This window comes from Granulosicoccus sp. 3-233 (assembly GCF_052681095.1).
Genome location: NZ_JBQYLE010000001.1, coordinates 620840 through 678510, shown reverse-complemented (window position 1 = coordinate 678510; position 57671 = coordinate 620840). Strand labels below are relative to the sequence as shown.

General features: G+C 59.3%; 48 protein-coding genes and 1 riboswitch (2 of these 49 running past the window's edge). Of the genes, 9 read left to right on the top strand and 39 right to left on the bottom strand.

Annotated elements, in window-relative coordinates:
- From ACUNV4_RS02980 to ACUNV4_RS02935, 10 genes are all read right to left on the bottom strand, one after another.
- Nucleotides 1-19, bottom strand: the start of a protein-coding gene (locus ACUNV4_RS02980) for an ABC transporter permease (protein WP_430877004.1). Its footprint begins 1109 nt before the window's first position; the window shows 19 of its 1128 coding nt (coding positions 1-19); its start codon is at nucleotides 17-19; its stop codon lies beyond the left edge, outside the window.
- Nucleotides 16-1635 carry an ABC transporter ATP-binding protein gene (locus tag ACUNV4_RS02975; RefSeq protein ID WP_430877003.1) on the bottom strand — a complete coding sequence of 540 codons (1620 nt, stop codon included), beginning with the start codon at nucleotides 1633-1635 and terminating at the stop codon, nucleotides 16-18. The genes ACUNV4_RS02980 and ACUNV4_RS02975 overlap by 4 nt, the downstream gene beginning before the upstream one ends.
- A 58-nt stretch (nucleotides 1636-1693) precedes the next feature.
- Nucleotides 1694-2689: a BMP family lipoprotein gene (locus ACUNV4_RS02970; RefSeq protein WP_430877002.1), complete on the bottom strand. Its 996-nt coding sequence runs from the start codon at nucleotides 2687-2689 to the stop codon at nucleotides 1694-1696.
- 156 nt (nucleotides 2690-2845) lie between these two features.
- Nucleotides 2846-3148, bottom strand: coding sequence for a hypothetical protein (locus ACUNV4_RS02965; protein WP_430877001.1), 303 nt, complete (start codon nucleotides 3146-3148; stop codon nucleotides 2846-2848).
- Between the two features lie 56 nt (nucleotides 3149-3204).
- Entirely contained in the window at nucleotides 3205-4905 is a 1701-nt protein-coding gene (locus ACUNV4_RS02960) for a cation:proton antiporter domain-containing protein (protein ID WP_430877000.1), read from the bottom strand.
- A 107-nt stretch (nucleotides 4906-5012) separates the two neighbouring features.
- On the bottom strand, nucleotides 5013-6659 hold the full coding sequence (locus ACUNV4_RS02955) for an FMN-binding glutamate synthase family protein (RefSeq protein WP_430876999.1): 1647 nt from the start codon (nucleotides 6657-6659) through the stop codon (nucleotides 5013-5015).
- 40 nt (nucleotides 6660-6699) lie between these two features.
- Complete coding sequence (locus ACUNV4_RS02950) at nucleotides 6700-7401, bottom strand: glutamine amidotransferase-related protein (RefSeq protein ID WP_430876998.1); 702 nt, start codon at nucleotides 7399-7401, stop codon at nucleotides 6700-6702.
- Between the two features lie 6 nt (nucleotides 7402-7407).
- The gene (locus tag ACUNV4_RS02945; protein ID WP_430876997.1) at nucleotides 7408-8823 is read right to left on the bottom strand and encodes an Ig-like domain-containing protein; all 1416 of its coding nucleotides are present in this window, start codon (nucleotides 8821-8823) and stop codon (nucleotides 7408-7410) included.
- Nucleotides 8824-8832: 9 nt separating this feature from the next.
- Complete coding sequence (locus ACUNV4_RS02940; RefSeq protein WP_430876996.1) at nucleotides 8833-9852, bottom strand: nucleoside hydrolase; 1020 nt, start codon at nucleotides 9850-9852, stop codon at nucleotides 8833-8835.
- 12 nt (nucleotides 9853-9864) lie between these two features.
- Nucleotides 9865-10752: a ribokinase gene (locus ACUNV4_RS02935; RefSeq protein ID WP_430876995.1), complete on the bottom strand. Its 888-nt coding sequence runs from the start codon at nucleotides 10750-10752 to the stop codon at nucleotides 9865-9867.
- A 101-nt stretch (nucleotides 10753-10853) separates the two neighbouring features.
- On the opposite strand from ACUNV4_RS02935, the gene ACUNV4_RS02930 reads away from it, so the two are divergent.
- Both ACUNV4_RS02930 and ACUNV4_RS02925 read left to right on the top strand, forming a co-directional pair.
- Nucleotides 10854-11774 carry a hydroxymethylglutaryl-CoA lyase gene (locus ACUNV4_RS02930; protein ID WP_430876994.1) on the top strand — a complete coding sequence of 307 codons (921 nt, stop codon included), beginning with the start codon at nucleotides 10854-10856 and terminating at the stop codon, nucleotides 11772-11774.
- A gap of 18 nt (nucleotides 11775-11792) precedes the next feature.
- Nucleotides 11793-12002, top strand: a complete 210-nt coding sequence (locus ACUNV4_RS02925) for a DUF1289 domain-containing protein (protein WP_430876993.1) — start codon at nucleotides 11793-11795, stop codon at nucleotides 12000-12002.
- Nucleotides 12003-12043: 41 nt separating this feature from the next.
- On the opposite strand, the gene ACUNV4_RS02920 is transcribed toward ACUNV4_RS02925, so the two are convergent.
- The 25 genes from ACUNV4_RS02920 to rlmKL all read right to left on the bottom strand — a co-directional run bounded on the left by ACUNV4_RS02920 (nucleotide 12044) and on the right by rlmKL (nucleotide 42761).
- A complete protein-coding gene (locus ACUNV4_RS02920; RefSeq protein WP_430876992.1) occupies nucleotides 12044-12526 on the bottom strand; it encodes a PaaI family thioesterase in 483 nt (160 codons plus the stop codon).
- 87 nt (nucleotides 12527-12613) lie between these two features.
- Nucleotides 12614-14818, bottom strand: coding sequence for a putative bifunctional diguanylate cyclase/phosphodiesterase (locus ACUNV4_RS02915; RefSeq protein ID WP_430876991.1), 2205 nt, complete (start codon nucleotides 14816-14818; stop codon nucleotides 12614-12616).
- Complete coding sequence (locus tag ACUNV4_RS02910) at nucleotides 14818-15177, bottom strand: Hpt domain-containing protein (RefSeq protein ID WP_430876990.1); 360 nt, start codon at nucleotides 15175-15177, stop codon at nucleotides 14818-14820. The genes ACUNV4_RS02915 and ACUNV4_RS02910 overlap by 1 nt, the downstream gene beginning before the upstream one ends.
- Nucleotides 15174-15620: a hypothetical protein gene (locus ACUNV4_RS02905; RefSeq protein WP_430876989.1), complete on the bottom strand. Its 447-nt coding sequence runs from the start codon at nucleotides 15618-15620 to the stop codon at nucleotides 15174-15176. Before ACUNV4_RS02905 ends, ACUNV4_RS02910 begins: the two co-directional genes overlap by 4 nt.
- 209 nt (nucleotides 15621-15829) lie before the next feature.
- Nucleotides 15830-17035, bottom strand: coding sequence for a CaiB/BaiF CoA transferase family protein (locus ACUNV4_RS02900; protein WP_430876988.1), 1206 nt, complete (start codon nucleotides 17033-17035; stop codon nucleotides 15830-15832).
- A 54-nt stretch (nucleotides 17036-17089) separates the two neighbouring features.
- Nucleotides 17090-18907 carry an allophanate hydrolase gene (atzF, locus tag ACUNV4_RS02895; RefSeq protein ID WP_430876987.1) on the bottom strand — a complete coding sequence of 606 codons (1818 nt, stop codon included), beginning with the start codon at nucleotides 18905-18907 and terminating at the stop codon, nucleotides 17090-17092.
- The gene (uca, locus tag ACUNV4_RS02890) at nucleotides 18904-22545 is read right to left on the bottom strand and encodes an urea carboxylase (RefSeq protein WP_430876986.1); all 3642 of its coding nucleotides are present in this window, start codon (nucleotides 22543-22545) and stop codon (nucleotides 18904-18906) included. Before uca ends, atzF begins: the two co-directional genes overlap by 4 nt.
- Before the next feature lie 5 nt (nucleotides 22546-22550).
- Nucleotides 22551-23192: an urea amidolyase associated protein UAAP2 gene (locus tag ACUNV4_RS02885; RefSeq protein WP_430876985.1), complete on the bottom strand. Its 642-nt coding sequence runs from the start codon at nucleotides 23190-23192 to the stop codon at nucleotides 22551-22553.
- A gap of 95 nt (nucleotides 23193-23287) precedes the next feature.
- Nucleotides 23288-24028: an urea amidolyase associated protein UAAP1 gene (locus ACUNV4_RS02880; protein ID WP_430876984.1), complete on the bottom strand. Its 741-nt coding sequence runs from the start codon at nucleotides 24026-24028 to the stop codon at nucleotides 23288-23290.
- A gap of 23 nt (nucleotides 24029-24051) precedes the next feature.
- On the bottom strand, nucleotides 24052-24816 hold the full coding sequence (locus tag ACUNV4_RS02875) for an ABC transporter ATP-binding protein (protein ID WP_430876983.1): 765 nt from the start codon (nucleotides 24814-24816) through the stop codon (nucleotides 24052-24054).
- The gene (locus tag ACUNV4_RS02870) at nucleotides 24813-25625 is read right to left on the bottom strand and encodes an ABC transporter permease (RefSeq protein WP_430876982.1); all 813 of its coding nucleotides are present in this window, start codon (nucleotides 25623-25625) and stop codon (nucleotides 24813-24815) included. The genes ACUNV4_RS02875 and ACUNV4_RS02870 overlap by 4 nt, the downstream gene beginning before the upstream one ends.
- Before the next feature lie 47 nt (nucleotides 25626-25672).
- Nucleotides 25673-26713: a putative urea ABC transporter substrate-binding protein gene (locus ACUNV4_RS02865; protein WP_430876981.1), complete on the bottom strand. Its 1041-nt coding sequence runs from the start codon at nucleotides 26711-26713 to the stop codon at nucleotides 25673-25675.
- 61 nt (nucleotides 26714-26774) lie between these two features.
- Nucleotides 26775-26883: riboswitch (guanidine-I (ykkC/yxkD leader) on the bottom strand.
- Between the two features lie 199 nt (nucleotides 26884-27082).
- Nucleotides 27083-27385 (bottom strand): putative quinol monooxygenase, encoded by a 303-nt coding sequence (locus tag ACUNV4_RS02860; protein WP_430876980.1) that lies wholly within the window; start codon nucleotides 27383-27385, stop codon nucleotides 27083-27085.
- A gap of 55 nt (nucleotides 27386-27440) precedes the next feature.
- Nucleotides 27441-29465 carry an oxidoreductase gene (locus ACUNV4_RS02855; protein WP_430876979.1) on the bottom strand — a complete coding sequence of 675 codons (2025 nt, stop codon included), beginning with the start codon at nucleotides 29463-29465 and terminating at the stop codon, nucleotides 27441-27443.
- A gap of 90 nt (nucleotides 29466-29555) precedes the next feature.
- Nucleotides 29556-29987, bottom strand: coding sequence for an ion channel (locus tag ACUNV4_RS02850; RefSeq protein WP_430876978.1), 432 nt, complete (start codon nucleotides 29985-29987; stop codon nucleotides 29556-29558).
- A 53-nt stretch (nucleotides 29988-30040) separates the two neighbouring features.
- Nucleotides 30041-32806, bottom strand: a complete 2766-nt coding sequence (acnA, locus tag ACUNV4_RS02845) for an aconitate hydratase AcnA (protein WP_430876977.1) — start codon at nucleotides 32804-32806, stop codon at nucleotides 30041-30043.
- 231 nt (nucleotides 32807-33037) lie between these two features.
- Nucleotides 33038-33199: a hypothetical protein gene (locus ACUNV4_RS02840; RefSeq protein WP_430876976.1), complete on the bottom strand. Its 162-nt coding sequence runs from the start codon at nucleotides 33197-33199 to the stop codon at nucleotides 33038-33040.
- A 10-nt stretch (nucleotides 33200-33209) separates the two neighbouring features.
- Nucleotides 33210-33491 carry a hypothetical protein gene (locus ACUNV4_RS02835; RefSeq protein WP_430876975.1) on the bottom strand — a complete coding sequence of 94 codons (282 nt, stop codon included), beginning with the start codon at nucleotides 33489-33491 and terminating at the stop codon, nucleotides 33210-33212.
- Between the two features lie 96 nt (nucleotides 33492-33587).
- Nucleotides 33588-34877, bottom strand: a complete 1290-nt coding sequence (locus tag ACUNV4_RS02830; RefSeq protein WP_430876974.1) for an ATP-binding protein — start codon at nucleotides 34875-34877, stop codon at nucleotides 33588-33590.
- The gene (locus ACUNV4_RS02825; RefSeq protein WP_430876973.1) at nucleotides 34874-35530 is read right to left on the bottom strand and encodes a response regulator transcription factor; all 657 of its coding nucleotides are present in this window, start codon (nucleotides 35528-35530) and stop codon (nucleotides 34874-34876) included. The genes ACUNV4_RS02830 and ACUNV4_RS02825 overlap by 4 nt, the downstream gene beginning before the upstream one ends.
- 436 nt (nucleotides 35531-35966) lie before the next feature.
- Nucleotides 35967-37340, bottom strand: a complete 1374-nt coding sequence (locus tag ACUNV4_RS02820; protein WP_430876972.1) for an NAD-dependent succinate-semialdehyde dehydrogenase — start codon at nucleotides 37338-37340, stop codon at nucleotides 35967-35969.
- 114 nt (nucleotides 37341-37454) lie between these two features.
- Nucleotides 37455-37865 (bottom strand): response regulator, encoded by a 411-nt coding sequence (locus tag ACUNV4_RS02815; protein WP_430876971.1) that lies wholly within the window; start codon nucleotides 37863-37865, stop codon nucleotides 37455-37457.
- A complete protein-coding gene (locus tag ACUNV4_RS02810; protein WP_430876970.1) occupies nucleotides 37862-39028 on the bottom strand; it encodes a GAF domain-containing sensor histidine kinase in 1167 nt (388 codons plus the stop codon). The genes ACUNV4_RS02815 and ACUNV4_RS02810 overlap by 4 nt, the downstream gene beginning before the upstream one ends.
- 180 nt (nucleotides 39029-39208) lie before the next feature.
- On the bottom strand, nucleotides 39209-40312 hold the full coding sequence (gene sohB, locus ACUNV4_RS02805; RefSeq protein ID WP_430876969.1) for a protease SohB: 1104 nt from the start codon (nucleotides 40310-40312) through the stop codon (nucleotides 39209-39211).
- A gap of 97 nt (nucleotides 40313-40409) precedes the next feature.
- On the bottom strand, nucleotides 40410-42761 hold the full coding sequence (gene rlmKL / locus ACUNV4_RS02800; RefSeq protein WP_430876968.1) for a bifunctional 23S rRNA (guanine(2069)-N(7))-methyltransferase RlmK/23S rRNA (guanine(2445)-N(2))-methyltransferase RlmL: 2352 nt from the start codon (nucleotides 42759-42761) through the stop codon (nucleotides 40410-40412).
- A gap of 200 nt (nucleotides 42762-42961) precedes the next feature.
- On the opposite strand from rlmKL, the gene ACUNV4_RS02795 reads away from it, so the two are divergent.
- Complete coding sequence (locus tag ACUNV4_RS02795) at nucleotides 42962-44374, top strand: MBL fold metallo-hydrolase RNA specificity domain-containing protein (protein ID WP_430876967.1); 1413 nt, start codon at nucleotides 42962-42964, stop codon at nucleotides 44372-44374.
- Nucleotides 44375-44488: 114 nt separating this feature from the next.
- Nucleotides 44489-46147 carry an electron transfer flavoprotein-ubiquinone oxidoreductase gene (locus ACUNV4_RS02790; RefSeq protein ID WP_430876966.1) on the top strand — a complete coding sequence of 553 codons (1659 nt, stop codon included), beginning with the start codon at nucleotides 44489-44491 and terminating at the stop codon, nucleotides 46145-46147.
- A 70-nt stretch (nucleotides 46148-46217) separates the two neighbouring features.
- Here the strand turns inward: ACUNV4_RS02790 and ACUNV4_RS02785 are convergent, their stop codons facing one another.
- Entirely contained in the window at nucleotides 46218-47552 is a 1335-nt protein-coding gene (locus ACUNV4_RS02785; protein WP_430876965.1) for a hypothetical protein, read from the bottom strand.
- 410 nt (nucleotides 47553-47962) lie between these two features.
- On the opposite strand from ACUNV4_RS02785, the gene ACUNV4_RS02780 reads away from it, so the two are divergent.
- The 5 genes from ACUNV4_RS02780 to ACUNV4_RS02760 all read left to right on the top strand — a co-directional run bounded on the left by ACUNV4_RS02780 (nucleotide 47963) and on the right by ACUNV4_RS02760 (nucleotide 54853).
- A complete protein-coding gene (locus ACUNV4_RS02780) occupies nucleotides 47963-49453 on the top strand; it encodes a SulP family inorganic anion transporter (RefSeq protein WP_430876964.1) in 1491 nt (496 codons plus the stop codon).
- 15 nt (nucleotides 49454-49468) lie between these two features.
- Nucleotides 49469-50323 carry a universal stress protein gene (locus tag ACUNV4_RS02775; protein ID WP_430876963.1) on the top strand — a complete coding sequence of 285 codons (855 nt, stop codon included), beginning with the start codon at nucleotides 49469-49471 and terminating at the stop codon, nucleotides 50321-50323.
- A 188-nt stretch (nucleotides 50324-50511) separates the two neighbouring features.
- Complete coding sequence (locus ACUNV4_RS02770) at nucleotides 50512-50742, top strand: DUF2852 domain-containing protein (RefSeq protein WP_430876962.1); 231 nt, start codon at nucleotides 50512-50514, stop codon at nucleotides 50740-50742.
- A gap of 299 nt (nucleotides 50743-51041) precedes the next feature.
- Nucleotides 51042-52073, top strand: coding sequence for an ABC transporter substrate-binding protein (locus ACUNV4_RS02765; protein ID WP_430876961.1), 1032 nt, complete (start codon nucleotides 51042-51044; stop codon nucleotides 52071-52073).
- On the top strand, nucleotides 52070-54853 hold the full coding sequence (locus ACUNV4_RS02760) for a bifunctional diguanylate cyclase/phosphodiesterase (RefSeq protein ID WP_430876960.1): 2784 nt from the start codon (nucleotides 52070-52072) through the stop codon (nucleotides 54851-54853). Before ACUNV4_RS02765 ends, ACUNV4_RS02760 begins: the two co-directional genes overlap by 4 nt.
- A 10-nt stretch (nucleotides 54854-54863) precedes the next feature.
- On the opposite strand, the gene ACUNV4_RS02755 is transcribed toward ACUNV4_RS02760, so the two are convergent.
- The 3 genes in view from ACUNV4_RS02755 to ACUNV4_RS02745 are tightly spaced (at most 56 nt apart) and all read right to left on the bottom strand, a layout consistent with a single transcriptional unit that may run on beyond the window.
- Nucleotides 54864-56123, bottom strand: coding sequence for an NAD(P)/FAD-dependent oxidoreductase (locus tag ACUNV4_RS02755; RefSeq protein ID WP_430876959.1), 1260 nt, complete (start codon nucleotides 56121-56123; stop codon nucleotides 54864-54866).
- 15 nt (nucleotides 56124-56138) lie between these two features.
- The gene (locus ACUNV4_RS02750) at nucleotides 56139-56990 is read right to left on the bottom strand and encodes a carbohydrate kinase family protein (RefSeq protein WP_430876958.1); all 852 of its coding nucleotides are present in this window, start codon (nucleotides 56988-56990) and stop codon (nucleotides 56139-56141) included.
- Nucleotides 56991-57046: 56 nt separating this feature from the next.
- Nucleotides 57047-57671: the 3' portion of an ABC transporter ATP-binding protein gene (locus ACUNV4_RS02745; protein ID WP_430876957.1), read on the bottom strand. 437 nt of this gene lie beyond the right edge of the window; 625 of the gene's 1062 nt are visible here — the last part of the coding sequence; the start codon falls outside the window, past its right edge — the gene reads right to left on this strand; the stop codon is at nucleotides 57047-57049.

Below are 57671 nucleotides of genomic sequence, written 5' to 3'. Positions count from 1 at the left end.
TGCTGGTATTGATACTCATGCCGCGGAGTCCTGAACCGAATCCTGGTGTGCATTGGCCATCATCAGGCCCAGTTGCGTCTTGTTGGCATCACGCCCACTGACCTCGGCCACAATCTGCCCCTCGTACATGACGATGATGCGATCGGCCAGACTCATGATCTCGTCGAGCTCGACAGACACCAGCAGGATGGCGCAGCCCTTGTCCCGCATCTCGATGATCTTTTCGTGAATCAGCTCGATGGCTCCGATGTCGACACCGCGAGTCGGTTGGCCCACCAGCAGCACCTCCGGCTGACGTTCGAGCTCGCGTGCCAGAATCAGCTTCTGTTGATTGCCACCGGAAAACGAGGCTGATTTCAGATTGGGGTCGGGGGGACGTACATCGAGCCCTTCCATCAATTGCCGGCAGATGGCGCGAATGGTCTTCAGGCGCAGCAGGCCACGCAGATTGAAGCGACCGGCACGTTGATAACCCAGTACCGAGCTTTCCGCGGCTGTGAACGACTTGACCAGCCCCAGCTTGAGACGATCCTCCGGCACATGCTGCACTTTCAGCTGACGCATCTCCGAGGGCGTGATCGCCTGATCGGCCGAGGCCTGCTGGCCATTGATGATGAAATGTCCGCTGGTCGGTGACGTGATGCCCGAGAGCACTTCCAGCAGCATGCTCTGACCATTGCCGGCAACACCCGCCACCCCGAGAACCTCACCACGCTTGACCTCGAATGACAGGTTCTTCAGGCGCACCTTGCCGGTCTTGTCGATGACGCCGAGATCCACCACTTCGATCCCCTTGGCGGTATCGGCGGACAAGGGTTCGTCGCGATGATAGTTCCGCGTTTCCAGCTTGCGCCCGACCATCAGCTCGGCCAGTTCACTCATGCTGGTCTCGCTGGTCTTGAGATGCGACACCATCTCGCCCATGCGCAGCACGGAGACGGTGTCGGTCACGTCCATGATTTCACGCAGCTTGTGCGTGATCAGGATGACGGTCACGCCCCGCTCTTTCAGCGCGTTGAGCACGACAAACAGTTGATCGGCCTCCTGCGGGGTCAGCACGCCGGTAGGTTCGTCGAGAATCAGGATTTCGGCATGGCGATAGAGCGCCTTGAGAATCTCGGTACGCTGCTGCTCGCCAACCGGCAGATCGGACACCAGGGAATCCACGTGCACGGACAGCTGATATTCATCTGCCAGACGTTGCAGTTCCTTGCGAGCAGCGGCTGCACTGTGTGACAGCAGCGCATTGCCTTCGGCGCCAAGCATGACGTTTTCCAGCACGCTGAAGGTATCCACCAGCATGAAGTGCTGGTGCACCATGCCGATACCGGCGGCAATGGCGTCACTGGAATCGTGAATGGCAACCGGCTTGCCATTGATGAGCACCTCCCCACTGTCGGCCTGATAGAAGCCGTAGAGGATGCTCATGAGCGTCGACTTGCCCGCGCCGTTTTCACCCACGATACCGTGAATGGTGCCGCGAGCAACCTTCAGATCGATATTGCGGTTGGCGCGGACAGCCCCGAATCGCTTGGAAATGCCACGCAGTTCGATGGCCAGGGGGCCATCGATCGAACCGGCAGGCGGATTCACCGGAGTGCTTCCGCCTGCGTCTGCATCATTGAAATCAACCATGATCCGGACAACCCGGTACCAGTTGCGTTGTCTGCATCATAAGGTCAGATGATGTTGATCAGTAAGAGCAGCTGTTGTCGCTCATGTAGTCATGAACGCTGATGTCGCCGGCAACGATACCGGCAGTTGCAGCTTCCACCGCCGCCTTCATGTCGTCGGTGATCAGCGCTTCGTTGTTTTCATCCAGTGCCCAGCCCACAGCACCATCGGCCAGTCCCAGATCCTTGATGCCCGCTTCCCAGGTTCCGTCCATGGCCTGCTTGAAGGCATTGTAGGCTGCCACGTCCACCCGCTTGAGCATGGAGGTCAGCATGCTGCCCGGATGCAGGTAGTTCTGGTTGGAATCCACTCCGATGGCCAGTTTGTCGCCGTCCTTTGCTGCCTGATAGACACCGATACCGGTACCGCCAGCGGCGGCATAGATGACATCGACACCTCGGTCGAACTGTCCCTTGGCCAACTCGCTGCCACGCCCCGGATCGTTCCAGGCTGAAGGCGTGGTACCGGTCATGTTCTGGATGACATCGACCGAAGCATCCGCATGCTTGGCACCCTGCTCATAGCCACAGGCAAAACGACGAATCAGTGGAATATCCATGCCACCGACGAAACCGACCATCTTGCTGTCGGAGGCCATGGCGGCCAGCACACCGACCAGAAACGATCCTTCCTGTTCCTTGAAGACGACAGACTGCACATTGGGCAGATCGACGACGCCATCGATCAGGGTGAAGCGGGTATCGGGGAATTCCTTGGCGACTGTCTCCATGGGACCGGCCTGGGCAAAGCCGACGCCGACGATCGGATCGGCACCCCGTTGTGCCATACGACGGATGGCCTGCTCACGCTGGGTCTCGTTGGTGACTTCGAACTCGCGATAGGCTACGCCGGTTTCTTCCTTGAACCGCTCGGCGCCATCGTAGACTCCCTGATTGAACGACTTGTCGAACTTGCCGCCCATGTCAAACACGACAGCTGGCGAAATATCGGCTGCAGAGGCAGCAGTAGAAGCCAGCAGTATCCCGGCAATTACGCCGAGGCGTGAGATTGTCATAGTGTTGTTCCTCTGAGAATTGATAACGACTGCAGCTGCCAGGCATGTAGCCGGGGAGCGCCTCAGCCGCCTGTTTCGAGTGTAGCACGATACATTTCGAGTCCAACGGCACTCGAATCGGCACCGAACAGCAGCCTATCGGCCGCCGGCCTCGCACTATTTACCCGCCGCTTCGTTGGCTGCCACCAGCAGACTGGCCAGTTCTCCGAAAGAGTCCTTGTAATAGTAGGGTGAGGTCTGATCCGGGCTTTGCGGATTTTCCTCGTTGACACCGTAATCCAGCCCCTTTTCGCTCAAAACCTTGTACTTCTTCATGACACCCGGTCTGGTGGAGCTCTCGCGGGTTGCCTCTTCGAGCAGACCCAGCTGCAACATCAGCTTGTTGGCCTTGACCGCTGACAACGCCACCTCGTGCTCCTTGAGCAGTTTGGTGAGCGATTCCACATCGTTACCTTTCATGACAATTCAACATCCTATCGTTGGCAGCGCGTCGCGCCACGCATTCTTCACGCAATTCAGTCCCGGGCCGCCGGTGCCGGTTGCGATTCCAGGGCCGCGTCCCGGAAACTCTCGGCCAGGGCCTGAGCATCCAGAGGCGAGACGCCCACCATTTCCAGCACATCTTCGCCGATCAGCAGGGCAGTTTCAAATGTCTCGCCATAGGCTCTGTCAGCGCCATCGCGCAGCAGGCGGTGCTCATCGTCGGTGCCCACCGCGCGCGCCAGCACGGTCAGATGCGGATATTCGCGACGCACCCGTTTCAGCAGATCGGCGGCGGCCTCGGGGTCATCCAGCGCAATCACCAGTACCGCTGCGCGGGCAGCGCCGGCGGCCTCCAGCAAGTCGGGACGTGTGGCATCACCGTAGAAGCCGACAAACCCCGCCGATCGCAGTGCGGTGAAGCGATCCGGGCTGTGGTCGATGACCACGGCGCGGAAGCCGTTCTCCTGCAGCATTCTTGCAACCACACAGCCGACTCGCCCATAGCCGGCGACGATCACCTGGGAATCCGCCGTTTCCCCGGCATCCACACCGGTATCAGTCTGCTGACGGGCTGGCAGAGTGTCACGGCGCGCCGCAAAGAAGAGCAACATTGGCGTTGCCAGCATCGACAGCGCAACCACCAGCACCAGCTGCGCCGCCAGCTTGTCCGGTATGGCCTGATAACTGATGGCCAGAGCGATGACAACGAAGGCCAGTTCACCACTTTGCGCCAGCACGGTCGCCAGCCAGATTCGCTGCTGCCGTGGCACCTTCGAATGTCGCAGGATATTGCGCACGATCCAGGCCTTGACGAACACCAGCAGGGCCACCAGGGCAAAGGTCTCCAGCGGTTTGCGAATGAAGGTGGCAAAATCGATCTGCATGCCGGTGGAAATGAAGAACATGCCTACCAGCAAACCGCTGAACGGCCCCATGGCAATGCGAATCGCCGAACCGTATTCCGAACGGATCAGCAGCAGACCACCCAACAGAGCACCCAGCTCCAGTGGCAGATCAAGAGCCCGCACCACCAGCAGCAAGCCGATGGTCAGCAGCAGCGCAAAGGCGGCAAAGACCTCATCCAGCCCGATGCTGACGACATAGCGAAACGCGTGACGCAGCATCAGGTGACCGAAAATGCCGAAGCCCCCCAGAAACATCAGCCCCATGATGACCCGGGGCCAGGGGCTGCCCTGGGTAATGGTGGCCTCGAAGCCAAGCAGGGGCAACAGCACGAAAACCGGCACGATGGCCATGGCCTGGGTCAACAGCAGCTGGTGTCCGGCTTCGGTCAGCGGTGACCCTGTCGGGTAGCGCTCGTTGAAGGCATGGGTGGCGACCGCCTCCGAGGAAATGGACAGAGCCAGCCCTGCCACCAACGCGTGATGCCAGGGATGCCCGATCAGCATGCCGACCAGCATGATCACGAGCGAAGTCAGCACGAATTGCAGGATTCCGAGTCTGATCCCGCCATCGAGCAGCCGCTTGACGCGTGCCGGAGTCGCCTGCAACGCCGCCAGAAACAACAGCAGCACGGTAGCGACACGGGAAAACAGATCGATATGCTCGACATCCCGGATCAGCGCCAGCCCCCAGGGTCCGATCAGAATGCCGGCGAACAGATAACCGAAAACCGGCCCCAGTCCCAGACGCTTGGCACTGGGTACCGCCAGCAACCCTGCCAACAGGTAGATGAAGATGTTCAGCAGCAGGTTGCTGGGCTCAGCAATCATCTTTCGCCTCCCTGTCGCTGCTCCGGCCTGCCGACAGGCCGTTCACGAGTCCTTGCAGCATGAGCACTCCCCGGCTGCCGGTTTTCCGGGCATTCTCGCAACGCCACTCAGGCGCTCGCGGCCTCGTCCAGCTGCCGGATTCCTGCGGTATGCTCGGCAATGTAGCTCACCGGCATGAACGTGTTGATATCGGACTCGGCCATCTGCTGTTCGAAACGCCCCGGGTACGGTGCCTGCAGCAAGCTACCGACATCGGTATACGGAAACAGCTGGTCGTAACGACGGATATCATGCTGATTGATGCGGCGGTAGACATGTGTGCGGTTGAGCTCGCAAGGTGTACACAGACCTGCTGCCGCCACGATCTCGTTGACCCGCTCGATGGTCTCGTCATGAAAACGCTGCACGCGAACACGCTTGTCCGTGATGACCAGGCCCTTTGCCAGCTTCGGATCCTGCGTCGCGACACCTGTCGGGCAATGGTTGGTATTGCATACCAGCGACTGTACGCAGCCCAGTGACATCATGAAGCCACGCGCGCAATAGCACAGATCCGCGCCGATGCTGAGGTTCTTCACGATATGAAAGGCGGTAAAGATCTTGCCCACGGCAATCACCCGAATGTCCTTCTTCAGATCGAATCCGGACAGGCAGTCACAGACAAAGGCCAGGCCGTCACGCAGCGGCATGCCAACGGAATTCGAAAATTCCAGTGGCGCAGCGCCAGTGCCGCCTTCACCACCATCCACCGTGATGAAATCCGGCTTGATACCGGTGGCGATCATCGCCTTGCAGATGGCAATGAACTCGCTTTCGCGCCCGACGCACAATTTGAATCCAATGGGTTTGCCACCACTCAGTTCGCGCAATTCGGCAATGAAATGCATCATTTCCAGTGGAGTCGTAAAAGCTGAATGACTCGGCGGTGAGGCCACCATGGTGCCCTCTTCCACACCTCTGGCCGCGGCGATCTCGGCCGTATTCTTGACCGCCGGCAAGATGCCGCCGTGGCCAGGCTTGGCACCTTGCGAGAGCTTTATCTCGATCATCTTCACCTGCTCTCGCGTGGCATTGGCGGCGAACTTGTCGGCATCGAAGCCTCCATCGGCCGTGCGGCAGCCGAAATAGCCGGTACCGATCTGCCAGATGATATCGCCACCACCCTCCAGGTGATGACTTGACAAGCCGCCTTCGCCGGTATTGTGGGCAAAGCCGCCCATGCGTGCACCGTCATTCAGAGCGCGTATGGCATTGGCGCTGAGCGAGCCGAAACTCATGGCACTGATGTTCAGCAGGCTGGCATTGTACGGTTGCTGACAGTCCGGGCCACCCACCTTGACGCGGGGATCGTTGTCCGTGCCGTGAATGTCGATGGCGGCCAGCGAATGGGCAATCCATTCGTAACCATCGCGGTAGGTGTCGAATTTGGTACCGAAAGGCACCGTATCGTTCTCCCCCTTGGCGCGCTGATAGACCACCGACCGAAACATGCGTGAAACGGGAGCCCCATCGGTTTCGGATTCGAACAGATACTGACGCACGAAGGGTCGCAGCCCTTCGAGCATCCAGCGTCCACGACTGAACAGGGGAAAATTGCGTCGCAGCGAATGCTCGGTCTGCCGCATGTCGTGAACACCCACACCGATCAACGGCAGCAGGACCAGCAGCACCCACAGGATGGGCGACCAGAGCAGAGCCAGTAGCAGGACCAGCAGAACCGAGACGAGCGAAGCTGTAATGAAGTATGTGCGCATGAATTCCTCCGTGCGCCATGGTAGCCGATGCGCCCGGCGTTTATCCGGTCCAGTCTCTCATCACACCGTCCAGCCAGCAGCTTACGCTGGCATCGTGCCGATGGGCATCGTTCATCATGTCGGCCCGCTCCTCATCGGTAAACTGCTCCGGCTTCTTGAGACGATTGCGCTCCTGCCAGATTGCCAGCACTTCGGCATTCACTTCCGGATGGAACTGCACCCCCAGCACATGATCGTTCAAACGGTAGGCCTGATTCGGAAAATGTTCCCCGGTGGCGATACGTCGGGTATCGGGCGGCAACTCGAAACCTTCGGAGTGCCACTGCATGACCATCAGCGGTGACGTCAGAAAAGCCGACTCCTCGGGCACCGGATCAACCCGGTGAAATCCGACTTCCTGTACCGCGTTTTCGTGCGGCCGGACACGTGCACCCAGCACCCGGGCCAGAATCTGGGCTCCCAGGCAGATGCCGAAAAACGGTATATCGTGCTTCAGGCACTGTTCGACGAAGACCAGCTCACGCCTGACCCAGTCGAAATCGGAACAATCATTGGCGCTGTTGGCACCGCCGAAGACCATGACGCCTGCGTAACCACGCGGGTCGGGAAAGGGGTCGTCGTTGACCGGGTAACACCAATCGACATTCTTGCCGTTGTCCGACATCCAGCGTGTACAGCGATCCACATTCCAGTTGGCGGAATGCTTGACGAACAGGTATGGCGCTGCGGCACTACGACTCATGCAAATCTATCGCACCCAAATGTAGAAGGCATCTGAAACAGCGGACTCTCCTGAGGGATCTGTAGCTTCGATACGTAAGTTGCGCACGTTGGTTTCCTCGGTTGGAAGGCCCGACACGATGCCCGTTTCCTCATCGATCTCGACGCCATCAGGCAATTCGCCGTTTCCAGCGATGGCGTAACTCAGCGTATCACCATCCGGATCGATGAATTCTGGAATCACAGGCCGAATAGATCTTCCCAGCAGGATTATCTGGTTGAACACCGAATCCTCGATATATTCCGGTGCCGAGTTCTCGGGCACCAGCGGCGCCGCCTCGATCTCCAGGGTGACATCGGTTTCCAGTTCGGCGCCTCCGTCACTGACGATCAGCGTCAGTACATGTGTGCCGACGTCGTCTTCACCCGGGATGCCCGACAGCACACCCTCCTCACTCAGTGACAGGTTTCCGTCATCGGGCAGCGGGGTATCCTCAGCCAGTGAAAAAATCAGCTCACTCTCCTCCGGATCGAGAAAATACAGGGCAAGGTTCTCGACCACACGCTCCCCTTCGATTGCCGTCAGTTCAGGGATCGGATCAATCAGCTCCGGAGCCTGATTGGCAGCCACGATACGAATGGTGGCTGTGGCCGTGGACACGTGTACACCATCGCTGAGCTGATAGACAAAGCTGTCGAACTGATCCGTGCGAATGCCCGTCAGGCTGGACTCGTACGTGAAGCTGCCATCTCCCTCCGGGCTCAACTCGAAAAACGCCGCATTCTCGGGCCCTTCCAGCGCCTCGGGCAACACGACAATCGGAGAGTTGCTGTCATCGATATCATCACTGTCGTTGCTGAGCAGGTTGACATCATCGGCCCCGAAACTCTCGCGCGTGCCTTCCAGCACCACAAATGTATCGTTGACCGCTACCGGTGCCTCGTTGATGGCGATCAGACAGAAATCGTATTCATTCGAGCTTTCGCGACCGGCACTGTCCCGGGTCGTCAACTGGTAGCGCATGCCCACCGAGGCCTTCAACTCGGGCACCGGCAGATTGAATTCCGCCAGTGCCTCATCGGTATCCACCTGCTGGAACTCGAGAGAGCAATCATCGACATCCGTGCAGGCATCAAGCAGGGAATCTGCGGCCAGATCGACATTGAACCCCGACACCTCAGCGCACAGAGCCAGATTCCCCTGCGCCAGCGGTGTCGGATTCCACACGAACTCCTGTTCGCCGGACAGGGAACCCACACGGCCCGTCGCGATCTCGCCAATGCTTTTTTCGTTCAGGACGATTGCTTCGTCAACCGGCTGGTCGTCGAGAAAGACCTCCGTGATCGGCACCCCGTCCGAACCGGCAGAATCCACCCAATTGCACCCGCTGACCAGCAGGCAGCCAACCGCCGCGCTGGCGTACAAGCTTGCCGAAGTCTTCATGACCTGTCCTCAACGACGATGATGACTGATGATAGTCCGTAGAAAGTGCTCTCGCACACGATCTGCATCGACTGTCATGCAGACGGCGCTGGCCGGGCGATCCTGCCAGTGCGGCACGGCATAGGTGTAGCCCTTGCGATCCAGTGCCAGCTGACCGATGGCGATACCTTCCGGTACAACGCGAGCAGCGCCCTTCTCGACCGTGAAGGCATCGGGCTGCAGCACATAGGCAACTGCGGCAGCATCATGCATGGCGCACTGTGGTTCGTCCAACCCCTTGGCAGCGCCACTCTGCGTATAGAAGTCGACATAGAAGCGGCTGCTTTGCCAGATCAGCGCTCCGGTCTCCCCCGCCTGATCATCCAGTTGCTTCAGATGTGTATCGGTGAGCATGATGCGATGCGTGACATCCAGACCGACAATGGTGGCAGGCCAGTCGGCGGCCAGCAGTTCATCCGCCGCATGGGGGTCGTTCAGGAAGTTGGCCTCGGCCACGGGCGAGACATTGCCCGGCTCGTCGACGCAGCCACCCATGATGACCAGACCGGCCACCAGACTGGGCAGGCGCGGTTCGCGACGCAGAGCCTCGGCGACATTGGTCAGCGGCCCGACAGCCACGATGGTCAGTTCACCGGGATGCTCCTGCGCGCTGCGAATGATGAAATCGGCGGCATCCAGCGGCTCCAGCTGTGCATGTCGTGCCTCGCTGCGCAGCGGCGCAGCACCGGGAGCAGGCGCACCGGGCTGACTGCCGGGATAGACGTTGCCCAGGCCATCGCCACCGTGCACGAAATCGGCATGCGGCAAGGGTGACTGCACCAGCGGGATGGCAGCGCCTCGCGCCACGGCAACCGACTCGGCGCCCAGCACATCCAGAATGTACTGTGCATTGCGGGTCGAATAGTCGATGTTGATATTGCCGAAGACCGTGGTCAGTCCCAGCAGTTCGATGTCCGGATGGGCCAGTGCATAGGCAATGGCCATGGTGTCGTCCACACCGGGATCGGTGTCAATGATGATCTTGTGCATGGTCAGTTTGATTCAATCGTCCTGTGTGCTGTCGACCTCGGCAAGGGTCGGGATGCTCGGAGTGGCGCCGGCCACCGTGACCGACAGGGCTGCGGCTCGGCAGGCGCGCTGCAGAGCGTCCCTTTCGGCAAGCCCCTGCATGAGTCCGGCAAGGAAGTATCCCACAAAGGTATCCCCTGCTCCCGTGGTATCGACAACATCGACCGGCACTGCCGCCTCACTTACCTGCTGGCCCTCGTATTGCAGCAAGGCTCCTCGAGAGCCCAACGTCAGCACCAGTCGGGTATCGGGATAGCGTTGCGCCAGAATGGCCAGCGCCTCATCAGGATCATCGGTTTCAGCCAGATCCGCCGCTTCGGTTTCGTTGACGATCAGCACATCGCACTGTGCCAGTGGCAACTGTCTGACGGCAGCCGTCATCGGCGCCGGATTGAAGGCGATCGACATCTGGCGCTGGCGAGCAATCTCGAACGCCTCGGCGATATCGTTGCATTCGTTCTGCATCAGCAGCCAGTCACCCGGCGCCGCTTCGCTCAAGCGTTGCTCCAGCACTCCGCGATCAAAGCTCTGATTGGCACCGCCATGCAGAATGATGGAGTTTTCGCCACTGTCATCCACCTGAATGATGGCATGACCGCTGGGCCCGTCCACGGATTCCACACCCTGCATGTCGACGCCGGCTGCCTGCATCTGTTCGGCCGCCCACTGGTCGGATTTGCCGATGCGACCGATATGCCGGACGTCGATCCCCGCGCGCGCCAGTGCCACCGATTGATTGGCGCCCTTGCCGCCCAGCACGGTCTCCAGCGAACGACTGGACAGGGTTTCCCCTGGCTGCACCAGATGCGGAACCCGATAGACCATGTCGATGTTGATGGAGCCGAAATTGAATACCTTCATGGTTCGAAGTACGAATGAAGAAAAGACAGGTCAGAGTGTAACGCGCTATCCTCGACAGGAGTCAGCCATCCCGAAGCCCCCATAATCGGAATCTCGAACGCGTGAATTATCCAGACAAGGTCACTGTGGTGGAAGTCGGTCCACGTGACGGACTGCAGAATGAAGCCAGCGCCCTGAGCGTTGCGCAGAAAGCCACCCTGGTAGACAAGCTGTCCGTCAGTGGTTTGCCCATCATCGAGACCGGCTCCTTCGTCTCTCCCCGCTGGGTGCCGCAAATGGCCGATTCGGGACCTGTATTCGGCAGCATCAGGCGTCGCCCGGGCACCCGTTACACGGCACTGACACCGAACGAGCGAGGCCTGGACTCGGCCATCGACGCCCAGGTCGATGAGGTGGCCATCTTCGCAGCGGTCACGGAAAGCTTCTCTCGCAAGAACCTCAACGCCAGCATCAGCGAGACCCTGCAGCGTTTCGCACCCATCATGGAGCGGGCCCGCAGTCTGAACCTGCCGGTTCGTGGTTATCTCTCCTGCGTGCTGGGTTGCCCCTATGAAGGTGAGGTCTCCCCCGCGGCAGTCAGCCAGCTGACCCGCCAGCTGCTGGACATGGGCTGTCATGAAGTCTCGCTGGGCGACACCATCGGCACCGGTACGGCAGGCAGTACAGGCCGACTGCTCGATACCCTGCTCACCGATGGCATCGCGGTTGAACAGCTGGCCATGCATTGCCACGACACCTACGGGCAGGCACTGGCGAATCTCGTGATCGCCCTGCAATACGGTGTGGCGACCATCGATGCCTCGATCGCCGGTCTCGGCGGATGCCCCTATGCCAGAGGGGCCACCGGCAATGTCGCCACCGAAGACGTGATCTACCTGCTCGATGGTCTGGGAATCGAGCACGGAGTCGATCTGCCGGCGCTGCTCGAGGCAGGTCGTTACATCAGCCAGCAACTGCAGCGTGACTCGCAGTCAAGAGCGGCCAGGGCCTTGCAGGCCGCTGCCGACAATTCAGCAGACTGACCCCGAGCGACACCGACCATGATGCAAGCCGATATACCGTCACCCTGCATCGGCATCTGCCGAATCGACGAAGACAGGCAACTGTGCGAAGGCTGCCTGCGCACCCTCGAGGAAATAGGCTGCTGGGGGGTCATGAAGTCCGAGCAGAAACTCTCGGTGCTGCATGCCTGCCTGGAGCGACGGCGCCTGTCGCAATCATCGGACAGCAACGGGACAGACGCCCCCTGATACAGGACGCGCCTGCTGTCGGCGAACAGCAACGCGCTGGATCAGACCCGCTGTTCCGGCGGCGGAATGGAATAGGTGCCAGTGACATGGGCCACGGGCTCGTCCTCGCTGCCGTGCTCACTGAACAAGCTGACCTCGCCCACCGCCAGGCGTTTGCCAAGCTTCAGCATGCGAGCATCGGCCACCACATCTGCCGTGCCGGGCTTGCGCAGGAAGTTGATGGACAGACTGGTGGTCACCGCCAGCTCCACCGGCCCGATTCGCGACAGAATCAGCGCATAGAGGGCGGCATCGGCCAGTCCCATCATGACCGGGCCGGCAATGGTTCCACCGGGGCGCAGCAGTCGTTCGTTGTAGCGCGCGCGCAGGCGGACATGATCGTCGGCGAAGTAATCCACGGCAATGCCCATCATGCCGGCAAAGGGCAGACGCTCGTCGAGAATCTCGCGAAACGCCTCCTCACTGAGCAGCAACGAGGACGTGCCCGTCTCGGGAGTTGACCCTGTCTGGTGTTCACTGCTCACTATCGGCGTCCGGATTGTTGCTCGCAAGGCAGCAGTGTTACCGAGAGCCGCCGGTTGGTCAAGATGGCCCTTGGGGCAGCAACGGGTTCAGAGGCCGGACACCTTGCGGTTGAGCCCGGTAGTCGTGTGCAGCAACCAGCGTTGCATTTCGGTAGCATTCATCGGATGACTGATCAGGAATCCTTGCGCCTCGTTACAGTCGAAGCCATGCAGAATGTCATATTGCTGCCTCGTCTCGACGCCCTCTGCCACCACCGTCAGATTCAGGTTGTGGCTCAGCGTGATGATGGCCGAGACGATGGCGACATCACCGGCATCGACTCCCAGATCCTTGACGAAGGAACGATCGATCTTGAGCTTGTCGACAGGCAGTCTCTTCAGATAGCTCAGTGACGAAAACCCGGTTCCGAAGTCATCGATGGCCACCTGTATGCCCAGAGCCTTCATGTCACGCAGAATCCGGATGCCCAGTTCGATATCCTGCAGCAGCAGACTCTCGGTCAATTCTATTTCCAGCAAATGCGGATCCAGACCACTGTAGGCGATGGCGGTATTGATATCCGTGATCATGTCGCTGCGGGTGAACTGCACCGACGAGCAATTGACCGCGATCACCAGAGGCTCCATCCCGGCCTCGATCCAGTTCTGCATCTGGCGTGTGGCCTCGCACAGCACCCAGCGGCCCAGCGGCAGGATCAGCCCGGTCTCTTCCGCCAGCGGAATGAAGTCGTTCGGACTGACCGTACCGTGTTCCTCATGGTCCCAGCGGATCAGTGCCTCGACCCCGCTGACGCTGCCATCGCAGATGTTGACCTTGGGCTGATACACCAGGGTCAACTGCTCGTTTTCGATCGCACTCTTCAGCTCGCTTTCCAGCGAAAAGCGGGCCAGCGCCTGCTCGTGAATCTGGCGCGAATAGAACTGGTAGCCATTGCGACCGGATTCCTTGGCGTGATACATCGCCACATCGGCATTCTTCATCAGCACTTCCGAGGTCACGCCATCTGCCGGAAACACACTGATACCGATGGTGGTAGTCACTGACACGTTCTGCCCGCCGATGTCGTAGGGCGCGCTGATCGACTGGGCAATGCGCTCAGCCACGCGAGCGGCGTCCTCTGCCCGATTGACCTGACCGAGCAGTACGACGAACTCATCCCCACCGAGACGAGCGACCGTATGCTGTGATTCGGCTTCCTCGCCATCGATATTCTCGCCGCAGCTGCTGACCATGTCGCCGCCACGTACCACGCTTGTCAAACGGCCGGACACCTGCTTGAGCAGGTCGTCGCCGGCATCATGTCCCAGGGTGTCATTGACCTGCTTGAAGTGGTCCAGATCGAGAAACAGCAAGGCGAACTTGCCCTGATTGCGTTTGGCCAGTTTCAGGGTGTACCGCAGCTGCTCGTTCAACTGGGCGCGATTGGGCAGACCGGTCACCAGATCGAAATAGGCCAGATTGTGGATCTGCTTCTGGGCATTGGTGCGTTCGGTAATATCCTGAATGGTGCCCATCATGTGCGTGCATTCACCACTCTCGACACAATAGGGTTCAGCCTCGAGACGAATGCGGCGTGAGCTATCATCGTGCAGGCAAGGCACACAGAACTCGATGTTGAAAGGCTGTTTTTCCTCGACGGCATGTTCGGCCATCAGGCGAACACTGTGGCGATCGGCATCGACGATCCGATCCAGAAACTCGTTCCAGTTGTCCACGGTCTGTCCTTCGGTCAGTCCCAGCACGCGGCCGAACTCGCGCGACCATGACATGCCGTGGCTGCTCAGACACCACTCCCAGTTGCCCAGTCTGGCGATGCGCTGTGCATTGTCCAGTTTCGACTGACTCACCCGCAGGGCATCGGCTGTCAACTTGGAACGCAGCAGATACTGCACACGATACGGCAGGATGTAGAAATTGACAGGCTTGGTCAGAAAATCGGTCACCCCTTCGTCATAGGCACGGGTGATCGAGTCCAGATCTTCCAGCCCCGTGATCATCAGGATGGGCACATGCATGCCGCCGGGCAACTTGCGAATGCCGCTGATGGCCTCGAAGCCATCCATGACCGGCATGACGGCATCCATGATGACCAGATCCGGTTCATGCTCACGGTACATGTCTATGGCCTCGATGCCATCAGCGGCATGCAGCACATCGAAGCCGGCATCCTCCAGCGCACCTTCGGCCATCAGCAGACTGGCGACATCGTCATCCACATGCAGCACGATGGGACGCTCGCGCTGCACGCTCGACATCACCATCTGCAACGATTGCGGAGAGGCCTGGCTCATCAGGCAACCTTTCTCATGTGCTGGTCAAGCGCCACGATGCTGGCCTCGAACAATTCCTCGACACCATCAGCCAGGGCATGACAGGCGGGATGGTTCTCTTCGCGAGCGGCCGCTTCGAGCTCACGGCAACGCTCCGAGAGCATTCTCGCCCCGACATAGGCGCTGCTGGATTTCAGGCCATGTGCGGCATTGCCGACAGCCGGCAGATCATCCGAGTCCAGCCCCTGCTGAATGGCTTCGATGGCCGTGGGCGACTCGGACTTGAACAGGCCAACCACGCGTTCGAGCAGATCCGGTTTACCGGGCCGTTGCAACGAGGCAATGGACTTCAGTGCCTGAGGTTCGATGTAACTAGTCATGTCGGTTTGTGAAAATCCCTTTTTCCGTGCCAGGATCCGAGTCCTCTACCATTGATTAACGACTGATCCCGGCCAAACTGAGCATACTGGGCCATCAATTCCGATTTCAATGAATCAAGTCTCAGCACAGCCGCCTCCAGACCCGGGGGTGAGGTGCGCAGATCCCCGCCGATCGGCTCATCGGGTTTTTCCTGCCAGTCCGCCATCGTGATACCCGGGCGACCGTATCCGGAGCGGATTCGTGGTTCCGCGTGTCGAGGGTTCTCTGTCAGGTCCGTTGTGACCCGTGTCTCGGTCACCCAGTAGATCAGCATGGTGGACAGGATCAAAGCCAGGAATGCAGCGAACCACTGTGCATTGGGCAGCACCATGTAACCCCACATCAGCAGCAGATACATGCCCGCTGCCATGGAGAAACGCACCAGTTGTGAAATCGTCTGCATCCTCAATCCTGAATACATCTCATGCAGAACGTATCGACGCTGAGGCGAACAACTTGACCCGAGAACGCATGAAACGGCCCGCGCCGCAGGGTCGGACCTTCAGCTCGACAGCCAGGAGTCAGGGTTCAGGGCGCGATTGCCGGCGAAATCTGCCTACAGGAGGTGGCCGATGAAGACGAGACACACTGGCCATTGACCATCAACACAGGCTACAGCAAGCGCTTTTCTCGCCAGCGGGCGATGTCCTCGTTGCCGGCCCTCAACCAGCTGCGCAGCACCTCATCGGTGTGCTGACCCAGTTCCGGTCCGGCCCAGCGGGAACTGGCCGGCGTTCGTTCCAGCCTGGGATGCACGGCCGGCATCAGACGCGACTCGCCATTGACCGCCAGGCTCTCGAACATGTCTCTGGCCTGGAAATGAGGATCCTGCACCATGTCGGCGATGGAATTGACCGGGCCGGCTGGTACATCAGCCGCATCCAGAATTTCCAGTGCCTCAACGGATGAGACGGTGGCACTCCAGGCGGACAGCAGTGCGTCGATCTCTGCTTCGTTCGCCACCCGTCCCCGGTTGTCGGCCAATCGGGCATCCTCGGCCAGCTCGGCCTGACCGATGGCAACCATCAGACGCTTGAAGATGGAATCGCCGTTGCCACCGATCACGATGTAACGACCATCACTGCACTGATAGGTATTGGTAGGCACGATGCCCGTCACCGTGGACCCGGACGGTTCGCGAACCACGCCGGCACCATCGTATTCGGGCAGAACCCCTTCGAGCATGTTGAACACCGACTCGACGATGGAGACATCGACGGTCTGACCTCCCTGGCCAAGTCTTTGCCGGGCGATGAGTGCCAGCAGAGCACCCACCGTGGCATGCATGCCAGCCAGCGTATCGCCCAGTGACAGATTCATGCGTACCGCCTTCTCATCCGGATAGCCGTTGACGTAGCGCAGCCCGCCTGCTGCTTCACAGGCAGAGGCGAAACCGGGTTTGCGGGCGTAGGGTCCACTCTGACCATAGCCCGACACGCGTGTGTAGATGAGTTCGGGATGCAGCTTCTTCATCGCGTCCGGACCCAGCCCCCAGGCCTCCATGCGGCCGGGACGGAAGTTCTCGATCAGGATATCGGCCTGCATCATCAGCTGACGCGCGATATCGGCTCCCTGCTCCTGCGACAGGTCCAGCGTCAGCGATTTCTTGTTACGCGCCAGACTGCGCCACCAATAGGAGGTGCCCTGTTCATCCAGCACGCGCCAGGTGCGCAGCGGATCCCCCCTGCCCGGCGGCTCGATCTTCACGACCTCGGCGCCGAAGGCTGCCAGCATCTGTCCGGCGAAGGGGCCGGCGATCAATTGCCCCATCTCCAGTACACGAATGCCCGACAAAGGCAGGGAGTTGTCTTCGTTCATCGTTGCAAGCTTCGAGCGGATTCGTCGCTACCTTGCAATATTTCAGGCGGCTCTTCAAGCCTGCGACAACGAGCTCTGGTAGGCACGCCAGCCACCAAAGTGGCTTATCTCGACAGCTTCCTGACCGCCAGCTGTCGCCTCGGCGATGAATCCGCAGACTTGCCGACCATCGCAGAGAGTGACCTGGCCAAGCCCCAGAGGCGCGGCGATGCCTCTGAGAAAACTGCCCAGCTCGCTGACCGGCAGACGCCAGACTTCCACATCGATGGCAACACCCGCCTCATCCACCCGCAGCAGCGCCGGTCGTTTCAGCGATGGCTCGTTCAGATCGAATAGCCGGTAGTCTGCGCTGGTTCGGGTGCACTCGAGCAATTCCGCCCCACGCTCCCGCAACTGCCAGTTCAATGGCATGCCGTCCAGATGCGCCCCGCAGACTACCAGTTCCATGCAGTCCGTTCTCCGGACCTCGTTCACCGCGAGTGACGGCAGTGTCTGGCTGCCGGATGCCAGTGGCAGAGAGAACTGCTGCTGGAGGCGATTGGCTATCGACAGCAAACGGCGATCGCTGAATGCAGGCGCTCCGAGCGTGATGCCGAACGGCAACCCCTTGTCGGTAAAGGCTGTGGGAACGGCAATGGCCGCCATGTCCAGCAGATTCATGAAGTTCATGTAATAGCCCAGCTCGCTGTTGCACCGAATGGGTTCCTGCAACATCTCTTCAATGGAGAACAGGCGGCCGGCAGTCGGAGTCAGCAAGGCATCGATGTGCGTCAGCTGCACAGCGCAACGGCGTCTGAGATCTTCCAGCCGGTACTGCGCCTGGAACAGTTCGGCAGCACTGGGCTTGCCTCCCGGGGCGATGATGTCGCGCACCACCGGAAACACGGCCTCCGGCTGTTCCTCGATCAAAGGCAAAGTGGCCACATAACGCTCGGCAACCCAGGGCCCTTCGTACAACAGACGAGCCACTTCGTCGAACGGCGCGTAGTCGATCTCACGTAGTTGCACCCCGTGTTCCTGCAGCGCGCCCAGAGTCTGCTGATAGGCTTGCTCGTAGTCCTCATCGCCGAAGAACCGGAGCTGGGCCTCGGGAATCACGCCCAGTGTCAAGGGAGCGCTGAAAGTGCCATAGGTCTGCGCTCGGTTGTCATGAGGGTTCGAGCGACTGTAACCATCGCTCCCATCCTGCCCCTCGGCAGCAGCCAGCACGGCATTGGCATCATCGGCATGCAGGGCGAAGATGCTGACACAATCCAGGCTGCGACAGGCCGGTACCACACCCGTTGCCGAGAGCAGCCCCCGCGTGGGCTTCACACCAATCAGATTGTTGAAGGCTGCCGGTATCCGCCCCGAACCTGCGGTATCGGTTCCCAGACTGAAGCTGGCCAGCCCCAGGGCAACCGATACCGCAGAACCGGCACTGCTACCGCCACTGACCAGGGACTTGTCGAAGCTGTTGCGGCAAGGCCCCCACGGCGAGCGAGTGCCATTCAGGCCGGTGGCGAACTGATCCAGATTGGCCTTGCCCAATGGCAGGGCACCGGCATCGATCAGGCGTTGCACGACAAAGGCAGATTCATCGGGCGTATAGGCAAAGGCCTCGCAGGCTGCCGTCGTGGGAACCCCTGCCAGATCGATATTGTCCTTGATGACGAAGGGAACTCCCCACAGGGGCGTCTGCGCGGGATCCTGCTCATCCAGCGCTGCCAGCCAGGGTTGCAATTCATCGGCGCTGAGCAGGTGAATGAAGATGTTGTGATCGCTCAGCGCTTCCGCCTGCTGCCGCAACTCTGCCATCAGCTCAGCGGGAGTGGTGCCAGTGGCATAGCGCTTCTGAACGCCGGCGATTGTCAGATCCGTGATTGTCTTCATGAGTGTTCCAGTACGATCAGAGGTTGGCCAGCGCTGACACGCTGACCGGTTTCGAGAAGCACGCTGTGCACCTGCAGATCCTGCGGTGCCGGTACGGTGATTTCCATCTTCATGGATTCGAGCACCAGCAGGGTCTGGCCCTGCTTGACGGACTCTCCCGGTGCAACGCAGCATTGCCACAAGCTGCCCGATACCGGGCTCTCCATCACAAGGCTGTCAGCTGGCCAGTCGACCACGACTTCCGGGATTTCCGGCTCTTCCACCTTGACATTGAACTGTCCGGTGGCGCGCCAGTTCGCCAGCTCTTCGGCAAAAGCGGCCTGACGGGTCTGCTGAAAGTCGTCGATCCGTGCCTGCTGACCCTCCACCAGCTCCCTGAAATCGGCCAGGGAAAATTCGGTCTGTTCGATCTTCAACGGGTATCGCCCCTGTGGGAAGTCTCGACGGATCTCCATCAGCTCATCGTGACTGACTTCGTGGAACCGTATCTGATCGAAGAAGCGCAGCAACCAGGGTTTATCGAATTCCGGTGTCTGTCGATAGCGATTCCACATCTGCAGGGTTCTGCCAATGAACTGATAGCCGCCCGGCCCTTCCATGCCATAGACACACAGATAGGAGCCGCCAATGCCGACCGAGTTCTCCGCCGTCCAGGTTCGTGCAGGGTTGTATTTGGTGGTCACCAGTCGATGTGCCGGGTTCACGGGTGTGGCAACCGGTGCCCCCAGATAGACATCACCCAGCCCCATCACCAGATAGGACGCATCGAACACGATCCGCTTGACATCGTCAATCGATTCCAGACCATTGATGCGACGGATGAATTCCAGATTGCTCGGTGCCCAGGGCGCATTCTTGCGCACCGACTGGTCGTATTTCACGACTGCCTCCCGACAGGCTTCATCGTCCCAGGACAGCGGCAGATGCACGATGCGTGACGGCACGACGGCGGAGTCCACATGCTGATCCAGGTAGTCTTCGGCCCCCTGCAGGTGATCCAGCAGAACCGACAGGGCCAACTGCTGGGCGTCATAATGCAGTTGCAGTGAACGGATGCCCGGAGTCACTTCTATGATGCCCGTCAGCGGGTTCTGTTCCAGCCACTGCATCAACGCATGAACACGGAAGCGCGAGACCAGATCCAGAGTGGGCGCACCGTATTCGACCAGCAGGAAGCGGTCACCGGCCAGCCGATAGCAGGCCTCCACACCGTTGGTGCCGGCCTTGCGCTGTTTCACGATGGCCGATTGCCGTCGGCAACTGGCCGCATCCGGCCACGGTGAATCATCACCGGGGGGCGACATCCGGAGGTTGGCAACGGTGAGCTGCTGCAGGCGGTCCGCCTCTACTGCCTCGGCCACGCTCACCGGTCTGAAGCGTACCCGGTTTCCCGCTCGCAACTGACCGATTTTCCACAGATCGGCCGTGATGATGGTGGCGGGGCAGACAAAGCCGCCCAGCGAAGGGCCATCGGGGCCGAGAATGACAGGCATGTCACCGGTGAAATCCAGACTGCCGAAGGCATAGGCATTGTCATGAATGTTCGACGGGTGCAGCCCTGCCTCACCGCCATCACTGCGCGCCCATTCGGGACTCGGTCCGATCAGCCTCACCCCGGTTCGGCTGGAGTTGTAATGCACCTCCCAGGCGTGCTCGAACAGGGTATCGATATCGCACTCGGTGAAGAAATCCGGCGCACCATGCGGGCCATACACCACCCGCAGTTCCCAGTCGTCTGTCAATGCGGGCAGCAGTTCGGCAGGCAGGCGGGTCTGGCTGGCGCCCGCAGCGGACGACAGGCGGGATGCCTCGGCTTTCAAACGCAACACGTCGCCGGTCTTCAGTGCCGCACCATTATGTCCACCGAACTGACCCAGAGTGAAGGTGGAGCGCGATCCCAGGTACTCCGGGCAATCGATGCCTCCGGCCACACACAGATAGCTGCGTGCACCGACACCATTGATCTGCCCGACATCCAGAACCTGTCCCGGACGGATGGACACCACCTGCCAGGGGCTCAGGGCCTCACCATCGAGGGTGGCATCGACAGGGGCCCCTGCCAGTACGATGCGCGTGTGGGCGGTGAACTCCAGTGCCGGCCCCTGAACCGTGATCTCCAGACCGGCAGCCTCCGCTTCGTTGCCCAGCAGGCGATTGGCCAGTTGAAAGGAGAGTGTGTCAAACGGGCCGGATGGCGGAATACCCACCGGCCAGTAACCGACGCGACCCGGCACATCCTGGATGGTGGTCAGTGTGCCACCGCGCAGTACATCGATCCGGTGAGGCTGGTACACATGCTCATCGAGAAACCGGGTCGTCACCCGACCACTCTGCACCACGGGTTCCTCGACCAGAGAGCGCAGATAATCCACATTCGTCTGTGTACCGTACAGCTCCACTGCCTGCAAGGCCGTGGAGAGTGTCTGCAAGGCCTGTTCGCGCGTTGGCGCATGCACCATCATCTTGGCCAGCATGGGATCGAACTCGGACGGAATGGTGATGCCGGATTCGATCCAGGTGTCCACCCGCAAGCCCTCCATCTGCGGAAACTCCACGCGCGACATCAGCCCGGCGCAAGGCTGGAACTGTCGATAGGGGTCCTCGGCGTAGAGACGCACCTGCACGGCATGTCCACCCGGACTCAGACGAGCGCGCAACTCGCTCAGGGCGGGCAATGTGCCACCAGCCTGACCGACCATCCATTCCACCAGGTCGACTCCATACACCAGCTCAGTCACGCCGTGCTCGACCTGCAGTCGGGTATTGACTTCCAGAAAATGGAATTCCTGCGTATCCGCATCCAGAATGAATTCCACGGTGGCCGCATTGCGATACTGCACACTGGCCAGCAAAGCCTCGGCGGTGCGGTGCAGGCGCTGGCGCAAGGCCTCATCCAGGTGCGGTGCGGGACATTCCTCCACCACCTTCTGATTACGCCGTTGCGCGGAACAGTCGCGTTCTCCCAGCGACACCACCTCGCCCTTGCCATCGCCGAACATCTGCACTTCCACGTGCCGAGCATTGAGGATCGCCTTCTCCAGAAACACCCCACCATTGGCAAAATGGTTTTCTCCCTGCTGCTGCACCGCCGCGAAACCTTCACGCAGCACCTGTTCATCCGCACACAGACGCATGCCGATTCCACCGCCACCGGCGGTACTCTTCAGCATGACGGGGTAGCCGATACGACAGGCTTCGGTCAGCGCCTCTTCGACGCTTTCCAGCAACCCGCTGCCGGGGGGTAGCGGTACACCTGCCGCCGTTGCCAGCTCCCGCGCCACATGCTTCTGGCCGAACAGGCCTATCTGCTCGGCCGTAGGCCCGATGAACACCAGCGATTCGCTCTCGCAGCGTTGCACGAAATCGGCATTTTCACTCAGAAAGCCATAGCCCGGATGAATGGCTGCCGCACCACTGCGCTGGGCAATGGCAATCAGCTTATCGACATTCAGATAGGTATCCGAGGCGCGCCCGTCACCCAGCGAGTAGGCTTCGGTTGCCAGACGCACATGCAGGCTGTCCCGATCGCTATCGGCGTAAACCGCCACGGATTCGATGCCCAGCCGTTCCAGCGTCCGTATGATGCGAGTGGCAATTGCCCCACGGTTGGCAATCAGAACCTTATTGAAGGGTTTCATGAGGTTCATTGATTCCATGTCAGCAGTTCGATGGGTGTCGGGTCATAGCCGTTACAGGGATTGTTCAACTGCGGACAGTTGGATATCAGCACGATCACATCCATGCGAGCCGTCATTTCCACGTACTTGCCGGGTGCGGAAATACCGTCGGCGAAGGTGAGCTCGCCCTGCTCGGTCACCGGCACATTCATGAAGAAATTGATGTTGTGGGCGATATCGCGCTTGGAAATCCCGTATTCGGGGTGTTCGGCCAACGCCAGCATCCAGCTGTCGCGGCAGGCGTGCATACAGCGCTTCTCCAGGTCGTAACGCACGGTATTGCTCTCGGTGGAACAGGCACCACCCAGGGTATCGTGCCGACCACAGGTATCGGCCACGATACTGAGCATCACTCGATTCTCGCTGGAGATCAGATCGGAACCGGCACTGAGGTACAGATTGCGCTGCGCTCGCATGGTATTGACGGCACTGTAATGCTCACCGGGGTCCTCGGCCGAATAGAACAGCGTATCGGCGGCCTGGTTACCTTTCAGGTCAACGATGCGTAATGTCTGTCCGTCCTCGAGCCGGGCCAGATAGTAGTCTCCGGCATCGACCACCTGTCGGTCGATTGCCTGTGATTGTTCTCGGAAACTCTGCTTGATCATGATCCTTTCCTGACACTTGAAATGACTGATGAAAACCACTGAACCCGGCGGCAATCGAGGTGGAATCGATACCTGCGGCAGCGCTGCAACCCTGTTCAGGCAAACGCTCGGACGCCCTGGTGATACAACTCGTTGTTGCGGAAACCGCGGCGGTTCTCATCACAATTGTTGAGACATTCATCATCCTCACTCACCGGCTCCCCCACGGACAGGCTCAAGGCCACCTCTCCTGCGGGATAGTGTTCACTCAGCGACAGCGGGTGGGGACAGGTATGCAGTAGAACAAGCGCATCCATGTCGAAACGCAGTGCCAGGGTCGATCCAGGCGCACTGTGCCCGTCTACCAGGCTGATGCCACCATCTGCCTGTACCGCACACTTGCTGAACCAGTTGACATTGGCAGGCAGATCGCGCCCTTCCAGACCGTATTTGGACAGCTCCACCAGGAAGGCATCGTGTCCATTCTGGTGCCAGTCATTGCGATCATTCTGATAATCGCGCCGGCCGAAGCGCTCGTCGATGAACCCTCTGTCGGAATTTCCGCAGACGGTATCGTGACCGCCCACCGAGTCCTCGATGAGGGAGGCGAGTACACGCCCCATGTCGCTGTACAGGCAGTTTCCCTGCCGTAGATGAAAGGTGTGCTGGCATTTCAGGGTGTCCGGAGCGTTGTATCGCTCCAGCGTATCCTGCGCGTTGTACATCACCATGCCGACATTGGCCCCACCCTGCAGGTCTGTCAGGCGCAAGACAATGCCGCGACGCACCCTGAGAGACCAGTGCTTGCCAGCGCTCAGGCGGGTCTGATAGTTGAAGTCATTGGCTGCAGCGTTCATCGCTCATTCGCCTCCCTTTCTGTTCAATTGGTAGCCAGCATGCTGGCCAGTGAGTCAGGTTCGTTTCTGACCGGACGTTCGCCGACCGGCAGGTCATACGTGATCGTGGCCCCGTAGGCACCCGGCGCCTGCGGATCAATCCGGGGTTTGTCGAATACCCACAGACGGGTGCCCAGATGAAACCCTTCCTTGAGGTCGTGGGTCACCATGAATATGGTCAGTTGATGCTCTCGCCACAGCTCCAGCACGAGCTCATGCATGTCGGCCCGGATTCCGGGGTCCAGAGCGCCGAAGGGCTCATCGAGCAGCAGGATGCGTGGTCTGGCCATCAGCGCCTGGGCAATGGCCAGTCGCTGACGCATGCCACCGGAGAGTTCATGCGGATAGCGACGCAGGAAATCCTGCAAGCCGACTCTTTCCAGCAGCGCCGTCGAGGCCTGCAAGGCATCCCGTTTACGCTGACCATGAAGCAAACCGCTCACGTTTCGTTGTTGCAAGCCCGACACGGCCATCACATTGCCGAGGACCGTCATGTGAGGGAACACCGAGTACTGCTGAAAGACGATGCCTCGATCCGGACCAGGTTCATCCGGTATGGGTCTGCCATCCAGCTCCAGGCTGCCCCTGTCGATCGATTCGATGCCCAGCAGCAGTTTGAGAAAGGTCGTCTTGCCGCAGCCCGAAGCGCCGACCAGAGTCACAAACTCGCCCGCCTCCACCGTGACATTGATACGTTCCAGTACGGTCTGTTCGCCGTAGTTCTTCCACAGATTGCGTGCAGATATCATTCGGCAGACTCCCAGGGAAACAGACGACTACCCAGTTTGCGCAACAACAGATCGAACAGAAACGCCAGTATCGTGATCCAGGCCACGTAGGGCAGAATGACCTCCATGGACAGATAACGACGCACCAGAAATATCCGGTAGCCCAGACCATCCGTCGAGGCAATGGCCTCTGCCGCAATCAGGAACAGCCAGCCGGTTCCCAGTGACAGTCGCACCGAATTGATCAGCTTGGGCAACAACTGCGGCAACAACACGCGCGAGATGATCTGGGCCGTATTGGCCCCCAGGGTCTGCGCCTTGATCAGCTGTTCTACCGGAATCTCGCGTGCACGACGCTGAATGTCGCGTGCGATGAACGGGGTGATTCCGATGGTGATCAGCGAGATCTTCGACACTTCTCCCAGACCCAGGACGATGAACAGCACGGGCAGCAACGCAAGACAGGGAATCAGAGACACCACGGTCAGCAAGGGTGACAGAGCTGCATTGACCAGCGGCAAGGCCCCGGTGGCGATTCCGATGACAAGTCCCGCCACCGCCGCAATCCCGACACCAATGGATAATCGCCGCAGACTGCTCAGCGTATCTGTCCAGAACACGTAATCGCCACTACGCTTGCTGGGCTCGAAAGCCATGCGACTCATGGCCTCCTGCATGCTGGTGAACGACGGCAACAACTTGTCGGACGGATTCTCTGCCAGCCTTGCGTCCGATGCCGCCACATAGATCACGACGATCAGCACGAAAGGCAACAGGCCCAGCAACCACTTCACCGCGGGTGATGGACTGAGATTGATCAGTTTTTTCATGACTACCGGCCTGTTACCCTGGAGTGAGACAGCGAAAGAAGGCGCTCTCAGAGCTCGCCGTCAGCGGCTTTCTGCATGTAGCTCGGATCAAAGCGCAGTGTGGTATTGGCCTCGTTACCGACATTGCCCGCCGGCATCTGCATGCCGATGAACCCCGCATCCGGGGCACCTTCACCCAGCAAACCGTGGTCGAAGGAGAACTCTGCGACGTACTGCATCGTCTGGGGCAAGGCCTCACTGGCCGTGAATTCCACCGCTGCCTCTGGTGTGAAGAACATCCGGGTGCTCGCCAGCTGCGCGTCATAGCCGGCAAGGTCGGTACCGGACGCCTCGGCCATGAACTGCCGGGCTTCGAGCGCGGCATCATCATCTCCACTCATGATCGACATGATTTCATACCAGGCCCCGGTCAGCGCCAGGCCCAGCTCGGGGTGCTCGTTCAGAGTCTGTGTGTTGACCACCAGCAGATCGATGATTTCTCCGGGAATGCCCGATGAATCGAAGACCACCTGGCTCTCGGGCATGGCGGCAATCTCACTGAGCAGTGGATTCCAGGTCACAACCGAACTCACGTCATCACTGCCGTAAATACCCACCATATCGGCATCCGAGGTATTGACCACGGTGACATCCGCCTCACTCATGCCAACCGAGCCCAGTGCCCTGGCCAGCAGATAGTGCGAAACGCTCAGTTCCACGAGATTGACCCGCTGTCCGCGGATCGCCTCCAGTGAGTCCTCCCCCTTCAGCACGACACCATCGTTGCCATTGGAAAAGTCCCCCACGATCAGAGCCGTGCTGTCCACGCCGCCAGCGGCCGGTATGGTCAGGGCATCCATATTGGTCATGGTGCAGGCATCGAACTGCCCGGCTGTGTACTGATTGATGGATTCGATGTAGTCGTTGATCTGCACGACATCGATCTCGATGTCGTATTTATCCGCCCACTTGTCCACAATGCCTGTCTCGGCACCGTAGGCCCAGGGCATCCAGCCCACGTAGATGGACCAGCAGAGACTGAATTTATCGGCGGCCTGGGCAGGTGCTGACAGAGCAGCAAGCAGCAACAGCGTTGTCGTTCGTTTCATGATCGGACCTCGTTTGCTCGTATTGATTACACGGACTCCCCTCGGACTTGCGTCAGAGTTGGTCTCCCGGGCTTTTATCCCGCCGTGTAACCTCGCGCTGCAAAGAATCGAGGTCGAGTGCTCTCGGACCAGACACCGCAAATGCGGTCGGAACCCTAGCGCTCTATTGATCAGATTGACTTGCTTACTGCCACAAGAACTGAGGGGTGCTTGTAACGGTAATATCGCAATACCGATGCCAGAATCAGAACTTCAACAAGATCAGATACTTGAAACAGTGACACCGATGAAACTGCAGACAGGACGCGCCATTTCGGTGCCTTGATTGCAGCGACTGACCATTCATGGTGCAAAATCAGGCGCGGTGACCTATTCCACTGTTGGCAGATCCTGTCCACCCACCGGGACCGTTTCAACCCGATGTCCGAATGCACTGATCAGGTGTTTGCCCTCGGCAATGGCCTTCTGCACCGCTGAGGAATCGAGGGATCGCTCATGCGCCGCACGGCTTTCCCAGACTTCGGTTATCCACACGGTATCCTCATCGAAATTGTCACGCGCCACGATGTAGCTCAGGCAACCCGGAAGGTCGCGACTGCCCTTGAGCAGGATCCTGACAAGGGCATCCCGACCACCGCTCACCGCGATGATCTTGCCGATTATTCCGTGCATTCGAATGCCCCTGATCTTGTTGGTATGAAAGGCCTCTTCATGATAGACCAGCGGATCACAACCGTGCCGCAACACGTGTTCCCTGGTCGATGGCTCGTTTGGCATCCAGTTCGGCTGCCACGTCGGCTCCGCCGATCAGCTGCACATTCTTCCCCATGGCCTGCAATGGTTCTTGCAACTCCCGCAAGGGCTCTTGTCCGGCACAGATGATGATGTGATCCACATCGAGTACCCTGGGCTTTCCATCGACATTCAGATGCAAGCCGGCATCATCGATCTTCACGTAGTCACAGCCGTTCACCATCTCCACCTCCCGCATGGCCAGCGATCGACGATGAATCCAGCCGGTGGACTTGCCCAGATCCTTGCCGACCTTGCTTGACTTTCTCTGCAGCAGGAAAATCTGTCGAAGCGGCGCATGGACAGGATTGAAGTTCACCACACCACCGGCGGACTCGAAACTGCTGTCGATTCCCCACTCCGACATGAACGTCTCCGGATCGAGGCTGGCATCGCTGTCCGCGTGCAACAGATACTCGGCCACGTCGAAACCGATACCACCGGCACCGATGATCGCAACACGGGCCCCCACGGGGACACCATTGCGCAGGACATCCACGTAGGACAGAACCTTGCGATGGTCGATACCCTCGATGGCCGGAGTACGCGGGGTCACACCGCTGGCCAGCAGGATGTCGTCGAACGCCTGCAATTCCGTCGGGTCCTCCACCCGGTGATTCAGGCGAAGCTCGACGCCGGTCAGCTCGATCTGCCTGCCGAAGTAGCGCAGTGTTTCGTTGAATTCATCCTTGCCGGGCACTTGCCTGGCCATGTTGAACTGGCCACCGATCTCGCTGGCACTGTCGATCAGTGTCACCGAATGTCCCCTGCGAGCCGCAGTGGTGGCTGCCGCAAGCCCTGCCGGACCGGCACCGACAATGCAGATGGAGCGCGGACTGGCGGCTGGCTCGATCAGCAATTCGGTTTCATGGCAGGCCCGTGGGTTGACCAGACAACTGGCCCGTTTCTTCTGGAAGACATGATCAAGACAAGCCTGGTTACAGGCGATGCAGACATTGATCTCGTCCTGCCTGCCCTGCATGGCCTTCAGCGGAAATTCGGCATCGGCCAGAAAAGGTCGCGCCATGGACACCATGTCCGCATCGCCTCTGGCCACGATCTCATCGGCAACCTTCACCGTATTGATGCGGTTGGTTGCCACCAGCGGAATATCGACTTCCGGTTTCAGCTTGGCTGTTACCGAGGCGAAGGCGGCTCGAGGCACCATGGCTGCAATGGTCGGGATGCGCGCTTCATGCCAACCGATGCCGGTGGTGATCAGAGTGGCCCCGGCGGCTTCAACGGCCTTTGCCTGTTTCACGATGCTTGGCCAGTCACTGCCATTTTCCACCAGTTCCAGCATCGACAGGCGATAGATGACAATGAAATCCGGACCGACGGCCTCACGTACTCGGCTCACGATGGCTTCGGCCAGTCGCAGACGCCGCTCGACATCGCCTCCCCATTCGTCCGTTCGGGTATTGACTCTGGGCGACAGAAACTGGTTGATCAGATACCCTTCCGAGCCCATGATCTCGACCCCGTCATAGCCGGCATCCCGCGCCAGCGCAGCACTGCGGGCAAATCCCCTGATCTGCGACTCGATGCCGCGACTGGAGAGCGCCCTGGGCTTGAACGGGGAAATCGGTGACTGCTTGTCGGTTGATGAGACAATCAGCGGGTGGTAGCCGTAGCGCCCGGCATGCAGGATCTGCATGCAGATCCGGCCCCCTTCCTGATGCACCGCAGACGTCACGTGCCTGTGCCGGCTCACTTGCCAGCGATGACCCAGAGTACCGCTGAACGGTGCCAGCCAGCCGCGCAGGTTCGGCGCAATGCCACCGGTGACCATCAGCCCCGCACCACCGGCTGCCCGTTCTGCAAAATAGGCCGCCAGCTTCGGATAATCCCGTGCCTTGTCCTCAAGACCCGTATGCATCGAGCCCATGAGTATCCGGTTGGACAAGGTCGTGAAACCCAGATCCAAAGGCTCGAACAACGAAGGGTAAGCAGTATTCATACAGGTCAGAGTCGCGTTTTTTCGGCAAATGTCGCCAGCCACTGGAGACTAGCGGCCAGACATGCCAGACAATTGAAGACAGGGCGTGGGTCAGATTCTGCCATGTTGGCGCAGACGAATCTGCGTCAGTGTCTCGACCAACATGGCAGTCAGCAAGCCGAACACCAGCAGCCCATTGGCCGCTGCCAGACCACCGAGCAAGCGCCACTCGACAGGCAGCAGGATATCGCCGAACCCCAGCGTGGTGAAGGCAACCAGTGCAAAATAGACGGACGTTTCGAACTCATTGAAGATATGCAGCAGCCATAGGGCCACCGCCCAGATCCAGACCGACGCCGTCATCATGACGATGGTCCAGAGCATCGTCAGCGACAAGGCCAGAATGAGCTTGATGCCGTGCGAGGGGCGTACCAGCCAGCTGTGACTGCGAGCCAGCACCACTTCAAGCCCCCACCACGATAGTGCTGCGACAAACGCCGTGGCGCAGATCAGGGCACTGCCCAACAGCAACTGAACCAGCATCCGCGAATCTTCCTCTCGATGGCGTCAGCTGGTCAGCGTACCTCAGCAGGCGCTCATTGTTTTGCCGCCAACTGCCTGAGCACGTAATGCAGAATGCCACCATTGCGAAGATAGTCCCATTCCACGTCCGTATCCACCCTGACGATCGCCTCGAATTCCCTTGTCTCGCCATCACCGGTGCTGGCACTGACCGTCACCCTGTCTGGCTGCTCGTCCAGCGATGAGATAGTGAAGCCTTCCTCACCACTCAGCTCCAGAGGTCCGACCCCTTCTCCCGGAAGAAACTGCAAGGGCAGCACACCAAAGCCCACCAGATTGGACCGATGTATGCGCTCATAGCCTTCTGCGATGACCGCCCTGACGCCGAGCAGGCTCACCCCCTTGGCCGCCCAGTCCCGACTGGACCCCGTACCGTATTCCTTGCCGGCCAGTACCACCAGGGGCACCTCTTCCTGCTGATACTGCATTGCCGCATCGAAGATGCTGACCGTCTCGGTCTCCGGAAAGTGCCGCGTGTATCCGCCTTCGACACCGGGCACCAGCAGATTTCTCAAGCGCACATTGGCAAAGGTGCCACGCATCATCACTTCATGGTTGCCACGTCTGGATCCATAACTGTTGAAGTCTCCGGGCTTGATGCCCAGCGAATCGAGGTATTGCCCGGCCGCGCTGTCAGCACCAATGGCACCTGCTGGCGAGATGTGATCAGTGGTCACCGAATCCCCGACCATGACCAGACAGCGCGCTGCTTCGATGGGCTGCAGCGGGGGGACGTCCGCTGTCATGTCCGTGAAGAACGGCGGTTGCTTGATGTAACTGGATTCGGGCCAGGTATAGGTCTTGTCGTCCGGTGTATCCAGACGATGCCAGTCATCAGTGCCGTCGAAAACGTCCGAATAGCGCTGACGGAAAAGCTCCGAACTGATGTGCTGGGCAACCAGGTCGGCAATTTCCTGCGGAGAAGGCCAGATGTCCTTCAGATAGACCGCGTTGCCGTCTGCATCGGAACCCAGCGGATCGTTGTCGAAATCATGCAACATGGAGCCTGCCAGAGCATACGCCACCACCAGTGGCGGCGAGGCCAGATAATTGGTTCTGACCTGTTGATGTATGCGCCCTTCGAAATTGCGATTGCCCGACAATACCGATGAGACGACCAGCTTGCGTTGCTTGATGGCATCACTGATCTCGTCATCCAGCGGGCCGGAATTGCCGATACAGGTGGTGCACCCGAATCCCACGACATTGAACCCCAGAGCCTGCAGAGGCTGCATGAGATCTGCCGCCTCCAGATAGCCGGTGACGACCTGCGAACCGGGGGCCAGTGAGGTCTTGACCCAGGGTTGACGGGTCAGCCCCTTCTCGCTGGCCCGCTTCGCCAGCAGTCCGGCAGCCATCATGACGTAGGGATTGGAGGTATTGGTGCAGGAGGTGATGGCCGCGATGACGATATCACCATGCTGCAACTCGTGCCCCTTCTCCGCTGTTTCCGATTGCGGACCGACCTCGTCGGCCACGACTGCCTTGTCGTGACCAATGGCGCTGTCACCACCCTCCTTCACGAACTCCTCCTCGGTGGAAGGTTCCTCTGCGGAGCTCTGCTCGCCAGCCGGCCGATTGTCCTCCAGATACCCATCCAGATAGTCCCGGAATGCACTGACGGAGTCGCGCAAGGCGATCCTGTCCTGCGGCCTTTTCGGTCCGGCAATACTCGGTACTACCTCGTCCAGATTCAGTGTCAGGGACTCGGTGTATTCGGCCGACGCCGCGCCATCCTCACGCCACAAACCCTGCATGCGCGCGTAGCTTTCCACCCGCTCGAGTACCTGCGCATCCCGGCCGGACAATTCCAGGTACTTGAGGGTTTCCGCATCCACGGGGAAGATACCGCAGGTAGCGCCGTATTCCGGTGCCATATTGCCGATGGTGGCACGGTCCGCCAACGGCAGGCCTGACAGTCCGTCACCGTGGAACTCGACGAACTTGCCAACCACCCCGTGCTCTCGCAGCATCTGCGTGACCTTCAGCACCAGGTCGGTGGCCGTGGCACCGGCGGGCAGACTGCCGATGAGCTGTACACCCACGACGTCGGGTATCAACATGGACATCGGCTGACCCAGCATGGCCGCCTCTGCCTCGATACCGCCGACACCCCAGCCCAGCACACCCAGGCCATTGATCATCGTTGTGTGCGAATCGGTACCCACCAGCGTATCCGGATATATCCAAGTCTCACCGTCTATCTGCTTCGTACTGACCACATCGGCCAGATACTCCAGATTCACCTGATGCACGATACCGGTACCCGGCGGCACCACGCGAAAGTTCTCGAAGGCCTGCTGCCCCCAGCGCAGGAATTGATAGCGTTCGCGATTGCGCTGAAATTCCAGTTTGGTATTCAGGTCCAGCGCCTGCTGCGTTCCGAACTTGTCCACCATGACCGAATGGTCGATGACCAGATCGACTCGCTCAAGCGGATTGATGGTTTCGGGGTCCCCTCCCAGCTGCCTGATGGCATCACGCATGGCGGCCAGATCAACAATCGCCGGTACTCCCGTGAAGTCCTGCAGAATGACGCGAGCCGGGGTGAACGCGATCTGTTCTTCGGACGGCGACTGACTGTCATGCCTGAGCAGCGCTTCGATCTGCGCTGAGGTGACCGTACCCCCATTTTCATTACGGAGCAGGTTCTCCAGCATGATCTTCAGCGAATAGGGCAAGCGGCTGACTCTGTATTCATCCTCCAGCACATCCAGCCGGTGACACTGAAAACTCGCAGATTCGCTGTCCAGCGTCGACCGAGTACCAAAACTGTTCATGATCATTTCCCCGTGTGGAAAGTTCCAGGACGGCGTCCTCTGCCAGTCTGACCAGGCGAACGCCCCGAGTTTCAATCCTCGATACTACTCCATGAACCGCGTCAGCCCGAATGCGAGGCGGGATCTACACGATGTGGTGACGCCCGTTACTGCTGGTATCCACTGATATCACGTCAGCCTCATCACTCAGCGAACCGTGCCAAGGGATCTGCCATTGCTGGCGACGACGAATCAGCCTTCAAGGACACGAATGTCGGCAGAGCGACCAGCCACCCGGGCCTGGTCGCTGCGGCCTGTGAACAGCTCCTGCCGAGCCAGTGGAATGCCCGGCAGAACCCGTTGCCCGATTACCGGACGTCCCAGACCGTCGATCTGCACATGCGAGGCAATCACAAACCACCGACTATGGAGCCTGCTGAATGTCACTCTGCCGGATATCCGACGAGTGCCGGACATCACCATCCACAACCGGATTCTCGCCGCTCTTGCCCTTCCGGGTCATCAGGCCGTACAGCACCATGACCAGGGCGGCAAACAGTGCGGCCCCCGCCAGAAACACACTGGCGACCAGACTGGCAGCCATCAAGGCCGCTGCCACCAGACCACCGGCGATTTTCGCCCCCAAAGGCATGTCACTCCACACCTTGTTCGGGTTGATTTCCATGTTCACGCTTGAGTGAGTCATTGTCTTGCATTTCCTCTTCAGATGATTGATTACTTGTTCCGGAAAGACTCTGCTTTCCGACACCCATCAATCTACGGCATGCAACTTAGGTGAAAATTAGGCAGGCGTTGACAGTAGTTCAACCCTCTGTTGCCGGTACTCGTACCTGAGACCCTGTCCAGCCAGGTTTTCCACCTTCAACTCGCCACCTGCTACGGCAGCGACCTGGCTGGCGATGGCAAGGCCCAGTCCATTGCCTTCATTACCTGCCCGAGCACCTCTGTCAAAGGGCTCGAACACCGACTCCAGCGCCGCAGGGTCGATACCCGGACCGCTATCGTCCACTCGGAAAATCATGTACGAGCCTTGCGTGAAGAGACTGACATTGATCTGTCCGTTTGCCGGAATGTGACGAATGGCATTACTCAGTCCATTGCGGAAGATCTTCGACAGGCCATGGTCGAAGTCTTCGACTTTGATGTTCTCGATCTGCACCACACCAAGATCAACCGGACGCTCCATGGCCAACGGATAGACGCTGGCGATGACTTCTCGAAGCAGATCATCGGCATTCACTATTGCTACATGAGCCTGATCGTTGAACTGCAGGCGGGCCAGGTCCAGCAACTGTGCCACCAGAGATTCCAGGCGCTTCAGGCCCTGTCTCATCAATACCTGGTTCTGCTGCGTGTCGTCACGACAGACGTTCTCAGCCAGGATATTCAGGCCTGCAACCGGCGTGCGCATCTCATGAGCGGCATCGGCGATGAAACGCTGCTGCTTGCGGATATCCTTGCGGGTACGTCCCAGCAGCCGATTGATGGCCCGGGTAAAGGGCAGAATTTCCTCTGCGATCCCCCGGTCGGATAGTGGCGCCAGGGACAGGGCCTCGCGCGAGTCGATCTCTGCCGCCAGCTTGCGTACCGGCTTCAGACCCCTCGACAGAACCCAGCGCGCAATCAGGAAAAAACCGATAGCCAGCACAACGACCGGAAACAACGCATACAGCGCATTCTTGCCGGCAAGCTCCTCTCGCAGTTCGGTTTGCTGGGCAACAGCATAGGGCGCACGACCATCTTCCGGCCTGATGACAAGCACTCGCCAGAAGTCATCACGCGCTTCGATGTCGTGAAACCCGGGCTTGAGTGTTTCCGACAGTCTCAGATAGCCCCGTTTGCCGAGTGTCTGCACCAGCACCTGCTCATCGTCCCGTTCACGAGCCCAGAAATTGCCCTGATTCCCCCCGTCGGGCACCCACCGAGCAACCTCCAGCAGCATGGCGTCCTGCATCTCCTCGGCACTCAGATACGCCAGGCCCGCAGACAGCAAGCCACCGACGACAGCACAAGCCAGACTTGCGACGAACAACCAGCGACTCAGATCTGCCTGCAGCGATCTTCGCTTCATTTTTCAACCATCCAGCCAAGACCACGAATGTTTCTGATGGCCTGTTTGCCCAGCTTTCTCCTCAAGCCGTGAATCACCACCTCGAGGGCGTTGCTGGCCACTTCTTCGCCCTGGTTGTACACATGCGCTTCGAGTTGCTCTCTGGACAAGACCTGGCCCGGCCGATACATGAGGGCTTGCAACAGTGCCAGTTCACGGGCAGACAGGGCAACTTCCCCGGACTCGCCGCGAGCCATTGCCGTGGCCGGATTCAGCTGCACCCTGGCCGTTGCCAGTTGTGGACTTCCCGACCCTGCATGACGACGCGCCACGGCGCGCAGCCGAGCCTGCAGCTCGCCCAGTGAGAACGGCTTGACCAGATAATCGTCAGCCCCGAGATCCAGGCCCTGAATGCGATCCTGCACACCATCCCGGGCAGTGATGATGATGACCGGAACGTCCTTGCCACGTGCACGCAGCTGCTGCAGGACGGCGGTACCATCCATCCCCGGAAGCCCCAGATCCAGCAAGACGGCATCGAAACCCTCGTCGTTCAAGGCTGCCATGGCAGCCTTGCCATCCTTCACCCACTCGCAGGCATGACTGGCTTCAAGCAGCGATTGCGAAACGCCATGACCGATCAGGGGATCATCTTCAACCAGCAGTATGCGCACAAGCGTCCTCGGTTCTGTCGACAATGGCAGACAGCCCATGACCGCACGGAATGAGCTGAAAATCGCGGTGGCAAATCCATCCCATCCGCTGTCATGCCGTTACGCTAACCCATTTCCGACAGCCATGACCATGCTTTCCGTCCGGCTCACCACTGGCAACGCAAACGCGCCTGAGCAGATGGAGTCGATCGCGGGACGGTTCGCTGAGCGTTCCGGAGGGAGACATTGACACTTCGCAAGGTGATACCCGCGCATTACCGGCTCCCGGCTCCCGGCTCCCGACTCCCGACTCCCGACTCCCGACTCCCGACTCCCGACTTTCGGCTTTCGATTCTCGTCTCCCGGCTCCCGGCTGTCGGCTGTCGGCTGTCGGCTGTCGGCTGTCGGCTGTCGGCTGTCGGCTGTCGGCTGTCAGCTGTCAGACAGGGTATCGTCCTTACTCGGTTGCAATCAGCACCGTCTTGGCATTCATGAATGCCAGCATGCCATCCGCTGACAGCTCGCGCCCGTAACCCGAGTCCTTGACACCACCGAAGGGTCGCGCCGGATCCGAAGAGACCATGGCATTGACGAAGGTCGACCCGGCCTGCAGGCGATTGATGGCCTCATCGATTTCCGCCTGCTCGTTCGACCAGATGCAGGAACCCAGACCGAACCGCGAATCATTGGCGAGGTGAATGGCATCGTCAATGGAGTCAGCCTTGAACAGCAGAGCGACCGGACCGAACAGCTCTTCGGTGGCTGCCGGTGAGTCTGCGGGTATATCGGCCAGGATGCCGGGCTGGTAGAAATTTCCCTCGCCATCAATGGGCCGGGCACCGGTCAGTCGGGTGGCGCCTGCGGCGACCGACTCTTCGACCTGGCGATGCAATTCATCCCGGATCTGCGGCAGGGCCAGTGGCCCGATATCGGTATTTTCATCCATGGGATCGCCCACCACCAGTGCGGCAAAACCGGCCACAAAGCGGTCCCGGAAATCGTCGTGGATATCGGCATGCACGATGAAGCGTTTGGCGGCGATACAGGACTGTCCATTGTTGATCGTGCGCGCCTTGACCGCCGTTTCCACCGCCTTGTCGATGTCGGCAGATGGCATGACAATGAACGGATCCGATCCGCCCAGCTCCAGCACGGTCGGCTTGATCTGTTGACCACAACTACTGGCCACAGCGGCACCCGCCCCTTCGGAACCGGTCACCGTGGCCGCCCGCACACGATCGTCCTTCAGAATGCTCTCGACCTGCCCTGAACTGATCAGCAGTGTCTGAAAGGCACCTTCCGGAAATCCCGCTCTGGCAAGGATATCCTCGATGGCCAATGCACAACGAGGCACATTGGAAGCATGCTTGAGCAACCCGGTATTGCCCGCCATGAGTGCCGGAGCTGCAAAACGGAAGACCTGCCAGAACGGAAAATTCCACGGCATGACTGCCAACACCGGCCCCACGGGCAGATAACGCACATAGCTGTCATTATCGCCATCCACCAGCTTGCGATCAGCCAGAATTGTCGATGTTTCCCGGGCGTAGTAGTCACAGGCCAGGGCACATTTCTCGACCTCCGCCATCGCGCTGGCGAGAGTCTTGCCCATCTCCTGTGTCATCAGTCGACCCAGACTCTCCTTCTCGTGACGCAGCAATTCCGCCGCCTTGCGCATCTTCACTGCGCGTTCATCCAGACTCAGCGAAAGCCCCTGCCGGAAAGCCTGATGGGATTTTTCCAGCGCCACATCGATCGCGTCTGCATCCAGCAGATCGAACTGCTGTTCTGTCTTTCCCGTTGCCGGGTTCACGGATTGCATGCCGGACATCATGAGCTCCTGTCGCCGAGTGAGAGTCGATCACTCATCACTGTAGCGAAGTGCCCGGCAGCGGCTATCAGCCCGCTGGGATTTTGTAAGGACTACCGGCTCGCGCCAGCGGCTTCACGCTGCTTTCGTCAGATAACGGGCTGCCAGCTGTACGTTCTCTACCGTCAGGGGCTTGCTGAGATAATCCAGCACCATGGGATAGCGACTGGCTCTCTCGCGATCTGCGGGATCGAGTGATGTTGTCAGCATGATGACGACACTCTCGGCGAACTCCTGACCGAACTCCGCGATGGCCTGGTCCAGAAACTCGAAACCGTTCATTCTCGGCATGTGAATGTCGAGAAAGATGATGTCCGGCTTTACATGATCATCCTTGCGAAAGTAGTTCAGAGCCTCTTCGGCAAGCTGAAAATCCATGACGGTTTGCACGATCCCCGAACGCTTCAGTACGCGCTTGTAGATCATCTGATCAACCGGTTCATCATCGATGGTGATAACGGTCTTTATCAGCGGAATCCCTGTCATGGCTGTGCTCCCGGAAATTCCAGTGAAAAGGTCGTACCACTGTGCCCATCGGATATCACTTCGATGGCCAGATGATGGTTTTCCGCAACGCGCTGACACAGCGAAAGCCCGATACCGGTGCCCCCGTACTGATCTCGCAGATTGAGTCGATTGAACAGACCGAACACCTTTTCCTGATCGGCTTCGCGAATGCCGATGCCATTGTCCTCGACTGTTATCCGATACCCCTGAGCATGTCTTGTGGCGTAGACAGAGACCTGGTGGTCACGCTCGTTGTGACGAAACTTCAGTGCGTTGGCAATCAGGTTCTGAAACAGCATGCGCAACTGCATGGCATCACCCTGCACAGCTGGCAGATCACCCAACTCCACTGTCGCGCAGGCAGCGCGTACGTCTGCAGCCAGATCCGACACAATGGCCTTCACCAGGCTGTTCAAGTCGATGGAATCGACCTTGATGGGAGCATCCACGGTCCGTGAATAGGTCAGCACATCCTGCACCTGTACGCCCATGCGTTCCACGGTGGCCAGACCCGTTTCGACGAACATCCGAGCATCGCTGCTCATGGAATCTTCCTCACAAGCCAGCTCGCCGAAGATCATCTTCAGAGTATTGGCGGGTGATTGCAGATCGTGCGAGATCGCGTAGGTAAATTCGCGCTGCTCACGACGCAATCGCTCACTGCTCAATCGGGCTGTCTTCAGACGTATCAGGTCGGAAACGCATCCGGCAATCTTCTGCGCTCTACCGATTTCCGCCGGTGTCCAGCGACGTTCCTCGGGCTGCATCATGCACAGACCACCAATGACCTTGCCGCCCGGAGCCTCTACCGGAATGCCCAGATAAGCCAGGGGTTGTCCCTCGGACAGGGCTGGCGTGCCCACCAGCAGAGGGTGCAAGCGGGCATCGGACACGACCACCGGGGCACCAGTCAGTGGCACATGCTGACAGTAGGTCAGCTCCATCGGCAACTCACGACTGGCCGCCAGTTCATCCGGGTGTCCTGACTGGCTCTTGTAGAAAATTCGCTTCTTCCTGAAATCGGCCACCGAGACATGGGCCACCGGAACATCCAGCAGTTCGGAAGCCAGACAGGTCAGATTATCGAATTCCTGCTCGGCAGGGGCATCGACCAGACCCAGTTCTTCCAGTGTGAAATGCATACTCGGTTCTCGGCTCTGGCAACAGACACACCGTGACCCTTGATGGACAGTCGGTGGTCTTCATGTAACGGCCACCAGTCCCCGCACCTTGAATCGGGATACCCTCGCCAAGCTCAATGAGACCTGAAGACGCCAACCGGAAACGCGATTGATCGGTGAATACAGTCGCGCCCGCAGGCTCTAACCGATGGAAAACCGGCTCTTCATCAGACGATCGAACCACTTCAGCAGCACTCCATCGACCGTATTCTGTACACCCATGGAAAATCGCTCCATCAGATTCTTCCTGGCCTTGAAGCTGACCATCAGTACATCGCGCTCTTCACAGGCGTCGATCAGGTACTGATCACTGGTGGACAGCTTGTCCGCGAGATGCAGATCCAGCGTGTCCTGTCCGGACCAGATCTCACCGGTTGCCACCTGTTCGATGTCGAGTTTCGGGCGGCGTTTGCTGACATAGTCCTTGAACTGCCCGTGAATGCGCTCGATATCCTCGATGAACTTCTGCCGACCTTCATCCGTGTTTTCTCCGAACAGAGTCAGCGTGCGCTTGTACTTGCCCGCCGTGAGCATCTCGAAGTCGATATTGTGTTCCTTCAGCAGGCGATGAAAGTTGGGAATCTGTGCAACCACACCGATGGAACCGAGCACGGCGAAAGGTGCAGCCACCAGCTTGTCTGCCACGCAAGCCATCATGTAACCGCCGCTGGCAGCCACCTTGTCCACACAAACGGTCAAGGGCACCTTCCTGTCGCGGATACGATCCAGTTGCGAAGCAGCCAGACCATAGGATGTCACCATGCCACCACCGCTCTCCAGTCGTACAAGCACCTCGTCGTCGGACGTGGCTGTGGTCAATACAGCAGTAATCTCGCGGCGCAGCTTGTCGACTTCTGTGGCACGAATATCACCGTCGAAATCCAGTACATACAACCGCGAACGCCCCTTCTCGACCAGGATGGTCTCACCCTCGCCGCGTTGCTTGCTCGCCTTCTTGGCCGCCTTCCTGGCTGCCTTCTTCTCGGCCTTGTCTGCAGCCTTCTTCTCCTTCTCGGCCAGCTTGCGTTCGAACGGCTCCATCAGGGAGAAGGACAGAGCCTCCCGCATGTCCTCCAGACGCTCATTGTATTTGCGGATCTCGATATGCCCTTCCGAACCACCACCATCCATGTCACGGCTGCGCATGGCGGCCGCTACCACAGCCATGATGATGGCCACAACGGCAATCACGAACGTCAGCGCCTTGAGAAAAAACAACCCGTATTCGTAGAAAAACTCAGCCACACTTATCCCCTGTCTTGTATTGTCTGAATAGCCGCAGCCGTCCGGCAGCATGCATCCCCTGCGGGATGGTCAGCACCTGAGCGGACGCGCCCTGAAACTATGGTTTATGGATGAACCAGCACTGATGAATGCGCGGGTTGCGTTGAAAATCCCGATCGATGGACCAGCTGTTGCGCTCCTCCACCCGGATACCCCTTGTGTCATCCTCGGTCAGTTCCGGTGACAGCTTGAAACGCCGATAGTTGTTTGAAAATATCAGGGTTCCGCCCGGTGCCAGCAACTTCAGACAGGCATCGATGGCGCTGACGTGATCGCGCTGCACATTCCAGTCATCCTCGACTGCACTGGAGTTGGAGAAGGTTGGTGGGTCCAGCAGAATCAGATCGAACAGCGCCTCTTCACGAATACCCACCGACGCATGCTCCAGCCAGCTGATCACATCCTGCCGCACCACTTCGTGCAATTGCTGAGCCGCGCCGTTGCGATCCAGATTTCGCATGGCCCACTGGCAATAGCGATTCGAGGTATCCACCGACACACTGCTGGAAGCGCCACCCATGACCGAGGCAACCGTCGCCGTTGCCGTATAGGCAAACAGGTTGAGAAAGCGCTTGCCCTGACTGTTCTTCCAGATGTATCGCCGCACAGGCCGGTGATCGAGAAACAGACCGGTATCCAGGTAGTCGGTGAAATTGACCTCGAGTTGCGCGCCGAACTCTTCCACCAGGGAAACGCTGGACGAGGCAGACTGCAACTTCTCATACTGTTGCGTACCGCTCTTCACTTCCCGCACTTTCAGGTGCACGCAATCGGATTCCACATTCAGTGTTTCCGGCAGAACAGCCATCAGAGCCTCGAGTCGCGCTTCTGCCATCGCCCGGTTGACCGTCGACGGCGCCTGATACTCCTGCACCACACAATGCAGCTGCTCGGATTCGAACAGATCGATGGCGACGGCGAACTCCGGCAGGTCGGAATCGTAGACCCGATAGGCCTTCACACCCGACTGTTTCTTCCAGCCCTTGAGCGCCCGCAGGTTCTTCTTCAGGCGATTGGCGAACGGCGTGGCATCCACCTCCAGCGCCTCACGCGGTCCTCGGTAGAGTGACGCCTGCGGGTGAGGCGAATCACTGTCAGCCTCGCTGTCGGCTGACATATCGGCAGAGGACCCGGCGGGTGCGAGCCCTGCGCCGGTTTCCGCAGCACCAGGCATACCGTCCTGCCCCTCGGCAGCGTGTGACGCCACCGGCAGTCGGGCCTTGCCCGCCCGGGGAATCTCCCCCGTCAGCAGCACACAGTCGATACCACCATTGGTCGCCTTCAGGGTCTTTGACAAGGGCAGGCGTGCCCGCGCATGCGGTGCAGCTTCCGCGGTGAACAGGGCGCACTGCCACCCGGCGTACTCGCGACTCAGACTGGAACCCAGATCGGCATAGAAGCGGGCATCGCCGGCCAGACGTTCGCCATAGGGCGGGTTGCTGATCAGCAGACCTTCCGGTGCATCATCCAGCAACGGCGGGCGTCGGTCAGACACCGAGGCCACGTCAAGGCTGACCACATCCGCCAATCCGGCGTTCTGCAGATTCTGGCGACAGTTGTCGATGGCGCGCCTGTCATGGTCACTGCCGCAGATGGCCACGGGAGAGGGTCGCACCGCCTGCCGAGCCTCGAGCAGGATATCCTGCCAGAGCGCCTCATCATGTCCCTTCCAGCCCATGAATCCGAAATAATCGCGCAGCAGACCCGGTGCCTGCCTGCAAGCCATCATGGCAGCTTCGATCAGCAAGGTGCCGGAGCCACACATGGGGTCGGCCAGAGGCTGACCCTGTTCAAGCGCTGCCGGCCAGCCCGCTGCCAGCAACAGCGCAGCGGCCAGATTTTCCTTCAACGGCGCCAGGCCGCCGGCATCACGATAACCCCGCCGGTGCAGACTGCTGCCGGACAGGTCGATGGCGATTCGCGCCTTGTCACGGAACAGATAGACGTTGATGCGCAGGTCCGGTGTATCGCGATCGACGTCCGGACGTCGGCCGCTGGACTCCCGGAACTGGTCCACCACGGCATCCTTGACTTTCAAGGCGCCATATTGCGAATGCGTAATGGCCGACTTGGCGGTGAAGAAATCCACGGCCAGCGAGCCGTCAACATCGACATGCAGGCTCCAGTCGATTTCCTGTACCAGCTCATAGAGCGCTTCCGGAGTGGCCGCCGCTCCCTGATGAATCGGAATCAGCACGCGATTGGCCACGCGACTCCACAGGCAGGCCTTGTAGCCGGCCGCAAGTCCGCCGCTGAAACGCACGCCAGCACCGGCACTCTGGACGTGCTCCAGCCCAAGTTCACGCAGTTCGTCTGCCAGCAGGTGTTCAAGCCCGCTGCCACAGGTGGCATACAGCTCGGCATGACGCAGGGTTGCGCTCAGATCGGATGAAGAGAAGGAATTCGGCAAGACGATGGGACCCGGTTGGAAACAGAGACATTCATGTGACATCCTGTCTGGCCGCCTGCATGCAGATACCGGCAACACAGCCTGTAAAAGCTGCGAGCCGCCATGCACCCAGTCAAGGCTGGACAGATGTACTTCGATACAATAGACATTGTATACGGGGAAACGGATGCCGCGATGATCCCGGCGGCTCAAGAAACGCCATGAAATTGACAAGTTACGGTGCCGCCGAGGAAGTCACCGGCTCCTGCCACCTCATTGAAGTCGGTGAATCACGTGTTCTGTTCGACTGCGGCCTGATTCAGGGTAGCCGCAAGGATGAATTGCGAAACCATGACCCCTTCCCCTTCGACCCGTCCACCCTCGATGCGGTTGTCCTGAGTCACGCCCATATCGATCATTGCGGCCGACTGCCCATGCTGATCGATCAGGGGTTCAATGGCCGCATACACAGCCACGCTGCCAGTTGCGATCTTGTGCAGATCCTGCTGAAGGACTCGGCCAACCTCAATGCCAGAGATGTGGAATTTCGCAATCGCAAGCGCAAACGTGCCGGCAAGCCTCTGTTGACACCACTGTATGACCAGAAGGATGTCGAAGAAACACTCGACAAGCTGGTCGCGACACCCTATGACACCTCGGTCAAGGTGGCACCGGGCGTCAGCATTCGACTGTACGATGCCGGCCACATTCTCGGTTCCTCTATCGTCGAGATCACTCTGGTGGAAGGCGATGAGTCTCGTGTCGTGGTATTCAGTGGTGATCTGGGGCACCGCGGTTCACCCATTCTGAAAGACTTCACCTGCCTGAAGAAGGCGGATCTGATACTGATGGAGAGCACCTACGGCAATCGCCTGCACAGGGACTGGTCGGAAACCCTGCTGGAGGTCCAGGAGATCGCCAGCGCACTGAGCAGCGCCCGCGGCAATATCCTGATACCGGCCTTCTCCGTCGGCCGCAGCCAGATGATTCTGTACACCATGGCCCGCTACTTCGACGAATGGGGGCTGGATCGCTGGAAGATCTTTCTGGACAGCCCCATGGCGATCCGTGCCAGCGATGTCTATCTGCGCCACGTCAGCCTGTATGACGAAGAGGCTGCCGCCTTCTACAAGAAGCACGGCCCCCTGTTGTCCATGCCCAATCTGTCATTCTCCCAGTCCGCCGCGGAATCCCGCGCCATCAACAAGATGGAATCCGGTGCCATCGTGATCGCCGGCAGTGGCATGTGTACCGGGGGACGCATCATTCACCACCTGAAACACAATCTGTGGCGCCGCGATGCCCATGTCATCATTGCCGGATATCAAGCTCCCGGAACCCTCGGCCGCCAATTGGTCGATGGCAAGCCGACCGTCAAGATATGGGGGGAAAAGATCGCCGTTCGTGCCACCATCCATACCATTGGCGGCCTGTCTGCCCATGCCGACCAGCAGGGCATGCTGGACTGGTATGCCGGTTTCACGGATCGACCTCCGGTGTTGCTGGTGCATGGAGAGAGCCGCGCCATGCAGGCTCTGGCGGCTCGGCTGAGTGATGAGCTGGGTGCTCGTGCCATCCCTGCATCCCGTGGCAAGTCGACAGATTTGCTGGCGCTGGATAAATTTGGCCAATGATTGTTCGTTCTGTTACGGTTTCTGCCAGCCGCAAGACGGGCTGAATCCGGAACATCAACTGAAAAACACGGGCCAGGCGGCCCACCCACCGATCAGCAGTGAGATCCGCACAAGATGAGTACAGAAGAAAGAGAGTCGATGGAGTTCGATGTCGTGGTGGTTGGCGCCGGCCCTGCGGGGTTGGCCACTGCCTGCAGACTGATGCAGATTGCTCAGGAAAAGGAGCAGGAGATCAGCGTTGTCGTGCTGGAAAAGGGCTCCGAAGTCGGTGCTCACATATTGTCCGGGGCCGTGATCGAGCCGCGCGCATTGAACGAGCTGTTTCCCGACTGGAAGGAAAACAATGCGCCATTGAAAACCGCCGTGACGCGCGATGACATCCTGTTCTTCACCAGTGCCAGTGGTTCCCTGAAGATGCCGCATTTCCTCTCACCCAAGACGATGCACAACGATGGCAACTATGTCGCCAGCCTTGGCAATCTGACGCGCTGGCTGGCGGAACAGGCAGAAGCGCTGGGCGTCGAGATCTTTCCCGGATTTGCAGCTGCCGAGATCCTGTATCACGAAGACGGACGCATCAAGGGTATCGCCACCGGTGACATGGGCGTCGGCGCTGATGGCAGCCCGAAAGACGGTTTTGAACGCGGCATGGAACTGCATGCCAAGTACACCGTATTTGCCGAAGGCTGTCGCGGCCATCTGGGCAAACAGCTCATCAACCAGTTCGGACTCGATGAAGGCCGCTCGCCCCAGCACTACGGTATCGGTCTGAAGGAGCTGTGGCAGATTGACCCGGCAAAACACGACCCGGGGGTTGTGGTCCATGGTGCCGGTTGGCCTCTGTCCGAAACCGGCACCACCGGGGGTGGTTTCCTGTACCACCTGGAAGACAATCAGGTGGTGGTCGGTCTGATCATCGACCTGAATTACTCCAACCCCCATCTGAGCACCTTCGAGGAGTTCCAGCGATTCAAGAATCACCCGGTGGTTCGCGACGTACTCGAAGGTGGCGAACGTATCTGCTACGGTGCACGCGCCATTGCCAAGGGCGGACTCAATTCTCTGCCACGCATGAGCATGCCAGGCGCACTGATGATCGGTTGCGACGCCGGCACACTCAACTTTGCCAAGATCAAGGGCACGCATACCGCCATGAAATCCGGCATGGTGGCTGCCGAAACCATCGCTGCGGCTCTGGCCAATGGTGATGAAGGACGAGAGTTGAGCGAATACGATGACGCCTTTCTGGCCAGTTGGGCCGGCGAGGAATTGAAGAATTCGCGCAACTGGGGGCCAGCCATGCACAAGTTCGGCATGTACCTGGGAGGCGCCTACAACTACATCGACCAGAACTTCTTCGGCGGCAAACTGCCCTTCAACTTCCGCGATGAGGTGCCGGATCACGCCTGCCTGAAGCCGGCCGACAGCTGCAATGCCCCCGACTACCCGAAACCCGATGGCAAGATCACCTTCGACAAACCTTCATCGGTCTTCATGTCGAACACCAACCATGAAGAGAACCAGCCGGTTCATCTGCAACTGAGCGATCCGACCATCCCGATTCAGGTCAATCTGCCCAAGTATGCCGAACCCGCCCAGCGCTATTGTCCGGTAGGCGTGTACGAGGTGGTGGTCAAGGAAGACGAACCAAACTTCGTGATCAACGCGCAGAACTGCATTCACTGCAAGACCTGCGATATCAAGGATCCCAGCCAGAACATCACCTGGGTCGTCCCCGAGGGTGGCGGCGGTCCCAACTACCCGAACATGTAAAAGCGACGTCACGCTCTGCGGGCAGTACATCCGACTGCCCGCAAGCTCATTGCCGAATTTTCCCAGCGATTCAATCCTCGGCCGGTGGTGCCGCCTTGGGTTTGCTGGCACGTGGGGCGCGCTTGGGTTTGGCTGGCGCATCTGCCGCTGCTTCACCGGCAGCGTCACTGGCGGCACCGGCACTTTTCCTTGGCGCGCGCTTGGCTGCTGCTCTGGGCTTTTTCTCGGTTTCGGCTGCCCCCTCAACAGCTGCGTCCGCCGACTTGGCGGCCGCACTGGCGCGCGGTTTGCGCACTGCCGTGGTCTTCGCTCTCGTCCTTGTCACCTTTGGCTCAGCCGGTTCCGAGGCCGCACTCTGCGCCTCGTTCTCGGTGGCTGCCCTGGGCTTTCGTGGTGCACGAGGCTTTCTGACTGGCGCTGCGTCCGCCTTGTCACTTGCTGGCGAGGAAGCGGCATCCGCGGTGGCCGGTGCAGGCGTGGACGCCTCAGCTCCGGCGGCCGCAGGAGACGATTCACTGGCTACCGGCTGCGAATCCCGGGCGGCGGGCTGATCCAGTGGTAGTTTCTGTTGAGCATCGCCGTTGATCACCGACACCGGCTTGTCGGCTGCGATGGCTGGCGTGGCAGCATCGTGCTCTGTCTGACCTGCCGCTTGCTCGGCTTTCTGCGGAGTGCGATTCTGGTTGCGCGACTGATTGCGGTTCTTGTTGCGATTCTGGTTACGTCCGCCGCGGCCATTCTGCGCACCGTTCTGGCCGTTGTTCTGGCCGTTGTTCTGCGCCTCATCGGACTGTGCACGGTTGGCATTGCGACCCTGCCCATTGCGTGTCTGCTGGCGACCCTGGGCACTACGTCCCTGCCCCTGGGCACGTGCCTGATTCTGACCGGGCTGGCGACGCTTCTGATTACCGCGCCCCTGCTTGTTGCGATTGCCCTGGTTGCGACCATTGCTGCCGTAAACCAGACTACCCACCTGATAGGGATCTTCCATGCCGATCAGATTGCTGTCTGACGGAAAACGGTTGTTGACGTTGAAATGATCACGATTGCCGAAGTTGTCATCTTCGTATTCGATTTCGGTAGCCGGCTCGGGCAGGGCTCGATTACCGATATTGTCCATCTCTTCGGTGAGTTCACGGGGTGGTTTCAGCGCCCGATTGCCTTTCTCGATGCGATTGCCGATGTCATCGTTGTCGCCGGAGCGACCGCGCTTGCCCGAACGACCACTGCGTTTCTTGCGGTTACGTCCCGGATTGCCGCCTTCGGCGCGAGCGTTGCTGTTACGAGAACGTGCCCCGCGATTGGGTCTGGATGGACCGCCGTTCTCACGTGAAGAGGCTGATTGACTGTCCGATGACGCTCCGCCGGAATTCGATGGTGCCGATGGCAACTCGCTATTGGTCATGTTTGTACTATCACCTTGGTTTTACTTCTTTGTTTTCCGTGACTTGCGGCAATCAGCCTGCTCATGCCAGTGTATTGACAACACGGCTGGTCAAAGACGATGTGTGAGGCAAGGACTGCAGTCAGGCACGTGAATGCCAGCCCCTCTCAGGGCCCGTGCGGACAGGGCATGTTACCCGCCAGGCAAAGGTAAATCTCTCTCAGGTCTCACTGCGACAGGACAGTTTGGTCTACAGTGCGTTACCAATTTCTGACCCGATGCGGACCGAGTAGCGGTTAGTATACGCCAGCTGATTTCAATCGGTCGTATTTATGCCCTGTTGCCTGTTCCAATGACATGGTACTGCGTCACAGTCCTGCCCGGCAGGCGCTGAATCGGGCCCCCATTCGCTTCGACATACTATCCATATCGTGAAAACAGATTACGTATCTCATTGGCAACAGGAATGGTTTGGCAATATTCGGGCCGATGTGCTTGCCGGACTTGTCGTGGCCCTTGCACTCATTCCCGAAGCAATTGCCTTTTCCATCATTGCCGGAGTCGATCCGAAGGTAGGCCTGTATGCCTCCTTTTCAATAGCCGTGATCGTTGCCATCACCGGAGGCAGACCCGGCATGATTTCCGCCGCCACGGCCGCCACCGCCGTACTGATGGTCACCCTGGTCAAGGACTATGGCTTGCAGTATCTGCTGGCAGCAACCGTACTGGCCGGACTTCTGCAGATCGTTGCCGGCCTGCTGAAGCTGGGAATGGTCATGCGATTCGTGTCGCGCTCGGTCATGACCGGCTTCGTCAACGCGCTGGCCATTCTGATCTTCATGGCGCAGCTACCCGAATTGATCGATGTACCGTACCTGACCTACATCATGGTTGCTGCCGGTCTGGCCATCATCTATCTCTTCCCGCGGCTGACCAAGACAATACCGTCACCGCTGGTCTGCATCATAATTCTGACCATCATTACCCTGGTGCTGGGTCTTGATATCCGCAATGTTGGCGACATGGGTGAACTGCCAGACTCCCTGCCGGTGTTCCTGATACCCGATATTCCACTCAACTTCGAGACCCTGCAGATCATCCTGCCCTACTCGGCGGCGGTTGCAGCCGTGGGCCTGCTCGAATCACTGATGACAGCCTCGATCGTTGACGAACTCACCGATACCCGCAGCGACAAGAACCGTGAATGCATCGGTCAGGGCATCGCCAATACCGCAACCGGCTTCATCGGAGGCATGGCAGGTTGTGCGATGATCGGGCAGTCCATCATCAACGTCAAATCCGGTGGCCGCGGCCGTCTGTCCACGTTCTGTGCCGGTATCTTTCTGCTGATCATGATCGTGTTTCTCGGCGACTGGGTGAAGCTGATTCCCATGGCCGCACTGGTTGCCATCATGATCATGGTATCCATCGGTACCTTCAGCTGGTCATCCCTGCTGAATCTGCGTACCCATCCGCGCAGTTCCTCCATCGTCATGCTGGCCACCGTCATCGTCGTGGTGGCCACGCACAACCTGGCCATCGGCGTGCTGGTTGGCGTGCTGTTCTCGGGCATCTTCTTCGCCTGGAAGATCTCGCAGATTTTCCGGGTCACCTCATCGCTGAGTGAGGATGAACAGACCCGAACCTATCTGGTCGAGGGTCAGCTCTTCTTTGCGTCCAGTGACGAGTTCACAGCCTCCTTCGACTTCAAGGAATCCGTGGAAAAGGTCATCATCGACGTCAGCCAGGCGCATATCTGGGACATCTCCAGCGTGCAGGCACTGGACATGGTCGTCCTGAAATTCCGGCGCGAAGGCAGTGAAGTCGAGATCATCGGACTCAATGAAGCCAGCGAGACCATCGTCGATGAACTGGGTATGCACGACAAACCCGGCGCACTTGACGATATGATGAAGCACTAGACCGAGGAATTGAACTTGATCAAGATTATCGCAGTCATCGACGGTTCCAGCTACTCGGCCAGCGTGTGCGAACATGCGGCCTGGGTCGCCAACCGGGCCGGCGCCAGCATTGAAGTCATTCATGTCCTGACACGCCGGGATGCCAGCGCCGACCAGTCCAATCTGAGCGGCAGCATCGGTCTGGGTGCGCGCTCCGCCCTGCTCAGCGAACTGGCGGAACTGGATGCCCAGCAGGCACGGCTGGCCCAGAAACGTGGCCGCGCGATCCTGGTCGATGCCGAATCACTGCTGTCCGAACGCGGCGTGAGCAACGTCCACACCCGGTTGCGCAACGGCGAGATCGTCGACACGGTCAAGGATATGGAAGACGAGGCTGACCTCATCGTCATGGGGAAGCGTGGCGAGTCGGCCAATTTCGACACACTGCATCTGGGCCCCAACCTGGAAAAGGTCATCCGTTCCACACGCAAGCCGGTCATGGTGGCTTCCCGGGAATTCACGGAACCGAGCAAGATACTGATCGCCTTCGATGGTGGACCCAGCGCCCTGAAGGCCGTGGAATTCGTGTCGAAGCGACCTCACTACAACGACTTGCCGATCCACCTGTTGAGTGTCGGTCGCGACTCGGCCAACGAACGTCGCCAGTTGGAAGGCGCCGTGATCACGCTCAAGGAAGGGGGCTTCGCCGTTACCGGTGAGAACCTGCCCGGCACCCCCGAAAGCGTCATTGCCGACAAGGTCGAGCAGGAAGGTTTCGATCTTGTCATCATGGGTGCTTACGGGCATTCCCGAATCCGCAACCTGATCATCGGCTCGACCACCACCGAAATGGTACGTTCCTGCAAGGTACCGGTGCTGCTGTTTCGCTGATCAGCAATCGATGCGGGGTGGTTCTGCCGAGGCCTGACGAATTGAATTCGGCAGGCCTCAGCATTATCTTCACACCATCTGATCGATCAACAATCACCTCGTCAGTCACTCTCCTGCAGACCGCAGCTGCAACGCTGCTGCGGTACCGGGACTGACGGCAGGGTATGACGCCTGGGGGGCGCAGAATCATGCACGACTTCAAACAACAACTGGCGCCGGGCTGGACCCCGGTCAACATCGGCCTGATGATCATCCTGTTCATGGTTGCCTGGCCACTGGCCGTGCTCATGATCGCGTACATCATCTGGGGGCAGAAGCTCGGCCTCGACCTGGGACGACCAGAGACGCTGTCCATCTTCTGGAAACGATTGAGCGTTGCTTTCCGTGCCGGGCTGGATTCGTTCTCCCGCAACCCCTGAGCCTGGTCGTTCGCCAGAACGCCTGACTGACTGTAGTCAGACAACCGCGTTGCTGAACCGGGCTATATCGAGTATCCAGACAGACAGTGGTCGTCATGCCCGCAGACAGCGGGCACCCGGCGGGCACGCTCCAGCCTCTTGCACTCATCCGGCGAGCAGACACCCGCTTGCTGATGCCTGACGCGCGCAGACAGGCATTTGCCTCCCGCGCTCAGGTTACAAATGAAACCTGTCGATCTCTACGCGACAGTTGATCCGCCGATATTCAGGACACGTTCCGTTGTTCATGCGTGCAGACCATGGCAGATCCTACAAGCCGATGTGGCTCCCGGTACCCGGGATGGTGGGCCGTAACCACGGCCTGTCTGTCATTGTTTGCCTGCTCGGTACTGGCAGCACCGGCGCCGCTGTGTCTGTATGTGTCCTCCTATCATCAGGGGCATGCCTGGTCTGACGGTATCGAGCGAGGCCTGCGCCAGACGATTGCCGAGCATTGCGAAGTTGCCAGTTTCTACATGGACAGCAGCAGACGGCCATCGGTGAGGGACATGCAGAGTGCAGGCCTGGCAGCTTTCGAACGGGCTCGCGACCTGCAACCGGATATCATCATCACCTCGGACGACAATGCGGCCGAGTACCTGATCGTGCCATATCTGCTGGGCGGCAAGACTCCCGTGGTGTTCTCCGGCATCAACTGGTCAGTCCAGGAATATGGCCTGCCAAGCAGCAATGTCACAGGCATGGTGGAAGTGGCACCACTGCGACATATGCTGATCAACACACTGACAGCGGTCCAGAGCAGTCCCGACCACCGTATCCTGACTCTGCGAAAGCAACCGGGCGCAGCTCGCATCCTGTATCTGGGCAGCGACTCCCCCGCCGACCTGAAGATGCTGGCGCGCATCGATCTGATTGCCAATCTGCTCGGCACCGGGGTAGACAGTATCCTGGTCGATGACTTCGATGCCTGGTTGAGCGGCTTTCGCCTGGCACAGAACCATGACCTGCTGATCATCGGCAACAACGCCAATGTACGCGATTTCGATCATGACGTTGCTCGACGCCATGCCCTGCTGCATACACGAACGCTGAGCGTTACCTACAACGACTGGATGATGGACTATGCGGTGCTTGGCTACACTCGTCTGGCCGAGGAACAGGGGGAATGGGCCGCACTTGCAGCAATAGCCATTCTGGACGGCTTGCCGCCCAGCGATATTCCGGTGGTGACCAACCGCAAGTTCGAAACCTGGCTGAATGTCGATCTGGCCGAACGCAGTGGTCTGCGGCTCAGCCCGCATATCACCAATCGAGCCAAGAAGTACCAATGAGGGTGATCGGTTCCCTGCACCGGACGATGACACCCTACCGTGCCCGCACTGCCTTGCTGTGCATAGCGCTGACCTGTTCCCTGCTGGTCATCACCTATTCGCTCAACAGCTGGCATCATGATCGACTGAACACCGAACGCATGAGACTGGCCGTTACGGACATCAGCGAGCAGATCGGCGGCATCCGTGCATTGATGGCATCGCTGGTCGGCCTGCACCAATCGGCTCCTGCGCCGCAGCACTCATCACTGCTGCTGTACTCGAACCAGATTCTCGAGCACGCCGACTACATCACCAGCATAGGTCGCTACGAGCACGTGAGCCAGGCTGAGCGCAGGAGCTTCGAGGCGCACATGAGCGAATCCGGCCTGCTGGATTACAGAATCAAGGGCATCGACGAGCACGGCAATGTGAGCAGCCTGCCAGCCGTGGAATGGTCCTATCCCATCAGCGTCCTCGAACCACTGCTGCCGACCAATGCGCGACTGATCGGTACCAACCTGGGATCGCTTGACGGACTGGAGCAGATGCTGGACAACATCGCCAGAACCAACGGCACCCTGGTGACGAGTTTTCCCGAATCATGGCCCTTTGGCGGCCATCTGGTTCAGTTCAGACCCGTGTATCGCGGTCAGCAGACACCGGGGACCGATGCGACACGCTGGCAACAGTCGGCTGGTGGCTTCTGGATGTCCATTGATGTCACCAGGCTGCTGAGCGGGCTTGCCGCCCGCTTGAGCGATTTCGACATCAAGGTCAGGGTCGAGCATGGTGATACCGTCACGGCGCTGTACAGTCAGGAACCTCGCTACAACGAGAATCTGTATCTGCGTTTCCTGTATCCGAGTCAGCAGCTCACCGAGGTATGGACAAGCGATTCGGGCAGGCTGAGCATTCGATTCGAAAAGGAAGTCGGCTTCACCGGTACGGCTCTGCTCGTCGCAGCCAGCTGCATGGTGGCATTCCTGCTGCTGCTGTTGCAGTTCCTGTCCCATCAATCGACGAAGCGGCAAAGCGAACAGGAACAGAATCGCAGCCGAGAGGCATTGTACGACGCTCGGGAAATGGCAGAGCGAACACTCAATGCCATGCAGGATGCCATCCTGACGCTGGATACCGACCTGCGCATCTCGCACATCAACCCGGCGGCGGTCATACTGTTCAAGGCAAGACCCGATGACACACTGGGCCGGCATTTCAGCGAAGTGATCGAATTCCGACTGCTGGAAGAGCCGGACACCCTCCTTGACCTGCCAACGGCATTGCAGCATCTCTCCCATGGCAGCAAGGGTGAATTCGATGTCATCCCCATTGCCAACCTGCATTCGGATCTCATCCTGAAGCTGACGCTGACAAGCCTGCACAACCAGGAAAATACAATCACCGGCCATGTCCTGGTCATGCGCAATGTCAGTCATGAACGGCGCCTGACCAGAAAGCTGGCCTATCAGGCCAACCATGACTCCCTGACGGGATGCTACAACCGACATCATTTCGAGCAGGCACTGGCAGGTCTGCTCGATGAAATGGCCTTCAGCGACAATCAACACGCCCTGTTCTATCTGGATCTTGATCAGTTCAAGACGATCAACGATACCTGTGGGCATCGTGCCGGAGACCGTCTGCTCAAGGAGCTGACCACTCGTCTGTCATCGATCGTTCGCGAACAGGACACCCTGTCCCGCCTGGGCGGTGATGAATTTGCATTGCTGCTGACCAATGTCACGGCCGAACACACGCAAGCCATATCAGAGCGCCTGTACAAGCTGTTTCAGGGATTCATATTCCACCATGAAGACAAGGCATTCGCAGTACGCGCATCCATCGGCGTCGTCCATCTCGACCAGAACTGCAACAATCTGAATGACGTCATGACTGCAGCCGACATCGCCTGCTACGCCGCCAAGGATGCCGGGCGCAACAATCTGCTCGTATACTCCGCCGACAATCATGCCCTGGCGCAACGATCAGAAGAACTCAGCTGGCTTCCACGGCTGCAGAACGCCTTGCAGAACGATGAATTCCTGCTGTACATGCAGCCGATTGCCAGACTGAGCAAGAATGAAGGCGAAACGGCAGGAGTGCCGCCGGAATCGATCGAGCACTTCGAGTTCCTGTTGCGTCTGCGAGACTCGGAAGGCATGGAATTCACCCCCTGGCAGTTCATCCGGGCCGCGGAGCGCTACGATCTGATGCGGCAGATCGATCGCTGGGTCATACGGACCGCGCTGCGTACCATTGCAGAGCTCGATGGCGGTCCCGCCGGTCATTGCAGCTATTCGATCAACCTCTCGGGGCAGTCCGTCGCCGATCCGACACTGGCCGACTATATCCGTGAGCAATTCGATCAATACAAGCCAAACCCCGAGAAGGTCTGGTTCGAGCTGACCGAAACTGCTGCCATTGCCAACTTCTCGGTGGCAGTCGATCTGTTCCACAGCATTCGTGACAACGGCAGCCTGATCGCACTCGATGACTTCGGCTCGGGGCTGAGCTCCTTTGCCTATCTCAAGAACATGCCGATCGATATCATCAAGATCGACGGGCAGTTCGTTCAGGATATCGCAAGCAATCGCTTTGACAGACACATGGTTCTTGCCATACACCAGCTGAGCACGACCATGGCCGTGAAGACCGTTGCCGAATATGTGGAGAATCAGGAAATACTCGACGAATTGACCGACATCGGAATCGACTATGCGCAGGGGTATCACATAGGCAAACCTGCCAGTGTCGAGGACACCCTGGTGCAGTGTTTCAGCTCTCGCCGCGTGGCGTGATTGGACCGAGTCAGCGTTGAAAGCGATCCGGCCGAAAGGCTGCCAATGCCTGGGCATCCTGCTCACCGGTGATCAGGCCCGCGACCAGACGCCCTGTCTTGGCACCACCGGTCAAACCGATGTGCTGATGCCCGAAGGCTGTATACACCCCGGTTGAACGGATCTGTCCGATGAACGGCAGACTGTCTGTCGGAGCCGGGCGATGCCCCATCCATTCCACGGTGTCGCGGTATTCCAGGTCTGGCATCAACTCCTTCACCTTGCGCATCAGCAGTTCGATCGGTTTGCGCGAGGGGCCTTTCTGCAATCCACCGAACTCCACGATGCCGGCACAGCGCATGCCATCATGCATGGGCGTTGCCACGAATTTTCCCGACGCGATCATGGTAGGCACGCTGACGCACTGCGAAGGCTCCCTGAATATCACGTGATAACCACGCTCCGATTCCATCGGCACTCGGATGCCCAGTTGCCGCGCCAGCGGCGTAGACCAGATTCCCGTCGCCAGTACCGCGGAATCACAGGCAATCGGCCCCTGATCGGTCTGGACCGATCTGATCCTGTCATCCACCAGTTCCATGCCCTGCACGGTTGCCTGTACCAGAGTCCCGCCAAGCCCGGCAAACACCTCGGCCAGTGACTTCACGTACAGACCCGGACTGCGAATGTGTCCATGATGCTGCCGCATGACAGCCAGCATTCCGATACCGGGACCCAGTGCCGGCTCTTTTTCCCGTACTGCCGCCCCTTCCAGCAGCTCCGGCTCGAAGCCGTTCTCACGGCGCAACTTCCAGACATAGGACTCCGCCTCGAATTCCTCGCGATTGCGATAGGCAAACTGGTAATCGGACGGGACCAGCCATTGATCGGCAACGGTATTGCCAGCCAGGTCCTGATGCTGTTCGAGGCTGTCGCCAATGACGAATCGCAGATGACTCGCAATGCGACGGGTATCGGCGTCATTGGCATTGGCCAGGTATTGCGTCAACCATGGCAGCATTCTGGGCAGATGGCTCCAGCGCATGAACAAGGGGAAATCGGGATTCATCAGCATGCCCGGTGCCTTGCGCAGCAGACCCGGTGTAGTCACCGGCACCACAGAACAGGACGCCAGCACGCCGGCATTGCCGTGTGAGGTGCCCTCCCCCGGAGCCTGTCTGTCGACCAGAGTCACCCGGTGCCCGGCTCTGGCCAGCCAGATACCGGCTGCCACACCGTTGATGCCAGCGCCGATGACGACCGTATGCGGTGATCGATCCTGTGATGTCATGCTTGCAATCCTGTTCTAGACCCCTGCATTACCGCCAGTCTCCACCAGTAGAAGGTTCAGATCCGGCAGATTTCCCGCGCCGCCCCTGCGCCCCACTGCCAGCGCCCCACAACGATTTCCCATGACCAGGCAGTCGGACAGGGGCCTGCGGGCAAGCCAGGCACACAGAAAACCGGCGTTGAAGGCATCGCCCGCCCCTATGGTATCAATCACCTCACACGGATCGGCGGCAGCATGCAGCTGCCGGCCAGCCTCGTGGACCGTTGCTCCCGCCGCACCTTGCTTGACCACCGTCATTGGAGCACAGGCAGAATCGACACCGTTGCGCTGCAGTCGCTGCATTTCGCTCTCATTGGGCAGGAAGACATCAACCCGGGAAATCAGCTCGGCGATGTCAGGATGGTCGAGACAGGCATCGTCCCAGGCACAGTCGAGCGACACGCTAAAGCCCGCCTGACGCGCCTGAACGAGCAGCGATGGGTTCTCGAGAAGCGTGGAAAGCTCACTGATGTGCAGATGTGTCAGCGTCGAAGCCGCGGCCAGAGTCTGCATCCTGGCGGCATGATCATCCGGCAATGCCGCACCCTGGCGACTGGTGAGAAAGGCTCGGTCGCCATCCATCGCCATGGCAACAGTCAGCTGGGGGGAACCGCCGCTGGCGACGACACATTGGCCCAGATCAACGCCCAGTGCCAGCGCTTCCTGCTCGATGATGCTGGCGAAGGGTGCACAGGGCAGTCGCCCCAGAAGACATGACGGCTTGCCCAGTGCCGCCACGTAGGCCGCCGTGATGAAGGCACCGCCGCCGGCGTGTACCGACATCTCTTCAGCGAACTGCTCACGTCCCAGACTTGGCAGTTGCGTCATGCCCGAGAAGTTGAGATCACAATAGACCCGGCCGGCGCACAAAATTCCCTTGTCAGTCACTTCAGTGCGACACCACTGTCCTTGTCGAACAGGTGCAGGGTATCGATGGCAGCACCGAGAAATATCCGGCTGCCCGGCTCAGGCGCCTGGCGTCCCGGGCCCGACGCAATGACCTCGATACCATCGATATCGACATACAGGAGCGTTTCCGACCCCAGCGGCTCCACGACCGAGATGGTTCCCTGCAACATGGACTGGCTCTGTGCAACCGGTTTGAGATCCTCGGGACGGATGCCGAGAATCACGTCGTGGGAGGAACCACTGGATGCCAGGTTCCAGGGAACCTGCGCACCATTCCAGAGGCTGAGACCCTGTTCATCCAGCACCCCCGGCAACATGTTCATGGACGGTGCGCCGATGAATTGAGCAACGAAGGTATTGACCGGATTGTGATAGGCCTCCGCGGGTGTCCCCACTTGCTGAATGTATCCGTCCTTCATGATCACGATCCTGTCGGCCATCGTCATTGCCTCGACCTGATCATGAGTGACGAAAACGATCGTGGTACCGACTCTCTGGTGCAATTTCTTGATCTCGAGCCGCATCTGCGTGCGCAGCTGAGCATCCAGATTGGACAGCGGTTCATCGAACAGGAATACGGCCGGATCACGCACCAGCGCC

Bases quoted from the DNA above. Each gene is read 5' to 3' on its own strand.
- ACUNV4_RS02905 (WP_430876989.1), bottom strand. From the start codon at position 15,620: ATGCAGACGATTTCACAACTGGTGCGTTTCTCCATGGCAGCGGGCATG.
- ACUNV4_RS02975 (WP_430877003.1), bottom strand. From the start codon at position 1,635: ATGGTTGATTTCAATGATGCAGACGCAGGCGGAAGCACTCCGGTGAAT.
- ACUNV4_RS02770 (WP_430876962.1), top strand. From the start codon at position 50,512: ATGCACGACTTCAAACAACAACTGGCGCCGGGCTGGACCCCGGTCAAC.
- atzF (WP_430876987.1), bottom strand. From the start codon at position 18,907: ATGAAGACAATCACGGATCTGACAATCGCCGGCGTTCAGAAGCGCTAT.
- uca (WP_430876986.1), bottom strand. From the start codon at position 22,545: ATGAAACCCTTCAATAAGGTTCTGATTGCCAACCGTGGGGCAATTGCC.
- ACUNV4_RS02790 (WP_430876966.1), top strand. From the start codon at position 44,489: ATGAGTACAGAAGAAAGAGAGTCGATGGAGTTCGATGTCGTGGTGGTT.
- ACUNV4_RS02915 (WP_430876991.1), bottom strand. From the start codon at position 14,818: ATGAGCCAGGCCTCTCCGCAATCGTTGCAGATGGTGATGTCGAGCGTG.
- ACUNV4_RS02820 (WP_430876972.1), bottom strand. From the start codon at position 37,340: ATGTCCGGCATGCAATCCGTGAACCCGGCAACGGGAAAGACAGAACAG.
- ACUNV4_RS02765 (WP_430876961.1), top strand. From the start codon at position 51,042: ATGGCAGATCCTACAAGCCGATGTGGCTCCCGGTACCCGGGATGGTGG.
- ACUNV4_RS02875 (WP_430876983.1), bottom strand. From the start codon at position 24,816: ATGATATCTGCACGCAATCTGTGGAAGAACTACGGCGAACAGACCGTA.
- ACUNV4_RS02855 (WP_430876979.1), bottom strand. From the start codon at position 29,465: ATGAATACTGCTTACCCTTCGTTGTTCGAGCCTTTGGATCTGGGTTTC.
- ACUNV4_RS02910 (WP_430876990.1), bottom strand. From the start codon at position 15,177: ATGACTAGTTACATCGAACCTCAGGCACTGAAGTCCATTGCCTCGTTG.
- acnA (WP_430876977.1), bottom strand. From the start codon at position 32,806: ATGAACAGTTTTGGTACTCGGTCGACGCTGGACAGCGAATCTGCGAGT.
- ACUNV4_RS02925 (WP_430876993.1), top strand. From the start codon at position 11,793: ATGATGCAAGCCGATATACCGTCACCCTGCATCGGCATCTGCCGAATC.
- ACUNV4_RS02955 (WP_430876999.1), bottom strand. From the start codon at position 6,659: ATGCGCACATACTTCATTACAGCTTCGCTCGTCTCGGTTCTGCTGGTC.
- ACUNV4_RS02940 (WP_430876996.1), bottom strand. From the start codon at position 9,852: ATGCACAAGATCATCATTGACACCGATCCCGGTGTGGACGACACCATG.
- ACUNV4_RS02760 (WP_430876960.1), top strand. From the start codon at position 52,070: ATGAGGGTGATCGGTTCCCTGCACCGGACGATGACACCCTACCGTGCC.
- ACUNV4_RS02795 (WP_430876967.1), top strand. From the start codon at position 42,962: ATGAAATTGACAAGTTACGGTGCCGCCGAGGAAGTCACCGGCTCCTGC.
- ACUNV4_RS02835 (WP_430876975.1), bottom strand. From the start codon at position 33,491: ATGACTCACTCAAGCGTGAACATGGAAATCAACCCGAACAAGGTGTGG.
- ACUNV4_RS02870 (WP_430876982.1), bottom strand. From the start codon at position 25,625: ATGAAAAAACTGATCAATCTCAGTCCATCACCCGCGGTGAAGTGGTTG.
- ACUNV4_RS02950 (WP_430876998.1), bottom strand. From the start codon at position 7,401: ATGAGTCGTAGTGCCGCAGCGCCATACCTGTTCGTCAAGCATTCCGCC.
- ACUNV4_RS02755 (WP_430876959.1), bottom strand. From the start codon at position 56,123: ATGACATCACAGGATCGATCACCGCATACGGTCGTCATCGGCGCTGGC.
- ACUNV4_RS02750 (WP_430876958.1), bottom strand. From the start codon at position 56,990: ATGACGCAACTGCCAAGTCTGGGACGTGAGCAGTTCGCTGAAGAGATG.
- ACUNV4_RS02965 (WP_430877001.1), bottom strand. From the start codon at position 3,148: ATGAAAGGTAACGATGTGGAATCGCTCACCAAACTGCTCAAGGAGCAC.
- ACUNV4_RS02935 (WP_430876995.1), bottom strand. From the start codon at position 10,752: ATGAAGGTATTCAATTTCGGCTCCATCAACATCGACATGGTCTATCGG.
- ACUNV4_RS02850 (WP_430876978.1), bottom strand. From the start codon at position 29,987: ATGCTGGTTCAGTTGCTGTTGGGCAGTGCCCTGATCTGCGCCACGGCG.
- ACUNV4_RS02885 (WP_430876985.1), bottom strand. From the start codon at position 23,192: ATGATCAAGCAGAGTTTCCGAGAACAATCACAGGCAATCGACCGACAG.
- ACUNV4_RS02785 (WP_430876965.1), bottom strand. From the start codon at position 47,552: ATGACCAATAGCGAGTTGCCATCGGCACCATCGAATTCCGGCGGAGCG.
- ACUNV4_RS02960 (WP_430877000.1), bottom strand. From the start codon at position 4,905: ATGATTGCTGAGCCCAGCAACCTGCTGCTGAACATCTTCATCTACCTG.
- ACUNV4_RS02970 (WP_430877002.1), bottom strand. From the start codon at position 2,689: ATGACAATCTCACGCCTCGGCGTAATTGCCGGGATACTGCTGGCTTCT.
- ACUNV4_RS02810 (WP_430876970.1), bottom strand. From the start codon at position 39,028: ATGCATTTCACACTGGAAGAACTGGGTCTGGTCGATGCCCCTGCCGAG.
- ACUNV4_RS02860 (WP_430876980.1), bottom strand. From the start codon at position 27,385: ATGCACGGAATAATCGGCAAGATCATCGCGGTGAGCGGTGGTCGGGAT.
- ACUNV4_RS02865 (WP_430876981.1), bottom strand. From the start codon at position 26,713: ATGAAACGAACGACAACGCTGTTGCTGCTTGCTGCTCTGTCAGCACCT.
- ACUNV4_RS02900 (WP_430876988.1), bottom strand. From the start codon at position 17,035: ATGAACGAAGACAACTCCCTGCCTTTGTCGGGCATTCGTGTACTGGAG.
- ACUNV4_RS02815 (WP_430876971.1), bottom strand. From the start codon at position 37,865: ATGACAGGGATTCCGCTGATAAAGACCGTTATCACCATCGATGATGAA.
- ACUNV4_RS02945 (WP_430876997.1), bottom strand. From the start codon at position 8,823: ATGAAGACTTCGGCAAGCTTGTACGCCAGCGCGGCGGTTGGCTGCCTG.
- ACUNV4_RS02830 (WP_430876974.1), bottom strand. From the start codon at position 34,877: ATGAAGCGAAGATCGCTGCAGGCAGATCTGAGTCGCTGGTTGTTCGTC.
- ACUNV4_RS02880 (WP_430876984.1), bottom strand. From the start codon at position 24,028: ATGAACGCTGCAGCCAATGACTTCAACTATCAGACCCGCCTGAGCGCT.